Here is a 56,917-nt window from a genome sequence, read left to right on the forward strand (position 1 = left end):
GCGCGGAACGCATGCGCTTACCGGTGCCTGCCGCCAAAATCACGATGTTCATGGCGTCGGCGAGGGGACGAGTTTGGAGCCGATGATTCTAGCATGCGGCCCATGACAGAGACGCTCGCGGGCGGATTTACTACGGAGGTTCGCAATCCCGGAAGCACGGGGCTTCCGGGGCGTTTAGAGCAACTTCAAAACAATGCGTACTGCTTCACAGATCGTCGAACCGCACGATCGAAATCGGCTTCGATCCGTTGAGCGTCGCGCCCTCGATGGAATCGGTCGAGCACGGCTCTTCATCGAAGGCGATATCGCCGTGCGGATCGGCTTCGCCCGTCGCGCGCAGGCCGGCGAACGGGAACAGCTTGTGATCCATCAGATGCGACGGCACGATATTCGACAATGCATTGAACATATTCTCGACGCGGCCCGGGAAGCGCTTGTCCCAATCGCGGATCAGCGCCTTCATTTCCGCGCGCTTCAGGTTCGGCTGGCTGCCGCACAGGTTGCACGGAATGATCGGAAATTCGCGCAACTCCGCGTATTTCTCCAGATCGGTTTCCTTCACGTAGGCGAGCGGCCGGATCACGATGTTCTTGCCGTCATCCGACTGCAGCTTCGGCGGCATGCCCTTCAACTTGCCGCCGTAGAACAGGTTCAGCAGCAGCGTCTGCAGGATGTCGTCACGATGGTGGCCAAGCGCGATCTTGGTGGCGCCCAGCTCACCGGCCACGCGGTACAGGATGCCGCGACGCAGCCGCGAACACAGCGAGCAGGTGGTCTTGCCTTCCGGCACTAGCCGCTTGACGATGCTGTAGGTGTCCTGATTCTCGATATGGAACGGGATGTCCAGCTGCTTCAGATACTCGGGCAGCACGTGTTCCGGGAAGCCCGGCTGCTTCTGGTCGAGATTCACCGCGACGATGTCGAAGTGGATCGGCGCGCGCTCGCGCAGGCGCATCAGCACGTCGAGCATGGCGTAGCTGTCTTTGCCGCCCGACAGGCAGACCATCACCTTGTCGCCTTCCTCGATCATGTTGAAATCGCCGATCGCCTGACCGACGAGGCGCGCAAGCCGCTTGAACAGCTTGTTGTTCTCGTACGCCTCTTTCTGCTCGCGGCGCGTAAGCGCAGGCTTGGCGGACCGTTCGGCAGTCGCCGCGGCGCCCGTCATTTCAGCCGGCGCTGCCTCGCGCGTCGTTTCGGCGCTCAGGATCTCAGGAGCGTTCATGACTCAATCCTCTTTGATGCGGAAGACTTCGATGCCGACGGCATCGCAGTCCGGATACACGTCCGGCTTTTCGGTGGACACGCGGGCCGCGCGCACCTGCGGATGAGCGAGCAGCGCGGTCAGCAGGTCGTCGCAAAGCGTTTCCTGCAGGTGAATGTGACCGCGTTCGACGCGGCGTGCGATGGTAGCGCGCATGAAGTCGTAGTCGACGACTTCGCGCAGTTTGTCCTCGACGGGGGTCGACAGCGCGAGCGGCACGTACAGTTCGACGTTGATCACGACGCGTTGCTCGCCGCGCTTTTCGAAGTCATGCACGCCGATATTGATGTGCACTTCGTAGTTGCGCAGAAAAAGCCGGCGGCAATCGGCTAGCCGGGGATGCGAAAGAGCGGCAAACATGGTCGTTCCAGTCAAAAAAAGCGTGCGGGGCACGCAAGGGGGCGCTTCAACGCACCACGGCCCTCAATTAAAGTGTAGAGGTCGTGCGCATTCAGGCGCCCGTCAAAAACATCACGTCACGCGGGGACGGCACGAGGTGCTGACCGCCGTCGACAACCAGCGTCGTCCCGGTCACACCCGCCGCCTCGGCCAGATACAGCGCGGCGGCAACGATATCCTCCGGCCGCGACGCACGGCCGAGCGGGGTGACGCGATGAGCTTCGGCAAAACCTTCCGGCGTCTGATCGCCGGACTGCAGCGTCAGCCCGGGCGCGAGACCCACCACACGCAGTTTCGGCGCCAGCGCCTGGGCGAGCGCGACGGTAGCTGTCTGCAACGCCGCCTTGGACAGCGTGTAGGACAGGTAATCAGGATTCATGTTGTACAGCTTCTGGTCCAGCACATTGATGACGACCGCGCGCTGCGCCTCGTCGCTACGGGCGGCTTCGGGCGTGGCCTCATACAGCATACGCGCCAGCACGAGCGGCGCACCGACATTCGCGGCCATATGGCTGAGCAGTTGTTCGTAGCCTATGCTTTGGGCGGTATCTTCGTCGAACTGGGACGCATTGTTGACGATACACACTGGCCGCCCCAACGCCGCCATACAGTCGGGCACGAGCCGGGCGACTTCCGCCTCGACAACCAGATCCGCCTGCAGCGCGACCGCCCGGCGGCCGAGCGCGACGATTTCGGCGACCACCTCGTCGGCTTCCGGCTTCGACTTCCCGTAATGGACGGCGACGTCCCAGCCCCGCCCAGCAAAGCCGAGCGCCAGTTCGCGGCCGATCCGCCGGGCAGCGCCGGTGATCAGGACAACACGCGGAACGGCGGACGGACGGCCGAGGACGGCGGAAGTGTCGGAAGGGACGGTCATTTACAATACGGGGATGAATCCGATAGCTCACCAACCCGATAGTTTACCTGCTCCCGGCCCGAGCGCGCTTGCGCAGTCCGAAGCGCTGTCCGCGCAGATCCGCTCGGCGATCGCGGCGGCGGATGGATGGCTGCCGTTCGACCGCTACATGGAGCAGGCGCTATACGCGCCGGGCCTGGGCTACTACGGCGGCGGATCGATCAAATTCGGCCGCCGTCCGGAGGATGGCAGCGACTTCGTGACGGCCCCGGAACTGTCACCGTTGTTCGCCGCGACGCTGGCGCGACCGGTCGCCCAGGCGCTGGAGGCGAGCGGCACACGCCACGTGATGGAATTCGGCGCCGGGACCGGCAAACTGGCAGCCGGCCTGCTGAACGCGCTGGAGGAACTGGGCGCCGCCGTCGAAACCTACTCGATCGTGGACCTATCCGGCGAACTGCGTGAACGGCAACGCTCAATGATCGAAGCGCAAGCGCCTGCGCTGGCAGCGCGGGTCCGCTGGCTGGATGCGTTACCAGAGCAGTTCGAGGGCGTGGTGATCGGCAACGAAGTGCTGGACGCGATGCCGGTACGGCTCTTCGTTCATACGGATGGCGTGTGGCACGAACGCGGCGTGACGTTACGCAACGACGAGTTCGCTTTCGCCGACCGGCCGGTGAGCGCACAGCAGGATCTCGAGTTTCTGACGGGCCTCGAAGTGGACGACGATTACATCGCAGAGACGCACGAGGCGGCACGAGCGTTCACGCGGACGATCTGCACGATGCTGACGCGAGGCGCGGCGTTGCTGATCGACTATGGTTTTCCGCGACACGAGTACTACCATGCACAGCGTGCGCAGGGCACGTTGATGTGCCACTACCGGCACCGGGCGCACGGCGATCCGTTTTTGTATCCGGGTTTGCAGGACATCACGGCGCACGTAGAGTTTACGGGCATCGCCGAGGCGGGCGTGGATACGGGAGCTGACTTGCTGGGGTACACATCGCAGGCGCGGTTTCTTCTGAATGCCGGGATTACTGAGGTATTGGGGGAGATTGACCCAGCGGACACGACGCGGTTTTTGCCTGCGGCGAATGCGGTGCAGAAGTTGTTGTCCGAGGCGGAGATGGGTGAGTTGTTCAAGGTGATTGCGTTTTCGCGGGGGATCGAGGAGACGCTCGATGCGTTTGCGAGTGGGGATCGGACGCATACTCTTTGACCGCGTTCGTGGTGAATTGCATTTCCGTTAGGGGCTCACGATGATCCGGTGGTTGTTGACTATGTTTATCGCCGTGGCGATTTTGTCGGGCTCCTGGCCGTGGCTCAGGAAGATTGGGATTGGGCGGATGCCCGGGGATGTGACGCTCAGGATGTTTGGGAAGGAGTATCCGTTTCCGTTTATGTCTACTTTGTTGTTGACTATGGTTTTGTCTTTGGTTGTTAAGGTTTTGTAGTGCCCCGGGGGGGGTTTATTTGCCTGTGCGGCGCTGGTCCGTGTTCCTGCGGTGTTGGCCTTTCCTTGCTTTGTTAGTGGTCTATTAGTGATGCCCTTGTGCGGGGCAATGCTCTGAACTTAGGGGATCCCCGGCCGATTTCGTTGGCCCAACCCCATCTTGATTCGATGCGTTGGCACGGCCTGGACCGTGCGTGAGAAAGGCGGGTTTCGCGCCCACCGCGCTCCATTCGACTTGAGTGGGCATCGGATTATCCTTGTTCGAACAGACGCAGAGCGCAAGCGTCAGGCAGATCGCAATTGATGTTCTTCGTTTCTTAATCGTTCAGTCCAGCCGCAAATGGCTCGCGGCCGTCCACATTAAGCCGACGTGCGACGCAAGCGGCGTCTCACCGCTGTTCTGCTTTCCGGCGTTCCGACTGATGACGTACTCCCACGCTGCGGCCGCACGCTTTGGGTCGTCCGACGCGCCGTCTTCAATGCTATTGATATGGATATCCCACAGGTGCCTGCGTAGCGACTGCGTCACATCCATGCGCTCATGACAGATGTTCGGTTCGCTGTTCACCTCCATGCTGCACCGGTTGACGTTGGTTGAACCGGGTGTCCTACGCCTCGTCGCTGTAGGCAACCAGGCTCCACGTCACATCGGTATGGTGCTGGCGCATCCCAAGCAACGCGTCGAGTCCCGGTATGGCACGCGGCTGGGTTATGGTGAGGCGCGGCATGATTTCTCCCTTGCCGATACGCTGTGTCGCGTCCGGACTGAAACCCGCCCATTGTTTCGCGCGCCAGACGCCATCCTGCGGGCAGAACTCGTTGGTGCGAGCCGTGGCGCCAAGCGGCAAACGGTTGTCCTTTGTAGCCGGCGTGAGAGGCAGGCCCGTCGCAGGGTCGAGGTTTTTCTCACGGGCCAGCTTTGTAACCAGCGACTCGGCAGGCTTCTGCGGTGGCTGGGCGGCGTCCTGCTCCTTCTGCCACTGGAACGTACCATCCCACTCCGGTAGCTTTGCGGGCGGCAGCGGAACGATCTGATCGATGTCCGGAACATTCGGATTCAGGCCTTGGTGAGCATCAAGGAAATTCCAGATCAAACCGTACCGACGCGAGCGTTCAGAATCCTTGGATAGTCCAATGTAATAGAGTTTGTCCGACGGGTCCGAATCGAGCCCATATTGCAAAGCGAAGGCAGATGCTGCATCACCTGCAGCCACACCTTTTTGAAACGCCTCGACAGCCTGTGAGTATTGCTTATCTGTCATCAGGTCTACAGCGAGATAACTGGCTGCCTTTCCGTATCCCTGGTCAGTTGCGCACTCCATCATCTGTCGAGAAATTTCCGGAGCGCGATCTTTGCCCGAAAGTAAATCACCCACGTAATACTGCCCTTCCGGACTTCCCAGGTCCGCGGCCTTGCGGAAATAAATCCGCGCCTTCCTCTCGTCCTGCTTCACGCCGTAACCGAGTTCGAGATAGTGGCCCATGTCGTAATAGCCGCCCGGGATGCCCGCAGCGATCAACTGTTCGGCCAGATCAACCGTTTCTGTGGCCGCATGGGGAGACGATGCCTGTCCGGTGGAGACCAGCAGTTGCAGGTTGTGGTTGGCCTTGTAATGACCATACGCGGCGGCGATCCGGTAGTAGCGGGCAGCGGCGTTGAAATCCTTCGGGCCGGGTTTCTTTTCGAGGAACAGGGCATATTTGAACAGCGTATCAGCCTGCGGATCGAGCGGCGGAAGGTGGTCCGCCTCGTGGACACAGGTAAAGGCCAGTTTCGCGCGCACGGCGCTCCATTCGGCTTGAGTGGGCATCGGATTATCCTTGTTCGAACAGGCGTTGAGCGCAAGCGCCAGGCAGATCGCAATTGATGTGCTTCGTCTCTTCATCGTTCAGTCCAGCCGCAAACGGCTCGCGCCCGTCCACATGAATCCAATGAGTGACGCGATGGGAGCTAGTCCGCTTTTTTGATTACGGGCATTCCGCGTGATGATGTACTCCCACGCCGCAGCCGCGAGCTTCGAGTCGTCCGATGCACCGTTCCTCTCGCCTCCCGTATGGATAGTCCACAGGTGCCTGCGCAACGGCTGCGTCACGTCCATGCGTTCGTGACAGATGTTCAGTTCGCTGTCCACTTCCATGCTGCGCCGGTTGATGTTGGCCGAACCATGCGTGAGAAACACGTCATCAACGATCATGATCTTGCTGTGAACGTAAACGGGCGTCCACGCACTACCAGGCGGCGAGTCGGGCGCAACCAGCGAACAGACGTGAACCTTGAGACCCGGAATCGGCTCCGGCAGAACCTCCTTACCCGTGTTGAGGTTGTCGTCGTACTCGTGTTGCAGCTTCGCCTGCCTGGCTTGCGCTGTGTCAATCGCGCGTTGCGCGTCGGCCCGTTCCCTCGGGCTGCTCGCGTTGCGCATCTGCGTGTTCGCCGCCGTAACCTCTTTCCGGACATCCTGCAATGCGGAGCCGAGCGCGTCACTGCGCTCTTCCTTCGCGATGACCGGAATGGTGTCCGCGCGGCCAAGACTATTGAGCATGTCATAGGTCGTTCCAGGCCCCTGCCCGATACCATCCCTGTTCGCGTTGGTCACAACAAAAAGATGAACTGGCTTTGCCGGATCACGTCCTGCGCAGATCTGTGCCTGTACCGCGCTCTTGATCTTTTCCGCAAGAGCCGGCCAGCGAAAATACTGATTCTCGATATAGATGAATTTCGTTGCGTTATTGACCGCCTGAAGGTAAAGCGCCCTGATGTTACGCACGCCCTCCTGCGACTGCGTGCGGCTGATCTGCGCCATGACGCGCGTACCGATCCCGTCGCGCGGTTCTAACTGCGCCGCAAATCCACTACGCTTTGCGAGCAGGTCTTCCTTCGCATCACGTTGCCACGCCCAGCAGAAATTGTCGTTCAGATGTTCGAGAATCGGCCCCGCGACGATGGCCGACATGTCCTGCCGTGGTGTATCACCATTGCGCCCCAGGCCCGGTGCTTTCTTCGCGTAGCTGTGACGGTCATCGTCCCAATAGGCGTCCAGCGTGTTATGTCCCATCACGAAGCCCACGGCCGCTTCCGGCGCTTCATAGTCGATCAGCACCATTTTCTGGTGATGGGAGGGTTCCGCACCGTATGCTCCAATAGTCCCGGATGTTGGGCCATCGCCGCTTCCCCGCATGAGTTTTTCCCGATACATGATCTCCACGCGGTCATGCAGCGAGAAGTCACGCGTCACCAGTTCGATGCCGATATCCCTGAAGGACTGCGAACCGAACATCTGGTACGGGTCCTGTCTGAGTGCGGTATACATCTGCGATCCGGCAGGCGCTGCACCCGAAGGTTTGCCGCCTGCCGGCAACCGGGCATTGTGATACCAGTTCCGGTCGTAGGCGATCTGATATGCATCCTCGTTCTGTGTCATGAACCGCGCACCCTCGGTCCACCCCGGCACCTCCTGTTCGCCGATCTGCGCGATCCAGGCGGAATCGAGCCAGCACAGGATGCGAACCTTGACACCCGCTTTGGCCTTCCTGATGAGCAGATCGCCAATACGCAGCGATTTACCACCGTCCCGTTTGAAATACATCGACGGCTGGAAACCCCAGCAGATGTAATCAATGGTACGCGTCGCCTTGTCAATGGCGTCATAGAGTGCTCCGAACGCCTCGTGGCCGTTTACAAGCGGCGTGTAGTTGGCAGCCTTTGGGCGATATTCCGTCTTCTGCACGAACCACGGCAGGGTTATCACCGCGCTCCGCGTGCACGACAGCGCGATGGGTACGGTAATCGGTGGTTGCTGGGTCATGGTCAGGCATCCGTATCAAGCAGTTCGTCATAGTCGGCGCGGTGTTGCGCACGATCAACCGCGCCGGCATTCGTACCGCTTTGCCCCTCGTAGAAGTGAAAACCCCCATTGGCGAGCGCACCGTTATCCGCGTTGCCACGATATTGATCGGCCATGTGGGCATAATTCTGGTCGCTCATGCCGTGCTGGATGCGGAACGCGGGCTTCGGGTACGGGCGGCGCAGACAGAAGTGGAACTGGTGCTCCCTCAGCTCATGGTCGTGCAGAATGTCGGGCGTGGACGCCTGCTGGAAGATGTTTCGGCGGGTCACCGCCGCCAGCCGCCCGAAATGCGACTTCAATACGATCTCGTACTTAACGTAATCCTTCGTGTTCTGGATCGTTGAGAAACGCTCAATGAAACCCGAGAATTTCCGGGGCGACCCATCGTCCGGCACGATGGAAAACACCGCGTCGCGGCTCAGGTATTCGGAGCACGCGAGCTTTAGCGGGTGGGTCAATACGATACGCACCTCAGTAGGTGCCCTCATCTTCTCGGTTGCGTGAAACGACACGACCTGGAGCGCTGCCGCGTGCCTGGTGCGTCGAGGTGATACGCCTGTCGCCCCGGTGGGGCTTGCAGTGCGCCTTGCTGGTCTGTCATTGACGTCGCCTCCTTGCGGTTGTTTGAGAGGCGCGGCCTGATTCAGCAGGACTGCAAAGCTTATGAGGCCGCGATACGGAGATTATTTAGCTCCTGAAGGTTTTTACCCTGCATGCCATCCCAATTCAATGCAGAAAATTCTGAAAATTGGTCGTTGATAGTCGAGGCGCGATTCGACGGACTTCTCCGGTCCGAGGCGCGAATTACGGACACCGTTGCGCGCCCCCCTGGCCACGTCCGCTCCGCTTATTCGCGTCCGCATGGGAAACGGACACCGGAAGGACCCGGCGGTTTGCATCTTCGGAACTACGCCAACGGTAGCCTCCAAAAAAATACGAGGTGCAAAATGCAAGACCCTTTGAACCTTGTAGCCCGGGAAACATCGCGGTGCGCAATGGCCCCCTGTTTTCGAGGGCTTCCAACCGCTAGCCTGTAGGTGTTCACCACTTAAGCTATCCCGAAGCGGTCTGCGCACGCATCATGCCCTCGCGCCCCCACACCTGGTGGTAAAGCAATCGTCCAACCCACTCTACGCTACGTGCGTCGCGGATCGGCCTGCAAGGGAAAGCGTGGTTTGCGTGTGCGGACTACCTCTATATCGCATAGAGGACAACAGGCGGCGCAGTATAGTTAGAATGCCTATCTAGCCTTCAGAGGCAGCTATTGCAAGCAGCGGAATGACATTGCAATATATTTGGAATAACTATGCAATTTTCGAGAACAAGAACAAGCGCCGCGCAGGCAAAAAAACCTACTCCTCAAAGGCAACAGCGACAACCCGAACCCTCTCCCTCTGCACAGCCTCCTTAATAAGCTCCGGCCGATCCCCAAACCCCTTGGCAATAGCCCCAGCATCAACACCGCGCGCAGCAACAAGCGCGACTCTGAGGCGCTCAGCCTGAGGATAACCCCGCGCCTCAAACCCAAGCCGCCCGCGGGCATCAGCCTCACATGCCTGCAAAGCCTCAGCAAACCGCCCAGGTTTCCGAATCGCATCACACCGCTCGAGCAGCCGCACAACCCCAGCAGCACCCGTCTCCATGACCCGATGAATATTCCCATGCTCCCGGGCAACGAGAAGCGCCAGATCCCGACACTCATTCGGCACCCGCAACCGCTCGCACAACGGCTTGAGCAAATCCACACTCCGCCCTTCATGCCCAATATGCCGCGGCAAAACATCCTCAGGCGTCGTCGCCTTCCCCAGATCATGCGTCAACGCAGCAAACCGCACCGCCAACGCATACCCCTGCGCCGCAGCATGATCCACCACCATCATCACATGCACCCCCGTATCCACCTCAGGGTGGTAATCCGCCCGCTGCGGTACGCCGTACAACGCCTCGATCTCCGGCAATATCCGCGCGAGTGCCCCGCATTCGCGCAACACCTCAAACATCCGCGATGGTCGCTTCTCCATCAGACCGCGTGACACTTCCTGCCACACCCGCTCGGCCACCAGCGCGTCCACCTCACCCGCCTCCACCATCTTGCGCATCAGCGTCATCGTTTCCGGCGCCACCGTGAAATCGGTGAAACGCGCCGCAAAGCGCGCCACCCGCAAGATCCGCACAGGGTCTTCCAGGAACGCATCGCTCACATGCCGAAACACGCGCGCCTGCAAATCCGCCTGACCGTTGAACGGGTCGATCACTGGTCCGGTCAGTACGCCGTCCGGGCGCACTTCGCGTGCCATCGCGTTGATCGTCAGATCGCGTCGCGCCAGGTCCTCTTCGAGCGTCACGTCCGGCGCATAGAAAAACTGGAAACCGTGGTAGCCAGCCGCTGTCTTGCGTTCGGTGCGCGCAAGCGCGTACTCCTCGTGCGTCTGCGGATGCAGGAACACCGGGAAGTCCTTGCCGACCGGACGGTAGCCCTGCGACACCATCTGCTCCGGCGTCGCGCCCACCACCACGTAGTCGCGGTCCTGGACCGGCACGCCCAGCAACTCGTCGCGAATCGCACCGCCTACTGCGTAGATATTCATTCGGGTATTTCGTAAACAGGGATCACGTGGGTCTCGCGCTGCGCGTCTTCAATCCATGCGCGCACCGCCGGCTGTTGCGTCACGCGCCGCGCGTACGCCGCCGCTGTGTCGGACAGCGCTGGCTGCCACGTGTTAAAGCGCATCACGACCGGCGTGTACATTGCGTCCGCAATGCCGAACTCGCCGAACAGAAACGGGCCGCCATGACGCTCGATGCAACTGCTCCAGATCGCGTCGACGCGCGCGATATCCGCCAGTGCACCCGGCGTCGCGCCCTTGCCAGCAAACGACGCGCGTATGTTCATCCACATGTTCGAGCGCAGATCGCCAAAGCCCGAATGCATCTCGGCGCTGATGCTGCGCGCCTCGGCACGCTGCGCCGCATCGCGCGGCCACATCGCGTGCTGCGGAAAGCGCTCGGCGAGCGTCTCGGCAATCGCCAGCGAGTCCCACACCGACAGACCATCGTCGCCCACCAGACAAGGCACTCTGCCCGACGGCGAATGCTCGAGGATCGCCGCCCGCGCGCCGGCTTCAAACAACTCGATACACACCTCGTCGAATGGAATGCCGAAGTGCTTCAGCAACACCCACGGACGCATCGACCACGAGGAATAGTTCTTGTCACCGATCAGAAGTTTCATGCTTCAGGTAAAGGAACAAAAGAAACGTTTAACGCCCCGCGCTCGCGCGGAATGTGTTGAAGCGCGAGCGCAAGGACGCGTCCGTCAGATACACGGGCGCAATCGTCTCGATGGCAGCCGGTTCGATCCCCAACTCCGGCGCGAGCGGGCCGCTCAGCACGCTCGGCACTTTCATCGAATCGAGATTGTCGCGCGAGATCAGTGGCTCACCCGGCGCCATTTCGAAGCTCAAAGCCTGCAGCCGCGCCAGCGCGCTCGGCAGCCGCATGATTCGCGCGTGGCGGCCAATCACATCGCCGCAATACTGCACCAGTTGCTCCAGCGTATAGACGGTCGGGCCACCGAGTTCATAAGTGCGGCCGGTGGCGGCATCGAGATCGAGCACGTTGAGAATCGCCTTCGCGACGTCGCCGACAAACACCGGCTGGAACTGCGCGTCCGGCGACGCCAGCGGAATCACCGGGAACACGCGTTGCAGGAACGCGAACTGATTGAGGAACCTGTCCTCCGGACCGAATACCACAGAGGGCCGGAAAATCGTCGTTGCCAGCGTCGACGCATGCACCGCCTTTTCCCCGTCACCCTTGGAGCGCAGGTACATACTCGGCCCGTTCGGGTCCGCGCCTAGCGCACTGACATGGATCAGCCGGTGCGCACCCTTGCCTTCGCAGGCGGCCACGATTCTGGTCGGCAACTCGACGTGCATCCTCGCGAACTCGGGGCCGTACGGTGTGCCGCGCCCGCCATGCAATGTGCCGACCAGGTTGATCACCGCGTCGGCGCCTTCCAGGAAGCGCGCAAGCTGCACCGGATCGAACACGTCGGCTTCGATCACATCGATGGGCAACAGAGTGAGGTGACGGGCGTTGTAGCGACGACGGGTGGCAATGCGCACGTCTTTGCCGAGCTCGACGAGCGCGTTGACAAGATGGCTGCCGATAAAACCGGAGCCACCGATAATCGCAATGGCTTGATGTCGCATTTCCGACTCCCTGGTGGAGCCGCGGCAACGGCTGGAGTGAGGCGCCGCCGCGGGACGCGCGGCGGCACGACGCTTACGGCGCGATATAACCTAGACGCGCCTTCAACGATTGCGGACGGCCTTCGAACAACGCCGCATAGTAGACCGTATTGGACAGCACGTTCTTGACGTAGTCGCGCGTCTCGGTGAACGGAATCGTCTCCGCGAAGACCGCTCCTTCGACCGGATGCGACAGCCCTTCCCGCCACGCCTTTGGCCGGCCCGGCCCAGCGTTGTAGCCGGCGGTAGCGAGCACGGCGGATGCGTCGAACTGATTGTAGATCATCGAAAGGTAGTTGGTACCGAGCAGGATGTTCGTGTCGATATCGTTCATCTGCTCACGCGAAATCGGGCCCAGACCGATCTTCTTCGCCACCAGTTGCGCGGTGCCCGGCATCAGCTGCATCAGGCCGCTGGCGCCCACTTCGGAGCGCGCATTCATGATGAAGCGCGATTCCTGACGGATCAGACCATACGCCCACTCGACATCCAGACCGTTCGACTGGGCATCGCGCTCGACGATGTCGCGGAACGGCGACAGGTAGCGCAGCGAGAAATCGTGTTCGGTCTTGGTGCGATCCGCGGTGTTGACAGTGCGGTCATACAACTCGATGCGGCGCGCGTATTCCGCAACGGCAAGCAGTTGGCGATCGGACATGGTGCGCAGCGGCCAGTTCCATTCCCGGTTGCCTTCGAGGCGCAAATTGAGCTGATAGAAGCGTTGCGCGAGTGCCAGGCCCGGCGTATTCGCCGCCTGCTGCACTTCGGCGTCGGTCACCGCGGTCTTCGCCGGCACCGTGATCTTCTGGCCCAGTTCTTCCAGCGCGAGTTGCCCGTAGAAGTTATAGCCCGACGAGATCGTGGCGAATTCCTGGTTGGCCTGGTCTGTCTGACCCGCCTCCTTGAGCGCACGAGCGTGCCAGTACACCCACGACGGCTGGCTGCGCAGCGCAGCCGGCATCTGTTCGATCGACCAGCGCACCATCGTCCAGTCGCCCGCCAGCAGCGCGCTGCGGGTGCGCCACTCGTAAGCCGGATTCGACAGCAGCGGCGCATTCGCCGACAGCCGGTACCAGTCCACCGCCGTCGACATCTGCTTGGCGGCCGCCTCATAGGCAATCGTGCCCCAGCCGATCGCACGCTCCGGCGAACTCAGCGACGGCGCCACCGACGCGAAGGTGGCCGCGGCCATGGCCGGGTCGTTGCGCGCCATCCGCGTGATGGCCAGCAAGGCCAGCTGATGCGACTGCGGATCGGGCCCGACGCCGCGCGCCAGCAATAGCGGCGGCGCGCTCGACGCCTGATCGAACAGCGCCGGATCGGGGCGCTGGTTGCCGAGCGCATCGACCAGCTTGTTGCCGGTGTTGGGGTAGTTCTGTTCGTAAGCGAGACGAATCTGCTGCCAGACGTCGTCGGCGCTGAACTGCTGGTTCGTGGCGAGCGCCGTCACCAGGTCGACGCAGCCGTCGCCATACCACTTCGGGTCGACGAGCAGCGCGCGCGCCGCGTCCGCGACGTTCTCACCGTGCGCCGCGCGCGACTCGAGCGCGTAGCACTTGACCTGCGTGTCGTCGTTCAGCACGAAGCGCGCGTATTGCTGGTCGAAGTTATTCCAGTCGTGGCGCGAACCGAGCACCACCAGGTAGTCGTTGCGCAGCCGGTCGGCGATCGCCTGGCCGTCGTACTTCTGCAGGAACGACAACACCTCGGCGTCCGGCACAGTGAGACTCGGATGCCCGCTCGAATCGAACAGCCGCGGCTTAAGCTGGAAATACTCCACGTAACCTGGCGCCGGATAATCCGGAATCATCGCCGCCAGTTGCGCTGCGCGCGCAACATCGTTATTGCGCGCCGCTTCGCGCAACTGCACGAAAATCTGGTCGTCGTTGGAGAGTTGCGATACCGGTACAGGCTTGACCGCGGAAGCAGTGCTGCACGCGACGAGTGCCGCCGCGGCCAGCGCAAGACCGACCGCGCGATATACTCGAAAGAGGCGTTTTGACATCGTTGTTTCTGGAGCGCGAATTGAGCCAAAGCATAGCACGCAACCCCCTGCCGGAATCGAAAAACGCGCTCCGTAAAATGTTGCTGAAAACACGGCTGGATGCGGCCCTCGAGCCTGCCGCCCAGGAGGCGTTGAGCCGCCGCATGCTCGATACATTGAAACACCATGAACCCGCGTGTGTCGGCTTTTACTGGCCGCTGCCGGGCGAGTTCGACGCGCGTGCGGCGATCGCCATCTGGCTCGCGCTCGACGCGCATCGTCAGGCGAGCCTGCCCGTCATTACGAACCATGGCGAGGCGCTGCAGTTCCGGGCCTGGGCGCCGGACACACCGATGAAAGTCGGCCATCACCGGATCCCCGAGCCCGTCACCGAGCGGGTCGTCACACCCGATCTGCTGTTCGTGCCGTGCGTCGGCTTCGACGTCGAAGGCTACCGGCTCGGCTATGGCGGCGGCTATTACGATCGCACGCTGGCGGCATGGCCCGGCGCGACGCGGCCGGTCACGGTCGGCATAGCCTTTGAAGCCTGCCGCACGGACGCGCTGCAGCACGAAGCCCACGACATCGCGCTGGACCTGATCATCACCGAAGCGGCCTGCTATCCGCAGCAGCAACCCAACCCGGCTCAGTAAAAGTCAGATTTAGCAAACCGCCTGAAGCCAGTCAAAGATCGCTAAAGGCCGCCGATTCCAACCAGCCTCACAGCGAAGCCGCCGCCCGCGCCGCCGTGTCGTAAAGGCCGGAGGCGTTGCGCATCAATTGCGCAGCCTCGCCGATCTGCTCATTGGTCAAACCGCTCTCCCTGAGCGTGGCGATCAGGCAGCTTTCGCGCACCTCGCGGTACTTCATGCAGAGGGCACGCCCGGATTCCGTGGCGGAGAAGAACACTTCCTTGCCGGTCTTTTCGCTTTTTACATACCCTCTAGCTACCAGCTTCTTCAATGCGTAGGTGGCAACATGGGTGTCTTCGATGTTCAGCACGAAGCAGATGTCCGCGAGTTTCTTGCGCCGCTCGCGATGGCTCACGTGATGCAGCAGCGACACCTCGATGGCGGTCATATCCTTTTCTCCCGCCGCCGACATGCAACGCACCATCCAGCGGTTGAACGCGTTGCTCGCCATGATGAGCCCGTACTCCAGCTCGGACAACTCCGCGCTAGCTTCAGACACAAGGTGTTCCGAAGAGACGATTTTGGTCGGTTGACGCGACATGACGGGTGCTCTCGATACATGAAAGGAAGTGCTCGAAGTGTACGACGAGCGCCTCATCATGGGTGCCTGGCACAAACGCTTATTGATAAATTGTCGATATCTTATTGATAATGTAGCCTAGTTGTTATGGTTGATGTTCCTGGTGCCGTTATCCAGTCATAGGGCGGTGCGCTTTCGCTGCTCCTACCGATTCCAATGTTGCAAGGCTTCCGCTCCAACCCGAATGAATCCGCAATGACGCAACCACGAATCTTCCAGTTCGGCGACGCCGCGCTAGTCTGCGAGGCCCACGCTCCCGCGACGCTCGATTGCCAGCAGCGCGTCTGGGCGGTGGCCGAGGCCGCACGCGGCTGGCCGCATGTGCTCGAGGTCGTGCCCGGCATGAACAACCTGACCATCATGTTCGATCCGCTGGAAGCAGACCGCGCCGCACTCACCAGGTTGCTGGAAGCGGCCTGGGACGCCCCGGGTGAGGCGCCTTCCGCCGGCCGCGAGGTCGAGATTCCAGTGCAGTACGGCGGCGAATTCGGCCCTGACCTGCAGGCGGTGGCGAATCACACAGGGCTGTCGGCGAAAGAGGTGGTCGCACGTCATACGGCCGGCGAATACGTGGTGTTTTTCCTCGGCTTCCAACCCGGCTTCGCCTATATGGGCGGTCTCGAGAAGGCGCTGCACACACCGCGCCGCTCGTCGCCGCGGGTTGAGGTGCCGGCGGGGTCGGTGGGAATTGGCGGCGAGCAGACCGGCATCTATCCGGCTACATCGCCTGGCGGCTGGCAACTGATCGGCCGCACCTCCGTGCCCCTGTTCGATCCGGCGCGCTCGCCGCCCACCTTGCTGCAACCGGGCGACCGGGTGCGCTTCACCGTGGCGGGGATCACAGCATGATCGACGTGATTCGCGCGGGTCTTCTGACCACGGTTCAGGATCTCGGACGGCATGGCTACCGGCATCTCGGCGTGGCCATGGGCGGCGCGCTCGACCGGCTCTCGCTGGAAGTGGGCAACCGCCTCGTCGGCAACCGGCCCGACGCTGCAGGCCTCGAGGTCACCTTTGGACCGACCGTGCTACGCTTTCCGCGTGCCACCCGGGTCGCGATTACCGGTACCGAGTTCGGCGCTACGCTCGACGGCAAGCCCGTCTATTCATGGTGGAGCCTGCCGGTCCAGGCCGGTCAGGAATTGACGTTGCAAGCGGCCAGGCGCGGCATGCGCGGCTACGTCTGCATCGCTGGCGGAATCGACGTGCTGCCGATGCTTGGCTCGCGCAGCACCGACCTCGCCGGTCATTTCGGCGGCCTCGGTGGCCGCGCATTGCGCGACGGCGACCGGCTGCCGGTCGGCGTGCCCTCGTCACGCGCTGGCGCGAGCTTTAGTCCGCAAGCCCCCGAATTCGGCGTCAAGGCGCCCAGCTGGTGCAAATTCGTGCTGGTCCATGAACCTTTGCGTCGCGGCCGGCATCCATCAGGGGTGGCGTGGGCAGTACCGATTCGCGTGCTGCATGGACCCGAGTACGATCAATTTCCCGCCAGCGCTCACGAGGCGTTCTGGTCGGACGAATGGCTCGTGACGCCCAACAGCAATCGCATGGGCTACCGGCTTTCGGGCACCGAACTCAAGCGCACGCACAAGACCGATCTGCTGTCGCATGCGGTGATGCCGGGGACGATCCAGGTGCCGCCGAACGGCCAGCCGATCGTGTTACTGAGCGATGCGCAGACCACCGGCGGTTATCCGAAGATCGGCGCGGTCATCCAGGCCGACCTGTGGAAGCTCGCCCAGGTGCGCCTGAACAGCGCGATCCGTTTCATCCCGACGACGCCTCAGGAGGCGCGTCACGCTTTACTCGAAGAACGGGCGTATCTGCGGCAGATCGATGCCGCGATCGCGATGCATGAGGAACGCTGCGCACGCCAGCCGGCGCTGGCAGTGTCGTGAGACCAAGTAGAGGAAATTATGGAAATCGATTTGAATGCCGATCTCGGCGAGGGCTGCGGCTCCGATGAGGCGCTGCTCGACCTCGTCAGTTCGGCCAATATTGCGTGCGGTTGGCACGCGGGCGGTGCCAATGCGATGCATGACTGCGTTCGGTGGGCCGTCGCGAAAGGCGTGTCGATTGGCGCGCATCCGAGCTTCAACGATCCGGAGAACTTCGGCCGCAAGGAGATGGACCTGCCCGCCAACGAGATTTACGCGGGCGTGCTGTACCAGCTCGGCGCGCTCTCGGCGATTGCTCAGGCCGAAGGTGGGCGCATCGCGCACGTCAAGCCGCACGGCGCGCTCTACAACCAGGCCGCGCGCGACCCGAAGATCGCCGATGCGATCGTCTCGGCGGTGCACGATTTCGATCCGTCCGTGGCCGTGTTCGCGCTTGCCAATAGCGGCCTCGTGACGGCCGCCCGCGAAGCAGGCCTCGTCGCCATTGAGGAAGTGTTCGCCGACCGCGGCTATCGCGCCGACGGCTCCCTCGTTCCGCGCAAGGAGCCAGGTGCGCTGCTCGATGACGAAGAGGAAGTGCTCGAACGCACCCTCACGATGGTGCGCGAGCAACGCGTGCAGGCCGTGGATGGCCACTGGGTGCCGCTCAATGCACAGACCATCTGCCTGCACGGCGACGGTCCGCATGCGCTGGCGTTTGCGCGTCGCATCCGCAGCGCGCTCGAAAGCGCCGGCATCGAGGTTCACGCGGCCAACGCCGTACGCGCGTGAGCCCGAGCGGCTGAAGCCACAGCGACTGAAGAGTCCGTAACGCCCCGCCTCGTGCGGGGCGTTTGCCAGGTGCAGTACCCAAAGCAGTAAATGACAGCAGCAAGTCAGTGACGCCGCCAGCCAGAGCGGCGCACAGCAAGACGGCGCAGGGGATAAGCACGCGCCTCCCCACGTTAGCCGCGATTAGCGGCAAGGTTAGCAACCCCGTTTGGAGATCCTGATGCAGACAGCAGTCAACTTATGGCCGCTTATTGGCGTGGCCGTGATCATTGTCGGTTTTGTGTTGCGCTTTAATCCGATGCTGATCGTGGCCGCCGCCGCTATCGTCACCGCGCTGGCCGCGCACTTTCCACCCGAGAAAATCCTTGCCGCCATCGGCACGGGCTTTATCAAGACCCGCAATATCCCCGTGATCCTGCTGCTGCCGTTGGCGGTGATCGGCCTGCTCGAACGGCACGGTCTGCGCGAACGGGCGCAAACGTGGATCGCGGGCATCCGCGCGGCCACGGCCGGACGCCTGCTGATCGTCTATCTGCTGGTGCGCGAACTGACGGCGGCCGTCGGCCTGACCGGTCTCGGCGGTCATCCGCAGATGGTGCGTCCGCTGATCGCGCCGATGACCGAGGGCGCCGCCGAAACCCGCTACGGCAAGCTCACCGACGCAGTGCGCTACCGCCTGCGTGCGTTCGCGGCCGCCACCGACAACGTCGGACTGTTTTTCGGCGAGGACGTCTTTGTTGCGTTCGGTGCGATCGTGCTGATGACCACTTTCCTGCGCGAAGCCGGCATCGAAGTCGCGCCGATGCACGTTGCCGTATGGGGCATCCCCACCGCCATCTGCGCATTCCTGATTCACGGCTTCCGGCTGTATCTGCTCGATCGCAGCCTCGAGTGTGAACTGGGCCGCAACGCAGCGTCGAACGCCGCTGCGCAAACCCCGTCTGCGAAGGGAGACGAGGCATGACACTCACCATCAACTATCTGTTCTGGCTGGTCGGCATCGTGCTGCTGATCGTCGGCGGCATGATCCTCACCGACAAGGAACACCCGCGCCGTTTTAGCAGCGGCGGTTTCTGGATCCTGTACGCGCTGATCTTCCTGATTGGCGACCTGATTCCGCCGTCGATCGTCGGCGTGCTGGTGATCGTGATGGCGCTGGTCGCCGGGTTCGGTGGCGTGACGGCGGCCAAGCCCAAGGTGCTGTCGCCCGAAGCCCGTCAGGCCAGTGCCGCGCGCCTCGGCAACAAGCTGTTCATTCCCGCGCTGACGATTCCGGTCGTCACCGTCGTGATCACGCTGGCGGCGAGCTATCTGATCTTCGGCGGCAAGCCCCTGATCGACCCGAAGAACGTCACGCTGATCGGCTTCGGTATTGGCTGCGTGATTGCCCTTGCAGTTGCATGCGTGATGACGCGCGATACGGTCGGCCAGTCGATGAAGGAAGCACGCCGCCTCGTCGATGCGCTCTCGTGGGCCGCGGTCCTGCCGCAGATGCTGGGCATGCTCGGCCTCGTGTTCTCCGACGCGGGCGTCGGCAAGGCCGTCGCGCATGTGACGACGGCCTATATCAATCTCGACTACCGCTTCGTCGCGGTGGCCGTGTATTGCATCGGCATGGCGGTGTTCACGATGGTGATGGGCAACGGCTTCGCCGCTTTCCCGGTGATGACCGGCGGAGTGGGTGTGCCGATTCTGGTCGGCGTGTTCCATGGCAATCCGGCGGTAATGGTTGCGATCGGCATGTTCTCCGGCTACTGCGGCACACTGATGACGCCGATGGCCGCGAACTTCAACATGGTGCCGGTCGCGTTGCTCGAACTGCCGGACAAGAACGCGGTGATCAAGGTGCAGGTGCCCACGGCATTGTCGCTGCTGGTGGTGAATATCCTGTTGCTGAACTACCTGATGTTTCTGTAGGACTCGCCGCGCCCGCAGCGAGGCGAGGTGACTCCGCAAGCGACCTGGCGCGGCAATTTTGCGACAGCAAGATGCCGCGCCAACCCTTGCCGGGACGCCCTGTCGCGGCAAATTAGGATGCGTCTGATCGAACCGGAAGAGCTTGAGACATAAGCTGGTCGATGTTCTCTCATCAACCAGCCGGCGCACGCAACATGCGGGCGCCGGCGCTCTCAAGCAGGTTCTCATGGAACAGCATCTCCATCTGGGTGACGCGCGCCCCGAAGCGGCTGCACCGACCTACATCGACGCTCTGCTCGCCGCCGCGCTCGATGCCCATCAGGCGGGTCATCTCGATCAGGCCGCACCTTTGTATCAGGAAGCGCTGACAATCAACCCGGTTCACGCCGGCGCGCTGCATTACTTTGGCGTCCTGCATCATCAGCGGCGCGATCACGCAGCGGCGGCCGCACTGCTGGATCATGCGCTCGAAATCGAACCTGCTAATGCGGCGTGCTGGAGCAACCGCGGTCTCATCGCCGCTGCGCTCGGTCGCTACGACGAGGCACAACGATGCTACTGGCAGGCGCTGCAACTGCAGCCTGACTTCGCCGACGCACGCAATAACCTCGGCGTTACGCTGCAGGCGCAAGGCGAGCATGAAGCCGCGGTGCGTCAGTATCGCGAGGCCGTGGCGCTCAATCCGTCGCTGGTAGACGCTCATCTGAATCTTGGCACCGCGCTCGCCAAACTCGAGCACTATGACGAAGCGCTCGCGTGCTACGAACAGGCCCTCGCGCTCGATCCGTATTCTGCCGACGCTCATTTCAATGCCGGCAACGCGTTGACCGCAAAGGGCAACAGCGCGGCAGCTATTGCGCGCTTTCGACGTGCGATCGAACTGCGGCCCGCCTTTGCGCAGGCGCACGTGAATCTGGGCAGTGCGACCGGCAAGCTGGGAAACTACGCCGAGGCTGAGCAGCAGTACCGCCACGCGGTTGCTCTGCAGCCGAACCCGACCAATCTGGTGTGTCTCGGCGGATCGCTCGGTGCGCAAGGACGTCTCGACGAAGAGGAAGTGTTTTATCGCCACGCGCTCGCAATCGATCCCGGCTACGTCGACGCTCATCAGAATCTCGCATGGCTGCTGCTCAAGCGCGGCGACTACAAGCAAGGCTGGGTGGAATTCGCGAAACGTTGGCGCCCGCAAGATTACGCGGCGATTGCGGTGGACGGCGTGCCGGAATGGCACGGTGAAGCGCTCGATGGCCGTAGCGTGCTGCTGGTCGGCGACCAGGGCTTCGGCGATCAACTGCAGTTTTTGCGTTTCGCGCGCGTGCTTGAAGAGCTTGGCGCCACAGTCGATGTTTGCGTGCGCGAACCGCTAGTGCCGCTTGCGGAGCGCGTGCCGGGAGTCCATCGCGCGTGGAGCGGCAAAGCCGGCGGGCGTTACGACTTCTGGGCGCCGCTGATGAGCGTGCCATCGTGCGTTGGCACCGAGATCGGGACGATTCCCGCTGACGTGCCGTATGTTTTCGCTGAGCAGACGAAGATCGAAGCGTGGCGTGAGCGCGTAGAAGCGGTGGCTGGCCCGCGTCGCAAGATCGGGCTGGTGTGGGCTGGCAGTCCAACCTTCGGCAATGATCGCTATCGGTCGATGCGCCTCGAAGATTTCGCGCCACTCGGTGAACTGAAGGACATCGCCTGGTTCTCGTTGCAGAAGGGACCGGCTGAAGCGCAACTCGTCGATGCGCCGGAAACACTCCGGCCGCACAACTTCGCCGCTGACCTGCGCGATTTCACCGAAACCGCCGCGCTGATCATGAACCTGGATCAAGTGATCGCAGTCGATACCGGCGTCGCGCATCTGACGGGCGCATTGGGCAAACCGGTGTGGGTAATGCTGCCAGCGAACTCGGACTGGCGCTGGCTGGAAAATCGCAGCGACTCACCGTGGTATCCGGGCGCGCGGTTGTTCAGGCAAGCAGTGCTGGGGGACTGGACGCCGGTGGTGGCAAGCGTGGTTGAAGCGCTGCGATAAACCAGACAAACGATCGCGTCACGTTCGCCTCCTCACCCCGCCTCCACCACAAACCCGTGCTGCCGCAACAACTGCAGCACGCCCTTCGGGCCGCCCAGATGCAACGCCCCGATCGCCACGAACACCGGCTTGTTCGGTCCGGCAATCAACAACATCCTCGCAACGAAACGCCGGTTCCGTTCGTACACAATCCTGTTGTCAATCGAATCGGACACGCGCTTGTCACGCGCCAGCACTTCCGACTTGGCCGCCTGCCACGCGGCAATCGCGTCCGCATCGCCCACCTGCCAGAGCCTGTGTAACGTTTGCACATCGGCGAGATTTTCGGCCGGCGTCTGCACCAGGTCCTGCGCCAGCATCTCGCGCTGCTGCGCGGACGACAAACTGGTGAACGAGCGCATCTGTTCCCCAAGCGTCTCCAGTCCGACAATCTTGCCGCGCGTGCGCAGATAAACATTCTGCAACTGCGCCTCGGTACCGTATTCGGTCTGCAGCCCCGCACTCAGGGAATCGTAGGTTTCGACCAGCAGCGAAGCGAGCCACGGCCGCATTCTCTTGATCTCATCGAGCGCCGCCGGGTTGCCGCGCAAGCGGACTTCGAGCTTGTGCCAGAGCGATTCCGGCAAATACTTCGGCAGGCACGCGCTGCGGCACACACCGTACTTCGACACGTCATCCTGCGACACCAGCAGATCGTCCGGCGACAACTCCAGCGCCAGCGTCGGGGAAGCGGCCAGCGCAGCCAGAATCTGCGGCCGGAACGGCTTGCCCGGCGGATAGTCGGCCGGGTCGCCGACGTGCAGCGTTCCGAGCAGATAGATCGTAGTGGAGCCGCGCGTGGCGACGTAGAACGGCATGCGCGCCGGTTGCGCGCGGACCGCGCCGCCGGTCGTCGTACTGGATGCTGGCGGCGGATTAAAACCGGGCAGTGTCGCCCGCGGCTGCCCGGGCGAAGCAGGGGCTGCGGGGACCGGCAGGTTCGGCCGTCCGTTTTGCGCCGGGGAAGTCGCAGCCGCGCCCGCAGCAGATGCCGTGGCGGCCGGCCAAGCAGAAACGAGTGAGACGCCAGCAAGCGTGGCACAACCCAGCAGCCACGCTCGCCAACGCCGCGCGAAAACGGCGTCACAGCCGCCTTCACGCAGACGGCGCGCAGGACGACGCGCCGCCAACGTTTCAGGCATCCACGTCCCCCACCTCCTCAGCCCGGTGACACGACACCTGACGCCCATCCACTTCGCGCAGCTTCGGTTCTTCACTGCGGCAACGCTCGATCGCATACGGACAGCGTTGATGGAACGTGCAACCCGAGGGCGGATTGAGCGGCGACGGCATCTCACCTTGCAGCTTGATCTTGATCGTGCGATCCGCCTCGAAGATCGACGGCGTCGCCGACATCAGCGCCCGCGTGTACGGATGACGCGGATTCGTAAAGACGCGTTTCTTGTCGCCCAGTTCGACCACACCGCCGAAGTACATCACCATCACATCGTCGGCGATATGCTCCACCACCGACAGGTTGTGCGAGATAAACACATAGCTGGTCTTGAACTGCTCCTGCAGATCCATGAACAGATTGAGAATCTGCGCCTGGATCGAGACATCAAGCGCGGACACCGGTTCATCGGCCACGACGATCTGCGGATCGAGAATCATCGCGCGCGCAATCGCCACGCGCTGACGCTGGCCACCCGAGAACATATGCGGATAGCGTTTGGCGTGCTCCGGCCGCAGGCCCACCGTGCGCATCATCTGTGCAATACGCTCGGCGCGATCGCTCGCGCTCAACTGCGTATTGATGGCGAGCGGCTCGCCGAGCGTCTGCTCGACGGTCTTGCGCGGATTCAACGACGCAAACGGGTTCTGGAACACCATCTGCACGCGCCGGCGCAATGCCGCGACCTTCGCGTGATCGGCGCCAGCAACGTCTTCACCGTCGATCATCAGTCGGCCGGCGGTCGGTCCTTCGATCATCGTGAGCTGGCGCGCGAGCGTCGACTTGCCGCAACCGGACTCACCGACTACCGCCAGCGTCTTGCCGCGGTCGAGCGAAAACGACACGCCGTTCAACGCCTTCACCGTGCCGCGGCCGAACATGCCGCGCTTCACCGAGTAATGCCGCGCCAGCTGATCGGCAACCAGCACGTGATCGCCCGTCTGACCCGTCGGGCGGCGCGTTTCGGGTACTGCATTCATCGTGCGCCTCCGTGAGTGTGGATGTTGGCATCGCCGGTGAGGTTCAACGGCTTGATACAGCGTACCCTGGTTACCTCTGTATGACCTTGCAACGGTCCAAGCGCCGGGCGCGCCTTGGTGCAATCGTCCACCACATACTTGCAGCGTGGCGCGAACAGACACCCCTTGGGCCGGTCGTCGCGGCCCGGCACCATCCCCGGCAACGCGGCCAGCCGCACCGCGCCGACATTGTGCTCGGGAATCGCCGCCAGCAGCGCTTCTGTGTACGGATGATGAGGCGCGGCGAAAATATCGGGCACCTTGTTGGTCTCGATCACCTCGCCCGCGTACATCACCGCCACGCGCTGCGCGACTTCGGAGACCACGGCAAGATCGTGCGAAATGAGTACGAGCGCCATGCCGCGTTCCTTCTGCAGCTTCACCAGCAGTTCCATGATCTGCGCCTGGATCGTCACGTCGAGCGCGGTGGTCGGCTCGTCGGCGATCAGCAGCTTCGGATTGCAGGCGACCGCCATGGCGATCATCACACGCTGATTCATCCCGCCCGACATCTGATGCGGAAACGAAGTGATGCGGTTTTTCGCATCGGGGATGCCAACCTGGTCGAGCAGTTCGATCGTCCGCTGATGCAACGCGGCGCCGCGCAAGCCTTCATGCAGCTTCAGCACTTCCTTGATCTGATAGCCGACGGTGTAGCTCGGATTCAGACTGGTGAGCGCATCCTGGAACACCATCGCGATGTCTTTGCCGATGATCTTGCGGCGCTCCTTCGGCGAGGCATTCAGCAGATCCTTGCCGTCGAAGCGGATCTCGTCGGCACTGACCTTGCCCGGTGCGTCGATCAGGCCCATCAGCGCCATCATCGTCACGCTCTTGCCCGAGCCAGATTCGCCCACTACGCCGACGACTTCGCCCGGCGCCACGTCCAGGTCAATCCGGTCGACAGCCGGGAGGCCGTTGAAGTTCACCGCGAGATTTCGGATGGTCAATAAGTTACTCATTTAGGCCATCCGTTTCAGTTTGGGGTCGAGCGCATCGCGCAGGCCGTCGCCGAGCAGATTGATCGCCAGCACCGAGATCACGATCGACAAGCCAGGCAAGGTCACGATCCACCAGGCGTTATCGATGTAATCACGCGCCGACGCCAGCATCGCCCCCCACTCCGCCGCCGGCGGTTGCACGCCGAGGCCGAGAAAGCCGAGCGCGGCGGCATCGAGAATCGCCGACGAAAAGCCGAGTGTAGCCTGCACGATCAGCGGCGCAGTGCAGTTCGGGAGCACTTGCGAGAACATCAACCGGAAGGTGCCGGCGCCCGCCACGCGCGAAGCCGTCACGTACTCCTTCTGCAACTCGCCGAGCGCAGACGCCCGCGTCAGACGCACATAACCCGGCAACGCGACGATCGCGATAGCGAACATCGTATTGAGGAGCCCCGGACCGATGATCGCCACCACCGCCACCGCAAGCAGCAGTGACGGCAGCGCAAGCAGCACGTCCATGATGCGCATGATCGGCGTATCGGCCCATTTCTCGAAGAACGCGGCGATCAACCCGAGCACGATGCCCGGGATCAGCGCCAGCACGACCGAGACGAAGCCGATCCAGAACGACAGGCGCGCACCGTACATCAGGCGGGACAGGATGTCCCGGCCCGCTTCGTCGGTACCGAGAATGAACTTCCAGTTGCCGCCGTCGAGCCAGGCGGGTGGGATTTTCACGTAGTCGCGGTATTGCTCGATTGGGCTGTGCGGGGCGATCAACGGAGCGAAGATCGCCACGAAGATCAGCAACAGCACCACGACACCGGCCGATACCGCGCCGCGGTTGCGCGAAAAGTTTGCCCAGAACTCACGGGCGGCCAGCGCCCGGCCGCTTGGCGGGGTCACTGACTGGGGGACTGTGTTTTGAATATCTGCCACGGTTTTACCTCGTATGGCGAATGCGCGGATTCAACACGCCGTACAACAGATCGACGATCAGATTCACGACGATCACGAGTGTGGCAATCAGGAGGATACCGCCCTGCACGACGGGATAGTCGCGCCGGCTGATTGCGTCGATCAGCCATTTGCCGATACCCGGCCAGGAGAACAGCGTCTCGGTCAGCACCGCGCCGGCTAGGAGCGTGCCCACCTGCAGGCCGATCACGGTCACCACCGGAATCAACGCATTACGCAGCGCATGTACGACGATCACGCGTCCCGGCGGCAAGCCCTTGGCGCGAGCGGTGCGAATGTAGTCCTCGCGCAGCACTTCGAGCATCGACGAGCGCGTCATGCGCGCAACGACCGCCAAAGGAATCGTGCCGAGCACAATGGCCGGCAAAATCAGATGGCTCAACGCCGACTTGAACGAACCTTCATCGGTACCTGGCAGCAGTGAATCGATCAACATGAAGCCCGTCACGTGCGGAATGTCAAACTCCACCGCGATGCGGCCCGACACCGGCGTCCAGCCGAGCTTCACCGAAAACAGCATGATGAGAATCAAACCCCACCAGAAGATCGGCATCGAATAGCCGGTCAACGCGGTACCCATCACACCGTGATCGACGGCCGTACCGCGCTTCAGCGCAGCAAACACACCCGCCGGCAGCCCGACGATCAGCGCGAACAGCATGGCGCAGATCGACAGTTCGACAGTGGCGGGAAAGCGCGCGAGGAACTCGTCCATCACGCTGGTGTTGGTGATGATCGACATTCCCAGATCGCCGTGCAGCGCGCGTCCGAGATAGTGGATGTATTGCAGCGGCAACGGTTCGTCGAGCCCCAGCCGATGCATGGCGGCTGCGTGCATGGCCGGGTCGACACCGCGTTCGCCCATCATCACTTCGATGGGATCGCCGGGTATCAGGTGAATGAGCGCAAACGCAAGGATCGTGATGCCGATGAACGTCGGAATCACCATGCCAATGCGGCGCAAAACGAAGCGGAACATGGTTCGTCCCTATGGTCTTGATGAACGGAAAAACACAACCGGCGACGAGGGCTTGTCACCCCGGTCGCCGGAACATTTCGACCAGTTTTCTAACCAGGCGAAAAGCGGACTGCGTCAGTTTTACAGCAAGCCCTGCGATTTACCTTACGGTTCGTCGCACGGCTCACCTAATGGCTCACGTTATAGCGCACCTTACGTCAAGACTCATTGCACGCCAACACCGTCGAAGCGCACGTAACCGAGCGGCTCGATGCGCATGTCGATCACCTTCTTGCTGACCGGCTGATACACCGTCGAGTGCGCGATCGGCGAGAACGGCAGTTGCTGCGCGAAAATCTGTTGTGCCTGCGTGTAGATCTTCGTGCGCTCGCCCTGATCGATCGTCGTGCGGCCCTTCTGGACCAGATCGTCGAATGGCTTGTAGCACCACTTGCCGAAGTTGTTGCCGTTAATCGCTTCGCAACCGAGCAACGTGCCGAGCCAGTTGTCCGGATCGCCGTTGTCGCCGGTCCAGCCAATCAGCATCGTATCGTCCTCACCCGCGTGAGCGCGCTTGATGTACTCGCCCCATTCGTACGTAACGATCTTCGCCCGCACGCCGATCTTGGCCCAGTCCGCCTGGATCATTTCCGACATCAGACGCGCGTTCGGGTTGTACGGACGCTGCACCGGCATCGCCCACAGCGTGATGTCGAAACCGCTCGAGAGACCTGCCTTGGCGAGCAGCGCCTTGGCCTTCTCCGGGTCATACGACTGGCTCGGCAGGTTCTTGTCGTACGACCATTGGGTCGGCGGCATCGGATTCGTGGCCGACTGGCCGGCGCCCTGGTAGACGGAATCGATGATCGCCTTCTTGTTGATCGCCATGTCGAGCGCCTCGCGCACTTCGACCTTGTCGAGCGGCTTGTGCTGAACGTTGTACGACAGGTAACCGAGATTGAAGCCCGGCTGCGACGGCATCGCGAGAGTGGCTTCCGTCTTCAGCGGCGCGATATCGGCCGGACGCGGATAGCTCATCACCTGGCATTCGTCACGCTTCAGTTTCTGCACGCGCACGCCGGCATCCGGCGTGATTGCGAAGATCAGCTTCGAAATCTTCACCTCGTTCGGCTTCCAGTAATCAGGATTGCCGTCGAAGCGAATCGTCGCGTCCTTCGTATAGCTGCGGAAAATGAACGGGCCCGTGCCAACCGGCTTCTGGTTGAGATCAGGGGCCTTGCCGGCCTTGAGCAGCGAATCCGCGTACTCAGCCGACTGGATCGATGCGAACTCCATTGCCATGTTCTGGATGAACGGGGCATTCACTTCCTTCAGCGTGAAACGGACGGTGTACGGATCGACCTTCTCGACCTTCGCGATCAGCTTGTCGAGGCCCATGTCCGTGAAGTACGGAAACTGTGCCGGATACGCCTTGTTGAACGGCATGGTCGGATCGAGCATGCGCGTGAACGTGAAGACGACGTCGTCCGCATTGAACTCGCGGCTCGGTTTGAAGTAAGTGGTGGTCTGGAACTTGACGCCGTGGCGCAGATGGAAGGTGTAGGTCTTGCCGTCGGGCGAGACATCCCAGCTTTCGGCGAGGCCCGGCTCGACCTTGGTGCCGCCGCGCTCGAACTCGACGAGGCGGTTGTAGACGGTGAACGTGTTGGCCGTGAAGTCAGTGCCCGTGGTGTATTGGGCTGGGTCAAAACCCGCAGGGCTGCCTTCTGAGCAGTAGACCAGGGTTTTATTCGGGATCTCGGCACGCGCGACATTGGCGCCCACCATCGATACCGCTGCAGCGGCGACGAGCGTGGTAATCCGCGCGGCGCGCAACAGGTTGTTTTGCTTCATGTTTCCTCCAGGTTCGGGGCTGGCTTACACCAGCGTAGCGCGATCTTACTTGAGCATGCCGTGCGGCAACAAGCGGAGGAAATTCCTTGTGTCCAGAAGCGGAAACACTTGTTAAGTAAAGATTGAGGCCCGTCAAATTCCTGGTCGACGGGCCTCGCGACGCTTCAAGCCGCGCCAAAGGGAAGCAAAAACGTCTGCCTCCCCCTATTTCAGGCCGACTCCGAGGAATTGGGTCGGGCCGAACGGGTCGATCTTGAAGCCTGTCACGTCTTTCGAGATAGGTTGATAGACGGTGGAGTGGGCAATCGGCGTGAACGGCACCTGGTCCTTGAAGATGACCTGCGCCTCCATGTAGTCCTTGGTGCGCTGCGAGAGATCCGTCGTGCTACGGGCCGCAGTGATCAGGTCATCGAACGGTTTGTAGCACCACTTCGAGAAGTTGCTGCCCTTCACCGAGTCGCAACCCAGCAGGACGCCGAGCCAGTTATCCGGGTCGCCGTAGTCGCCGGTCCAGCCGATCAGGATTGCCTGGTGCTCACCAGCGTGAGCGCGACGGATGTATTCGCCCCACTCGAAGGTGACGATATTCACCTTTACGCCGATCTTCGCCCAGTCGGACTGCAGCATTTCCGCCATCAGTCGCGCGTTGGGGTTGTAGGGGCGTTGCACTGGCATCGCCCACAGCGTCAGGTCGAAGCCGTCCGGGTAGCCGGCCTGCTTGAGCAATGCCTTGGCTTTGTCGACGTCATACGGGGCGTCCTTGAGGCTCTTGTTGTAGCCCCACTGGGTGGGCGGCATCGGATTGGTCGCAATCTGGCCGGCGCCCTGGTACACCGATTCGATGATCGCCTTCTTGTTGATCGACATATCCAGTGCGCGGCGCACCTGCACGTCGTCGAGTGGCTTTTTGGTCGTGTTATAGCCAAGAATGCCGAGATTGAAGCCCACTTCGCTAGGCATAGCCAGCGAGGAGTCGGCCTTGACCGCCGGGATGTCGGCCGGACGCGGATAGGCCATCACCTGACATTCGCCGCGCTTCAGCTTCTGCAGCCGCACCGCCGGGTCGACGGTGATCGCGAAGATCAGTTTGCTCACCTTCACGATACCGGGCTTCCAGTAGTCCGGATTGCCGTCGAAGCGAATGGTGTCGTCCTTGGTATAGCTGCGGAAGATGAATGGTCCGGTACCCACCGGAAACAGATTGATATCGGAGGCCTTGCCCGCCTTCAGCAGCTGATCGGTATATTCCGCCGACAAAATCGACGCGAACGGCATCGCAATCTGCTGCAGGAACGGCGCGTCCACCGTTTTAAGCGTGAAGCGTACCGTGTACGGGTCGAGCGCCTCGATCTTTTCGACGTTCTTGGCAAGCCCCAGATCGCTGAAGTACGGGAATGGCACCGGGTATGCCTTATGAAACGGCTGGTCCGGATCCAGCATGCGCTGGAAGGTAAACACGACATCGTCCGCGTTGAATTCGCGGGTCGGCTTGAAGAACGAGGTGGTCTGGAACTTCACTCCATGGCGCAGGTGAAACGTGTATTGCAGACCGTCAGCGGAAACGTCCCACTTCTCGGCGAGGCCCGGCTCGATGTCGGTGCCGCCCTGAACGAACTCGACCAGCCGGTTATAGACCGTGTAGGAGCCGGCTGTGAATTCGACGCTGGTGGTGTACTGAGCGGTATCGAAGCCCGCGGGGCTGCCCTCCGAGCAGAACACGAGGGTTTTATCGGGCAAGGAGGCAGCGGGGGCGGTGAGCGGTGTGAAGCATGCCGTGGCAACGGCCAGGGTTGTCAGGGCGGGCAGGCAATACTGGCGAACTGCGAACAGCATGGATGACACTGTCATGACGTTCTCCGGACTGCAACCGGCTTGGCTGCGCCTCGATCATAGACAGCACAATATTCGGGTTCAATCCTGGGTTCTACCCGCGAGCGTGGGCGTTTGGCACGTGTCTGCGGCAACGCACCAAATGTGGCGGGAACGGACAGGTGAAGAGGGGGACTGGCGGGAACAGGCGGGAATTGAACCGCGCAGCCAGCTGGCCGCGCGGTGTGAAGCTTGGGCAGTACTAAGCGCCCAGGCGGTCGCAGATGGCCTTGGTGGCCGCTGCGTTGTTGAGCGTGTAGAAATGCAGCCCCGGCACGCGCGCGTCGATCAGACGCTGACACAGGTCCGTGACCACATCGAGCCCGAACGCGCGAATCGCTTCGCGGTCGTCGCCGTAGCTCTCCAGCCGCCGCGCCACCCAGCGCGGCACTTCCGCTCCGCACATCTCGGAGAAGCGCATCAGCTGCGAAAAGTTCGTGATCGGCATGATGCCGGGCACGATCGGCACGTCGACGCCGAGCTTCCGCGCATCGTCCACAAAGCGGAAATACGCATCCGCGTTGAAGAAGTACTGCGTGATCGCCGAATTGGCGCCGGCCTTCACCTTGCGAGCGAAGTTTTCCAGATCGTGGCGCGGCGAGCGCGCCTGCGGGTGGTATTCCGGATAACCGGCCACCTCGATCCAGAACCAGTCGCCGAACTCGGCGCGAATGAAGCTCACCAGTTCCGACGCATAGCGAAACTCGCCGACCTCGCCCATACCGGACGGCAGGTCGCCGCGCAGCGCGACGATATGGCGGATGCCATGCGAACGGTACTCGGTGAGGATCGCACGCAGGCTCTCTTTCGACGAGCCGATACACGACAGATGCGGTGCCGCTGCCAGCCCTTCCTTCGCCATATCGACGACGGTATCGAGCGTGCCGCGCTGTGTCGAGCCGCCGGCGCCGAAGGTGACCGAGACGAACTTCGGCTTGAGCGGCGCGAGCTGCGCGCGCGTGGCACGCAGCTTCTCGACACCGTCCGGCGTCTTCGGCGGGAAGAATTCGAATGAAAGTTCGAGCGGATTCATGACTCAGTCGCCGTTCTAGAAGTAAAGCTCACCTCAGCCGAAACTGCGGTTGCCGAGGATAAGCGCGGACAGCAGCCATGAAACGATGCTGTACAGGATCGAGCCGATAAACGCCGACCAGAAGCCCGACACCTCGAAGCCCTTCAGCAGCGATGCACACAGCCAGAAGCACAGCGCGTTGACCACCAGAATGAAGAGGCCGAGCGTGATGATCGTCACGGGCAGCGTGAGCAGGATCAGCACCGGGCGCAGCACGGTGTTGATCAACCCGAGCACCACGGCGACGATCAGCGCGGTGCCGAAGCTGCGGATGTGGATCGAAGGGACGAGGTAGGTGATGATCAGAAGCGCGAGCGCATTGATCACCCAGGTCAGCAGCACGGTCATGTAGAGCTCCTTCTTGGCTGAAAATCCGGGTTGAGCGGAATGGAACGGGCCGGCCAGGCGGTAAAGACGGCTTGCCGGTCTGGCGCCGCCTTTATCGTGTACCGCCCGCCAGGTTGCCTGTACGGCGACCGGCGGGGACTCACGTGCTGTCTGACCTGCCTGTTGCGCTACCGTGCCTGCTTAGTAACGGTAGTGGTTCGGCTTGAACGGACCGTTCTTGTCGACACCGAGGTAGCCCGCCTGCTCGTCCGACAGCACGGTCAGGTTCGCGCCGATGCGCGCCAGATGCAGGCGTGCGACCTTCTCGTCCAGATGCTTCGGCAGCACGTACACCTTGTTCTCGTACTTGCCGCCCTGGGTGAACAGTTCGATCTGCGCGAGCGTCTGGTTGGTGAACGAGTTCGACATCACGAACGACGGGTGGCCGGTGGCACAACCGAGGTTCACGAGGCGGCCTTCAGCCAGCAGGATAACGCGCTTGCCGTCCGGGAAAATGATGTGGTCGACTTGCGGCTTGATGTTTTCCCACTGGTACTGACGGGTCGACGCAATGTCGATTTCCGAGTCGAAGTGGCCGATGTTGCAGACGATCGCGTTGTGGCGCATCGCCTTCAGGTGGTCGTGGCCGATCACGTGGTAGTTACCGGTGGCCGTCACGAAGATGTCGGCCTTGTCGGCGGCGTATTCCATCGTCACGACACGGTAGCCTTCCATCGCCGCCTGCAGTGCGCAGATCGGATCGATTTCCGTAACCCACACGGTTGCGCCCAGACCGCGCAGCGATTGCGCGCAGCCCTTACCCACGTCGCCGTAACCTGCGACCAGCGCGATCTTGCCGGCGATCATCACGTCGGTGGCGCGCTTGATACCATCGACCAGCGATTCCCGGCAGCCATACAGGTTGTCGAACTTCGACTTGGTGACCGAATCGTTGACGTTGATCGCCGGGAACGGCAGACGGCCTTCCGTTTCCATCTGATACAGACGGTGCACGCCCGTGGTGGTTTCTTCCGTCACGCCCTTGATGTGCTTCAGGCGCGTGGAGTACCACGTCGGGTCTGCGTCGAGGTGCGAAGCGATCGACTTGTACAGCGCGACTTCTTCCTCGTTGTTCGGCTTGGCGATGACCGAACGGTCCTTTTCAGCCTTCGAACCAAGGATCAGCAGCAACGTGGCGTCGCCGCCGTCGTCGAGGATCATGTTGGCGAATTCGCCGTTCGGCCATTCGAAAATGCGGTGCGAGAACTCCCAGTATTCGTCGAGCGATTCGCCCTTGAGCGCGAACACCGGCGTGCCCGATTTGGCGATTGCCGCGGCAGCGTGATCCTGCGTCGAGAAGATGTTGCACGAAGCCCAGCGAACCTCGGCGCCGAGTGCCGTCAGCGTTTCGATCAGCACGGCCGTCTGGATGGTCATGTGCAGCGAACCGGCAATGCGCGCGCCCTTCAGCGGTTGCTGCGCCTTGTACTCTTCACGCGTTTGCATGAGACCGGGCATTTCGGTCTCGGCGATGTTCAGTTCCTTGCGGCCCCAGTCGGCAAGCGACAGGTCGGCAACGACGAAATCCTGGGAATTTTTGGAATCGATGACTGCGGCGTTCATCACGCCCTCCTTTCTAAGAAATTGACTAGAAATTTGACGTGAGCGCGGTTCGATGCGGCGGATGGAAAGCGCAGCGCGCATTCAAGCCGTCCGATTGAAAGCCTCCGAGCCTGGCGGGCGGCCAGCGAATGCAGATTCGCGGTACCCGTCGCAACGCTCCTCGAAGACGAACGGCGATTGTAGCAAATAGAGATGGCTTCGGGGTGTCGGTCCGGAAAGCGCGTTCGACACGAAGGCAGAGCCTAAGCCGGCGTACCGGCCGGGCCGCTCAGCGAGCGCAGTTGCGCGATGTTTGCTCTGGCGGCCTCGACGAACTGGCCGGACAGCCGGAACGACTCCTCGACATCGGCCGCGACTGGCGCCTGCATCCCGAAGCAAATGCGGAAATAGCGTTCCGCATGGATGCGCGGGTGGTAATGCATCCGCACGCGCCTGGCGTCGCCCAGGCGCCGGTTACCGAACAGTTCGCGCAGGGCCCATGAAAACGCGCCGTCTTCTCCGCCATTGCGGCGGAAAAAGGCGTCCATTGGAAAACCGCCCAGCGCCGCATAGACCGCCCGCCGGATGATCAGGCTGCTCGGCACCGTGTTGCTCAGCGTCGCGGCGTGCTCCGCGAAATCCGGATGCGCGGTGATTTCCACCGGGAAGCCGGCGTATTCGACGTCGAGCCGGATCGAGGCTTCCGTGGGGTTCTGCTCCAGATAGCCGCTCGCGGCTGCCAACGCGCCGGGGAGATACTCGTCGTCCGCGTCGATAAAAGCCAGCAAAGGTTGCGTGGCATGTAGCGCGGCCCAGTTGCGTGCCCGCGCGGCGCCGCCGTTCGCTGGCATCTGCAGCAGACCGATGCGCGGATCGCGCTCGCCGTAGTAGCGCGCGATCTCGATCGAGCGATCGGTCGAGCCGTCATCCACGACGATAATCTGCGCCGCTTCGGGCTGGATGACGCAGCTGTCGAGCGTACGGGCGAGGGTCGCCGCCGCGTTGTAGCAGGGAATGATGATCGAAATGGGCAGCATGGCGTTCGGAGAGGACGGCGCGAAGGGGCAAACACAAAGGGAGTTGATGATCATAGCGCCGTCTTGCGCCGATTCATCCTGAAAAGCGGCGGCCGTCCATGTAAGGAAAAACAACGGGGAAATCGCATGCTTATGGCGATTTCCAGCTGACTTCACACGAAAGCCCGCACTGATTGCACCGCAACATAAATATAATGACTTGCACTCGCCATACTCATTCCACATTGGAATTCTGGAGCCTGGAATCGTGGAACTTCGTGCCCTGCGCTATTTCGTCGAAGTCGTGCGCCAGCAAAGCTTTACCGTGGCCGCCGAGCAGATGTTCGTCACCCAGCCAACTATCAGCAAGATGGTGAAGTCGCTGGAAGACGAAATCGGCTCGCCGCTATTGCTGCGCGACGGCCGTCAGATGGTGCTCACTGACGCCGGTCGCATCGTCTATCAGCGCGGCCAGGATGTGCTCGCCGCGCACGCGCAGTTGCAGGCCGAACTCAACGACCTGGACACGCTAGGCCGTGGTGAACTGACCATCGGAATTCCGCCAATGGGCGGGTCGCTCTTTACGCCCGCAATCGCCGCCTTCCGGCAGCAATATCCGAAGATCGAGCTGAAACTGTTCGAACAAGGTTCGCGGGCCATCGAAGCGGCACTGATCAATGGCGAGCTCGAACTGGGGGGCGTGCTGCAGCCGGTCGACCCCGAACACATCGACGTGCTTCCAATGACGCGCCAGTTGCTGTGGCTCGTCGCGCGCCGCGGCTCGCGCTGGGACGGCCTGCAACAAGTGCCGCTCGCGGACCTGGCGAGCGAGCCGTTCGTCTTCTACGGCGAAAGCCTCGCGCTCAACGACGTCGTGCTGAACGCGTGCCGCGCAGCAGGCTTTGCGCCGACTATCGTCGGGCGCAGCGGTCACTGGGATTTCATGGCGGCGCTCGTGCTGGCAGGCGTCGGCATTGCGCTGTTGCCCGCGCCCTACTGTCGACGCCTCGACGCGACGCAATTCACCTGCCGGCCAGTGGTCGACCCCGAGATTCCGTGGGAAATGGCGGTCGGCTGGCGGCGCAACGGCTACCTCTCGCACGCCGCGCGCGCATGGCTCGAAGTGGCGCGCGAAATCCTGCCCTCCCAGCCCGGCGACGATCTGATGCATTGGCCCGACATCGGCATCACCGGGCTTGCACCGACCGACAGCGGGCCAGCCGGCGCCTAGGTTACGGCCTGGGTGATTGCTGGGTGTCTGTCCCCCGGGGCGACCTCCAAGGTGGGTCCCGAGGTGGCTCCCAGCATGATTCAAAGGGTAATCGCCCGGGTTGATGCCAAGGCGAATGCCGGGTCAATACCGTACTTACTGCTGCGCCTCGACGAACTCAATCCGTCGATTCGCAAAGCGGCCGCTCTCGGTGTCGTTGCTCGCCACCGGACGCGCATCGCCGTAGCCTTGCGCCGTCAGCGAGTCAGCCGGCACACCGGTCCTGACGAGGAATGCACGAACCGATTCGGCGCGTTTCTTCGACAGCAGCAGATTCTGCTGATCGCCGCCGACGTTGTCCGAATAGCCTGCCACTTCGAGCTTCGCGGCCTTGCCGTTGTGCGAGCAGGCCATCAGTACCTGGGCCGACTGACGCAGATCGTCGACCGCCGACGCCGGCACACGCGCGCTCGCGCTTGTAAAGTTGATCACCTGCAGGTTCAGCACCTTGACCACATCAGCGACGACGCACGAGCTATCCGGCGCGAGCAGATCTTTGATCGCACTACGGAACGATTGCGTTGCGTCGGCCACGGCCTGCTCCGCGTTGAATGCGCCAATCTGATACGACGCACCAAACAGAGACTTCAGGCGCTCGAGCCAGCCGAGCTTCGCGTTGGCTGCTGTGCCGCTCAGTTCGATACGCGCGCCGTCCAGCTTCACTTCCGCGCCGGGCAGTGCCATCAACGGCAGCAACGCGTCGAGATGTGAGAGCCAGTCGGCCGGCTTCGTGTCCGGATCGACAGTGATATTGGCGGCAACGTGGTCGGCGCCGAACTTCTTTGTCAACGCATCGATCAACGCCGCCTTTTCGGCTTCGCTGCCGACCGTCGCCGTCAACGTCGGCTTGCCGGCCGGATCGACCGTGAAGGTCAGCTGACTATCTTTGGTAGGTGCCGGAGCAGCGGCAGGCTGCGACGCCGCGCTTGCGCTCGCGGCGAGCTCCGCTGATGCGGCAGGCGCAGAAGCAGCAGGCGCAGAAGCAACGACATCCGAAGCCGCCACCGTCGACGCCGCGACATCGCTTGCAAGTTCGACAGCCGGAGCCGAGGCAGCGGCAACCACGGAAGCTGCCTGCGAGGTCGAGCCCGTGACGTCCGCCGTCTGCTCATGCTGGCAGCCGCGCAGGAACAGGAACGCCAGCACCGCGGCGAGCGCGGCGAGCAGCCACCACAGCCAACTGTGAGAGCGACGCTCCTCGCGCAAAACAGCGTCGACCGGTACGCGCGGCGCAGCCTGCGGGGCCTGCGTGGTGTGCACCGAAGGATTGACCGGCGCAGCAGGTGCAACCGGATGCTCGATATGCGCCGACACCGCCTTCAGTTGCGGCAGGACGCTGCCCATGAACGTTGCCACACCTCCGAGCCCGAGCGCCGACAACAGTCCGTCATTCAGAAACGGGGCGATAGCGGGCAACTGATGACCGAGCAGCGTCGGCAACTGCCCGACGCTGCCTTGCGCTTCGAGGAAATGACGCTTCAGGACGCCAAGCAGCGTGGCGCCGACGATACCCGTCAAAGCATGCGCAGACTGCGCCGGCACGCCGGTTTGTGCGGCGACCGTATCGCTCACGCCGTCGAGCCGGCGATCGGTCACGCGAGCCAGCAATTGACGGCCGGCACCTTCGAGCAGACTCAAGCCAGCCGTGCTCGCGAGCAATTGCGGCAGTTGTTCGCCGATGTGCGCATTGACCTCCGGCGCCATGATCGTGGTGAACAACGAGCGTGCGCCTTCGAGCGTGGCGCCCTTATGCATCAATGCTGCGACGAGTGCAGGAGCAGCGGCGCCGATGACTTTGTCGGTGACGGCCGGTGGCAGCCCGAAGCGCTCCGACAGTTGCCGCACCACGCTGTCAGACAGCGCGGACTGAATCAGTTGAATTACGTTGATACTCATCGACTCGCTTCCTTGAGAGGGCGAACGCGCCACCTGACACGCTCTTTCGCGGCGAGAGTATAGAGGCCTGAAAATCTCAAAAACGAGGCGAGAAGATTAATTACATATCTTTGTAGAAATCCATCAATATTCCTAACTAGCAGTCTGATTTTAAGAGACTCGCCCCGTCATCCGGGCCGCCAGATATTCAGTGAGCGCGTGACGGCGGCGATTCAAACCACCGCCCCGGCGGAGACTCCAACCTGAGTCGACTGTGCGGTGCGGCGCGCGGTCGCGATGAGATCCGCGGCCCGCTCGCCGATCATCACGGTCGGCGCATTCGTGTTGCCGCCGATCAGCGTCGGCATCACCGAGGCGTCCACAATCCGCAATCCCGTCACGCCACGCACGCGCAACTGCGGGTCGACCACCGAGCCGGCATCGCTGCCCATCCGGCAGGTAGCGACCGGGTGATAAATCGTATCGGCGTGCGCCGCGATGGTTTCAAGCAACTCGGCGCGCGTCTGCCCCACATGCGTGTACAACTCCTTGCCACCGTGCACCGCAAGCGAAGGCGCATCGAGAATCCGCCTCGCCATATATGCGCCTTCCAGCAATAACTCCAGGTCGCGCGGGTCGCTCAGGAAACGCGGATCGATCACCGGCGCCTCACGCGCGTCGGCGCTCGCGAGCGTCACCGTGCCGCGACTATGCGGACGCAGCACGCACACGTGCAGCGAATAGCCGTGCCCCCAGTGCATATGCCGGTTGTGATCGTCGACGAGCGCGGCGCAGAAATGCAATTGCAGATCGGGACGCTCGAGCGTGGGCCGGCTCTTCAGGAAACCGCCCGCCTCGGCGACGTTGCTCGACAGCATGCCTGTACCGTGCCGCATGAAGGTGACGAACTGCGGCAGCATCCGCGCAATCCCGCGCAGCGAAAAGCCGGTTGGCTCGATCGACGCCACGCGCTTGTTGATCGTAAAGTCGACATGGTCGATCAGGTTGCGGCCTACTTGCGGCGCGTCGTGAATCACTGGCACACCGAACGATTGCAGTTGCGCGGCCGGACCGATCCCCGAGCACATCAACAGCTGCGGTGAATTGAACGCGCCCGCTGCGAGCACCACCTCGCCACGCGCTTCGAGCGTCTCGGTACGTCCGCCGCGTACGATTTCGACACCGCTTGCGCGCTTGCCGTCGAAGGTCACGCGCAGCACGGTGGCATCAGCCAGCGTGTGCAGATTGCTCCGGTTGCGACCGTAGATATACGCCCGCGCGACACTGCAGCGTCTGCCGTCGCGCTGCGTGACCTGATAGAAACCGACGCCTTCCTGATCGGCGCCGTTGAAGTCGGTATTGAGCCGATGCCCTGCTTCCAGCGCCGCCTGCACGAAGCGTTGCGCGAACGGATTGCGATAGCGCAGATCGCTGACGGTGAGCGGGCCATCCGCGCCATGCCACGCATCGGCGCCACGTTCGTTGCCCTCCGCTCGCCGGAAGTACGGCAGCACATCGTCCCACGCCCAGCCGTCGCAGCCGAGCCGCGCCCATTCGTCGTAATCGAGCGGGTGGCCGCGCGTGTAGATCATGGCGTTGATTGCGCTCGAACCGCCGAAGCCGCGCCCGCGAGGTTGATAGCCACGGCGTCCGGCGAGGGCCGGTTGCGGCGTGGTCTCGTAGCCATAGTTGGTCTTGAGCTTGTTGGGGACAACCGCAGCGACGCCGACCGGCATGTTGACGAACAGATTGCGCTCCGTATGCGGACCTGCTTCGATCAGCGCGATCGTGGCGTCGGGACAGGCGTCCGCGAGCCGTGCCGCCAGCGAACAGCCGCCCGAACCCGCCCCTACGATGATGTAGTCGTATTGCATGCGCTCCTCCTGATGTGGGCCGCGTGCTGCGCGAACCCGAGCAAAGCTGTCTCGTGCACACTTGTCTACGTGTGTTTCCTGCGCATTGTAGGGAGCGTTGCCACGGTGCGGCGGGTTCGCGCCAGAGCGATCCCTCTAAACGAAACCCGCACCGCGACCCTATGATGAAAGGTGCAGCGCCGAGGACAGCGCCACGGCGATCAGGCAGCGCCGGCGGCCCTTGAAGGCCTGCGCTGCAGGTATCCACGCGGTATTCAAACACCGCACAACGCGCACTGCCCCACCGGCACGCGGCCCGCATACACTGATAAAACAGCGCCTCCTGATCGAACCCCGGCGCGCATCCGTCAAACGGAGACAGCAGATGGAACGGCATGGCCCCGGAACAACGCACGACGTCACGAATCAGGTTCCGCCACTGGCGGATTACAACCTTTTTACCAGCGATACCGCCCTCGCCGCCGCACTGGAACGCGACGGCGCGTCGTGGCATCACGATGCGCTGCAGCGGCACGGCGCAGCACTGACCACCCCGGACACGCTCGCGCTTGCCGAGCTGGCGAACCGCCACACGCCCGAGCTGCACACCTACAGCCCGCGTGGCGAGCGTATCGACGCGCTGGAATTTCATCCTGCGTGGCACACGCTGCTGTCATTGCTGCGGCGTGAAGGATTGCACGCTCTGCCGTTTTCCGATCCACAGCGCGGCGCCATGGCGGCGCGCTGCGCCGGTTATTTCCTGCATGCGCAGATCGAGTCCGGCTCGCTGTGTCCGATGACCATGACGTTCGCCAGCATTCCGGTGCTGCAGCGCGAACCCGCGCTGTTCGCGACGCTGCGCGACAAACTCTATGCGCGCGAACACGATCCGCGCGACCTGCCGCTCAGCCAGAAAACCTCGGCGATGATCGGCATGGGCATGACCGAGAAACAAGGCGGCTCGGACGTGCGCAGCAACCAGACTCGTGCTTACGCAACAGGCGGCGGCACAGGCAGCGGGCGCGGCGGCGAATACCGGCTGGTCGGCCACAAGTGGTTTTTTTCCGCACCGCAATGCGACGCCCACCTGGTACTCGCCCGCACCGACGATCACGAAGGCCTGTCGTGTTTCTTCGTGCCGCGTTTCGCGCCCGACGGCAGCAAGAACGCCGTGCAGATCCAGCGCCTGAAAGACAAGCTCGGTAACCGCTCGAACGCCAGCAGCGAAGTCGAATTCCTCGACGCGTACGGCATTCTGATCGGCGAAGAAGGACGGGGCGTACCGACCATCATCGAAATGGCCAACTACACGCGACTCGATTGCGTGATCGGCAGCGCCGCATTGATGCGCGCGGCGCTGGTGCAGGCCATCCACCATGCCCGGCATCGCAGCGCCTTCGGCCGGCATCTGGCCGAGCAGCCGCTGATGCAAAACGTGCTCGCCGATCTCGCACTGGAATCCGAAGCCGCGACGGTGCTGTTCATGCACTTGGCGCGCGCGTTCGAAGACGCCGCGAGCGCGCCGGAAGAGCGCGCGTGGCGGCGCATCGTTACGCCGGCCGCAAAGTACTGGGTCTGCAAGCGCACGCTGGAATTCACCGGCGAAGCCATGGAAGTCTGGGGCGGCAACGGTTATGTCGAAGAAGGGCCGATGGCGCGCTTCTACCGTGAGGCGCCGGTCAATTCGATCTGGGAAGGCTCCGGCAACGTGATGTGTCTCGACGTGTTGCGCGCCATGGAACGCGAGGCCGACGCAGCACAAGCGCTCTTCGCCGCGTGGCACGCAACTGCGCAGGGACACCCGGCGCTCACCGCTGCGCTCGGACGTCTGGCAGCGACGCTCAAGAACGCGCCAGAAACGCGCGAAGCGTCGGCGCGGCGCATCGCCCAGCAGATCGTGCTGATCGCGCAGGCCACGCTGCTCGTGCAGCACGCACCGGCGGCCGTGGCCGACGCGTTCATCGCGACACGCCTCGCCGACGGCTGCGGCGAAAGCGGTCGCGTGTACGGCACGCTGCCCGCCACGTTCGATCACGCGGCGATTATCGAACGGGCGTTTGCCGCGTGATCTGCACACAACGATAACGAATAACCATAAAAGGGAGTGGACATGAAGAACGATCTGCCGGAGATTGCCGCGCTAGAAGCGCTGTTGCGCGAACAGCGCCAGGCGTATCTGCGCGCGCCCTATCCCTCATGGGAAACGCGCGCGGCGCATCTGAAGGCATTGCGGGCGATGCTGCTCGACAACCGCGACGCGCTCGCCGAAGCCATGAACGCGGACTTCGGCAACCGAGCCAAAGAGGAGATCCTGCTCGCGGAATTTCTGCTCCTGAAAGAGGAAATCGACGGCGCGCTCAGACACGGCAAACGCTGGATGAGATCGCAACGGCGTAGCACCAACAAGTGGCTGTTGCCCGCGCGCGCCAAGGTGATTGCGCAACCGCTCGGCGTGGTCGGCATTATCGTGCCGTGGAACTATCCGATCCTGCTGGCAGGCGGCCCGCTCGTGAGCGCTCTTACAGCCGGCAACCGCGCCATCATCAAGATGTCCGAACTCACGCCGCGCACCTCGGCTTTGTTCGAACAACTGATCGCGCAGACCTTCGCGCATGACCACGTCACCGTGGTCAATGGCGACGCTACGCTCGCTGCCGCCTTCAGCGCGCAGCCGTTCGATCATCTGCTGTTCACCGGTTCGACCAAAGTAGGCCATGAAGTGATGCGCGCGGCCGCCGAGCATCTGACGCCGGTCACGCTCGAACTGGGCGGTAAATCACCCGCCATCGTCGGCCCGCATGCCCGCTTCGACAATGCGGTCGATAACCTCGTCGCCGGCAAGACGATGAATGCCGGACAAACCTGTATCGCGCCGGACTATGTGCTGGTGCCGCGCGGCAAGGAGCAGGCTTTCATCGAGCGGGCGCGGGCGCGCATGAGCGCGATGTATCCGGATTTCTCGCGCAATCGCGACTACACGTCCATCATTTCGGCGCGTCATTTCGAGCGTTTGCAGCGTCTTCTCGACGAAGCGAAAGCCAGCGGTGCGCAACTCCATGCGCTTGCCGACGGCGCCGCGGATCCACTCACACGCCGCTTCCCGCTGATCGCCGTGACGAACGCGCCGGATGAAACCGCGCTGATGCAGGAGGAGATTTTCGGGCCGCTGCTGCCGATCGTCCCGTACGACACGCTCGACGACGCCATCGCCTGGGTCAACGCCCGGCCGCGGCCCTTGGCGCTGTATCTTTACGACGAGGATGCAACGACGATCCGCCGCGTCGAGCAGGAAACCATCGCGGGCGGCATGGCGGTCAACGAAACGCTGATGCAGCTGGCTTGCGAAAGCCTTCCGTTCGGCGGAGTGGGTGCGAGCGGGATGGGCGCGTATCACGGCTACGAAGGCTTTGTGACCTTCTCGAAGATGAAGCCGGTGCTCACCCAGGCCCGCTGGAATACACGCGGGCTGATCTCGCCGCCGTACGGCAAGCGCGTCAATGCGCTGCTCAAGCTGATGCTGCGGCTTTAGCGGCCCTTGACTGCGACCGGCTCAAGCGTCGTGGACGGCTGCTCCGGCTCGTCCGCCACGCCGCTTTCCAGCCGGTGCAGCCACGCCAGCAACTCCGCCACTGCCTGATACAACTGCGGCGGAATGCGCGAATCGAGATCGACCTGCATCAGCAGCGCCACCATCTCGGGCGCCTCGTGCACATACAGGCCCGCCTCCTTGGCGCGCTGCACGATCATTTCCGCGACGAGGCCGTAGCCCTTCGCGATCATGCGTGGCGCGTGGTCGCCGCCTTGGGCGTCATAGACGAGCGCAGCAGCGCTTTTGCGATTCCTGCGGCTCATCACATGTCCCAGTCGAAATCGGTGTCGGACGTCGTGGTCGGCCATTGCGCGCGTTCGGGACGAGTCTGTCGCGCACCGCGCTGAGGCCACTCCGACCGCTCGGGGCGCTGGGGCCGCTCGGCGGCCCTGGGCCCGCCGCGGCGTGGCGTACCCGCCGCGACCACCTCAGGATCGACGGCCGGCGCAGCACGCGCGTACGCGGAAGCCGCCGCCTGGGCGGCCGCAGCGGCTGCCGCGCCCGAGGCCGCACCCGGCACCCCGCCGCCGATCTCGCGAATCGCCAGCGCACTCAGTTCGATTCCGGCGGCAGCAAGCCGCTCGCGGAAGTTGTCGCTTTGCTCGGCGAGCCGAGCCGCGCCCAGGGGGCTCGCCGCGACCCGCGCCGCCAGCCGGTTGCCGGTGAGCGTCAGTTCGGCATCCACCGTGCCGAGCAGCGGCAACGACAACGTCAGACGCGTGCGCCACGGATAGTCCTCTTCCGCGCCTGCACCGCCGCCGCCGCGCTCCCACTCGTCGCCGTCCTGCTGGATGGTCCAGTCGATTTTCGCGCCCGGCCACGCTTCGCCGCTCCAGCGGAACTGGCCCGTGGCGAGCATATCGAGTTGCTGGCGCACCAGCGGGATGGTCGCCACGTTGACGGCGCCCGCCATCGATTGCGCGGTTTGCGTCGGCGTCTCGCCCAGCTGGGACGCGGCGGCATGCAGCGCAGCGTGCACCGGTTGACCGGCCAGGTCGGAAAGCGAATTCGCCAGCACTTCCCCGGCGGCGAAACGCGCGGCCTGTGGCGACTGGATCGACGCCGCGCGCGTGGCAGCACTCGCCTCGGGGCCGTCATTGCCGCCCTGGGTTGTCTGCGTCGAACCGGAGCGGGTCTGCTGCGCCGCGCTCGAGCCCGGCGGCGCGCTTGCGTCGAGATCGGACGCCCAGTCGAGCGGTAATTGCGCGGCGCTATCGAGAAGACGGTTTTGCGGTTCGCTGGCGAGGTCGGCGGGCGAGAGCTGGCCCGCCAGCCATTGCGCGAGGTGCGCCTCGTAAAAGAGGCCGCTACCGGCGACGGTCTGTTCGAGCGCCGCCGCGAGCGCTGCCACCGGGAGGTCCCCTGGGGCAACGCTAGTGGCGGCCGTCGTCGCGGAAGCGCTTGCCGGATTGGCGGTGCTGGTGGTGTTGGAGGTCGTGGCGGTGCTTGCCACATTCGCTGCGTTTGCCGCACTGGCCGGGTCGGCCACGCCGGCATCGGCAAATACAGTAGCAACAACCGCATCCGCCGTCTGCGCGTCGAGTATTTCGAAGAGCGGCAGTTCGGTTATCTCGGGATCGAGCGCAGGCGCCGCGGGCCAGATCGGCGACTGGCCGAGAATCGCCGGGGTGGCTTCACCGCCGGACAGGACAATCGCGTTGAGAGTCAAAGCCACCGCGGACAGGACAGTCTGCGCAGAGGCAGGCGGCGGCGCCGGCACCTCGGGCGTACCCGGCGTCACCGGCGTATCCGTGCTCAGCGCAGACGCACCCGTTTGCGCTGCATTTGGCGCGCCGGGTGCGATATTGAGCAGACTGTCGACCCGGCTCGCGAGCAGCGAAGCGATGGCCGTGTCGATTCCGTTCATGCCGGTTCCTTTGGAGTACCTACTGGCTGCGCGCGGCTAACGCAGTCAATTTCGCAATCAATCTATCGCAGTCAAAAAAGTTCAGCGTGCGCCGTACAGCTCCTTGAGCACGCGGGCCGGACGGCCGGCAAACAGCGCCGACAGCGTCGCCATGCGGGGATTCGCGAGATCCCGGATAGCGGCGTCGTCCGCGAGAATCTGGCGGATCAGGTCGTATTTACGTGCGCGTTCCACTTCGTCGAGCTTCACCCCGGTTTCCGCGTCCTTCAACGCGTCGACCATATGCCGGTATTCTTCCTGCAACGGCATCAGATCGGTCCAAAGGGCGCGGCGCGCTGCGGTTAGCATGCGTGCGGAGATCGCTGCGATGGCCTCGTAGCGGGCAAAATATTCTGTGTTCGAAGTCATCTCATGCTTTCCGCGGTTGGCTGTGTCGCCATCCGCGCGATCTCCGGGGCAATCCCCATCCAGGCTTCTTCGAGCGTGGCCAGCAAGCCGTCGACTTCGACCAGCATCGCCTCGCTCTTCTTCAAGTTAGCTTCGAACAACCGCCGTGCCATATAGCTGTACAGCGCGTGCAGGCGTTGCGCGATCTCACCACCCGCTTCGACGTTAAGCGACTGCTGCAATCCGCCTTCGATAATCCGAATCGCCTTGCTAATCGCCACTCCCCGCTCCGCGATGTTTCCTTGCTGCAGATGCATACGCGCCTGAGAGATTGCCCGCCGGGCCCCCTGGTACAGCAGTACGATCAGACGGTGCGGGCTTGAACCCATCACTCCTGTCTCGACGCCGACACGTGCGTATGCGTTGGCTCCAGCGTGTCCTGGGGAAAACATCGGCGCTCCTCCTTTGCTACGGAAACGGAAAGTATCAGACGGCTGCACGGGGCACTTCGCCACTTGCGGATTGATGCCTGTACCTGGTTATCGGATCGGCAACCGAAAAGCTTTAGGACGCGGTAAGGAGGTTTAAGGCGAATGGCTGCAAGCTTGGGCAGGCACAGACGTAGCCGCGCGGCGCCGCCAGCCACGGCCACGAACTTCCGCTCGCGGACCGGGTGGCGGTGCAGCGTTTGCCAGACCAGCCGCTACGCTGTCACACCGACATCTGCATGATGTCGTTGTAGGCGGACACCAGCTTGTTGCGCACCTGCAGGCCGAATTGCAGGCCCAGATTGGCCTTCTGCCCGTCGATCATCACATCGTTCAGCGATACATTGGGTGCGCCGACTTCGAACGCCTTCGCCTCGCCGGCCGCGGTTTTCTGATCGTCGCTGATCTTGTCGATCGACGCCTTGAGCGCCGACGCAAAACCGCCCGAGCTTGCCGCAGCGGGTTGATTCGCCACCGCCTCGGTGCCGCCGGCGGCCTGTGCGGCCATGGCCTGCATTTGCTGCAGCGCCGACGAGAGTGCGTTCACGGACATTGTCATGTTCTCTCCTGAGGAAGGTCGAACGGCATAGCAAATCCTACCGATCTGAGCGAGAGAATATCAGCGGGCTTGGTTCGAAAGCCTCGAAACTGGGGGGGAAACCCTGCTCTATTCGAGCAATCGGGTTCGCCGCGCCTGCGCATAATTCCAATCGTGAAAGTCTCTGTCCGTGCCCCTGCCGACCCCGGCGTGGCAGCGGCGGCAGGACCCAGGCATCCCCGGAGATACCCGACGCATGGATTCGTCAGCCAACTCGTTGATTAACCCCGACGCCCGTATGGGCCTCGCCGGCGCGCAACCGCCAGGCGGCGCCGCACCCGGCGCCAGCCAGCCCGGCGGCGCTGCGGACCTGGGCGGTGGGGGCCTCGGCGGTAACTTTAGCCAGCGCCTGTCCGGCCTGACGCAGATGCGCGGCAATCCGCGTGCACCGCTGATCTTCGCGGTCGCCGTGCTGGTTGCCGTCGTGGTCGGTCTGTGGCTCTGGTCGCGCGCTCCTGACTATAAGGTGCTGTATAGCAACCTGTCGGATCAGGACGGTGGCTCGATCATCACTGCGCTGCAGGCCGCCAACATCCCCTACAAGTTCTCCGATGGCGGTGGCGCGATTCTCGTGCCGTCCGACCAGGTGCATGAAATGCGTCTGCGTCTCGCCTCCCAGGGCCTGCCGAAGAGCGGCTCGGTCGGTTTCGAACTGATGGACAACGAGAAGTTCGGCATCAGCCAGTTCGCCGAGCAGGTCAACTATCAGCGCGCGCTGGAAGGTGAACTCGAACGCACCATCGAATCGGTTTCGAGCGTGAAAACGGCCCGTGTCCATCTGGCCATTCCGAAGCCCTCCGTGTTCGTACGCGACAAGGAAGCACCCTCGGCCGCGGTGCTGGTGAATCTGTATCCGGGCCGCATGCTCGACGAAGGCCAGGTCAACGCGATCACCCATATGGTGGCCTCGGCGGTGCCCGAAATGCCGCCGCGCGGCGTGACGATCGTCGACCAGGACGGCAACCTGCTGACCCAGCCGCCTTCCGGCGCAGGTCTGGACGCCACCCAGCTCAAATATGTGCAGCAGATCGAACACAACACGCAGCAGCGCATCGACGCGATCCTGGCTCCGTTGTTCGGCGCCGGCAATGCGCACTCGCAGGTGAGCGCCGACGTCAATTTCTCGCAGGTCGAGCAGACCTCGGAAAACTACGGTCCGAACGCCAATCCGCAGCAGGCCGCGATTCGCAGCCAGCAGACCAGTACCGACACGGAAATGTCGCAAGGCGGCGCCTCCGGTGTGCCGGGCGCCTTGTCGAACCAGCCGCCGCAGCCGGCCTCCGCGCCGATCAACGCGCCGAATGGCGCGAGCGGTGTGACCACGACGCCGGTCAGCGACCGCAAGGATGCGACCACCAACTACGAACTCGACAAGACCGTGCGCCACGTCCAGCAGGCGATGGGCAACATCAAGCGGCTGTCGGTGGCGGTGGTGGTCAACTACCTGCCGGTGGTGGATGCGAAGGGCCACTCGACCATGCAGCCGCTCACCGCCGACAAGCTCGCCCAGGTCAACCAGCTGGTGAAGGATGCGATGGGCTTCGACGCCCAGCGCGGCGACTCGGTGAACGTGGTCAACAGCGCCTTCGAGACCGAGGTCGACCCGAACGCCAATCTGCCGTGGTGGCGCACGCCGGACATGATCGCGCTGGCCAAGCAGCTCGCGACGTACCTGGGCATCGGCGCTGTCGCCCTGTTCCTCTACTTCGTAATGGTCAAGCCGGCCCTGCGCCGCGCCTTCCCGCCGCCCACGCCGGTTACCGCCGCCTCGCTGCCCTCGCCGGACGAGCCGATGCTGCTCGACGGCCTGCCGGCTAGCGAGCGCAGCGGCAGCAAGGCGAGCGACGACGACGGCGAATCCGACCTGATGTCGCTCGAGAGCGATAAACACAAATTCGAGCGGAACCTGGAATACGCCCGCAACATTGCGCGCCAGGATCCGAAGATCGTTGCAACCGTCGTTAAGAGCTGGGTGTCCGATGAGCGCTGAAGGCGTAGTGAAAAGCGCGCTCCTCCTGATGTCGATCGGTGAGGAAGAAGCGGCGCAGGTATTCAAGTTTCTGGGGCCGCGCGAGGTCCAGAAGATCGGTGTCGCCATGGCGGCGCTGAAGAACGTGACGCGCGAACAGGTCGACGAAGTGCTGCACGAGTTCGTCCGCGAGGCGGAGCAGCACACCGCACTGTCGCTCGATTCGAGCGACTACATCCGCTCGGTGCTGACCAAGGCGCTCGGCGACGACAAGGCCGGCGCGATCATCGACCGGATCCTGCAGGGCAGCGATACGAGCGGTATCGAAGGCCTCAAGTGGATGGATTCGTCGGCCGTGGCCGAGCTGATCAAGAACGAGCACCCGCAGATCATCGCGACCATCCTCGTCCACCTCGACCGCGATCAGGCTTCCGAAATCGTCGCCTGCTTCAGCGAACGTCTGCGTAACGACGTGCTGCTGCGGATCGCCACGCTCGACGGCATCCAGCCGGCCGCGCTGCGCGAACTGGACGATGTGCTGACGGGCCTGCTGTCCGGCAGCGACAACCTCAAGCGCAGCCCGATGGGCGGCATTCGCACCGCCGCGGAAATTCTCAACTTCATGTCGAGCAACCACGAAGAAGGGGTGCTAGAAAACGTCCGCCAGTACGACGCGGAACTCGCGCAGAAGATCGTCGATCAGATGTTCGTGTTCGAGAACCTGCTCGACCTGGAAGACCGCGCGATCCAGTTGCTGCTGAAGGAAGTCGAGTCGGAAGCACTGATTATTTCGTTGAAGGGCGCGCCACCTGCGCTGCGCCAGAAGTTCCTCTCGAACATGTCGCAGCGTGCGGCCGAACTGCTCGCCGAAGACCTCGACGCCCGCGGTCCGGTTCGCGTCTCCGAAGTGGAGACGCAGCAACGCCGCATTTTGCAGATCGTGCGCAACCTGGCAGAAAGTGGTCAGATCGCGATAGGCGGCAAGGCGGAAGATGCATATGTCTGATCAGGATCCCGCGCGCAAAGGCAGCCTCTCGGCCTACCAGCGCTGGGAGATGGCCTCGTTCGACCCGGTGCCGCCGGCACCGCCCGAGGAGCCGGCCGACGACAGCGGCGCCTTCGAAGCGGAACTGCAGCGCCTGCGCGACGCCGCGCATGCCCAGGGCCTCGCCTCCGGTCACGTGGCCGGGCAGGCGCTCGGCTACCAGGCGGGCTACGATCAGGGTCACGCGCAAGGCTTCACGCAGGGGCAAACCGAAGCGCGCGAAGAAGCCGCGCGCCTTGCCGCCCTGGCGGAAAGCTTCAAGGTCGCACTGGACGGCGCGCAACACGAAATTTCGGAGAACCTGGTGGCGCTCGCGCTGGACATCGCGCAGCAGGTGGTACGCCAGCATGTGCAGCATGATCCGGCCGCACTGATTGCCGTAGCCCGCGAAGTCATCGCAGCGGAGCCGGCCTTGACCGGCGCGCCGCACCTGGTAGTGAGCCCGGCGGACCTGCCGGTAGTCGAAGCGTATCTGATGGAAGAATTACAGGCGCGCGGCTGGTCCGTGCGAACCGATCCGGCCGTGGAACGCGGCGGTTGCCGCGCCCACGCCAGCACCGGCGAAGTGGATGCCGGTATCGACACACGCTGGGAGCGGGTTGCTGCCGCCCTCGGCAAGGCAAGCACATGGTAAAGCCGACCATCGAGGAAATCCGCGCCAGCGATCTGACGCCGCTCGAACAGGAGCTGGCGCTGGCCTCGTTCGGCATGCACGCGCTGCCGCCCGAGCCGATGGAGTTGCCGAGTGCGCAGCCCGCGCCGCGGACGGCCGCCCCGCACGATCCTCGTCATGGTCACTCGGCCAGCGCGTTCGCCGCCGCGAGCCGCGATGCCGCGCCGTCTTCAGCGAAAGCCGCCGCTCGCCCGGCTCCGAACCCGGCGCTCGCCAACAACCCCCACATTAACGCCTGGCGTGACCATCTCGATGGACTGCGCGCCCGTAACGCGATTGCGCGGCCAATGCGCGCCTGCGGACGCCTGACACGGGCCGCGGGCCTCGTGCTCGAAGCGGTCGGGCTGCGCCTGTCGGTCGGCGCCGAAGTGATGATCGAACTGCCGCTGGGCAGCTCGCGGCCGATGGCGGAAGCCGAAGTCGTGGGCTTCGCCGGCGACAAGCTGTTCCTGATGCCGACCACCGAAGTGATCGGCCTCCTGCCGGGCGCACGCGTCTATCCGCTGGAAAGCGCACCGATCGCCGATCCGATGGCGGGCGCGAAGCGTCTGCCGGTGGGCTGGGAACTGCTCGGCCGCGTACTCGATGCCTCCGGCCGGCCGCTCGACGGGCTCGGTCCGCTCGGCACGAAAATGGATGCCCCGCTCTCCGCCCCGACCATCAATCCGCTTAACCGCGAGCCGATTCACAAGGTGCTCGACGTCGGCGTGCGCGCGATCAACGCGCTGCTGACGGTGGGCCGCGGCCAGCGCATGGGCCTGTTCGCCGGGTCCGGTGTCGGTAAATCGGTGCTGCTCGGCACGATGGCGCGCTACACCAGCGCCGAGGTAATCGTGATCGGCCTGATCGGCGAACGCGGCCGCGAAGTGAAGGAATTCATCGAACAGATTCTCGGTGAGGATGGCCTCGCGCGCTCGGTGGTGGTGGCCGCGCCAGCGGACGTCTCGCCGCTTCTGCGGATGCAGGCCGCGGCCTACTCGACCTCGCTCGCCGAATACTTCCGCGATCAGGGCAAGCACGTGCTGCTGCTGATGGACTCGCTGACCCGCTACGCAATGGCCCAGCGCGAGATCGCCCTGGCGGTCGGCGAACCGCCGGCCACCAAGGGCTATCCGCCGTCCGTGTTCGCCAAGCTGCCGGCGCTCGTCGAGCGCACCGGCAATGGCCCGGCAGGCGGCGGATCGATTACGGCGTTCTACACGGTGCTGACCGAAGGCGACGACCAGCAGGACCCAATCGCCGACTCGGCGCGCGCGATTCTGGACGGCCACATCGTGCTGTCGCGTTCGCTGGCCGAAGCCGGGCACTATCCGGCAATCGACATCGAAGCCTCGATCAGCCGCGCGATGACTGCGCTGATCGACGAGCCGCACCTCGAGAAGACGCGGCTCTTCAAACAGATGCTGTCGCGTTACCAGCGTAACCGCGACCTGATCAATGTGGGCGCCTATTCGACGGGGCGCGACCAGTTACTCGATCGCGCGATCGCGCTGTATCCGCGCATTGAAGCGTTTTTGCAACAAGGTTTCCGCGAATGTGCGGAATTTGACGCGAGTCTGAAGAGACTCGATGCGCTGTTTGCCCAAGGAGGCTGACGATGGCGAAACACTTTCCGATCAAGACGCTTATTGGCCTCGCCCAGGACGATGTGGACGCCGCCGCGCAGCGCCTTGGCCGAGCCCAACGTGAGGCAAGTGAAGTGCAGGCGCAGCTCGACGCCTTGGTGCGCTACCGCGACGAATACCACTCCCGCTTCACGACGACCGCCCAAAGCGGGATGCCGGCCGGCAACATGCGCAACTTCCAGGCTTTCATCGATACGCTCGACGCCGCCATCGAACAGCAGCGCAAGCTGTTGAACGCAGCGAACGCGCGCGTCGAAGCGGCGAAGCCGGAGTGGCAGCGTCACAAACAGAAGCTAGGCTCTTACGAAGTACTGCAGGCACGCGGCGAAGCAGCGGAAGCGCAGCAAACGGCGCGCCGCGAACAACGCGATGCAGACGAACACGCCGCGCGCATTCTCAGGATGCGCGCCGAGGGTGCATAACCCGCAAGCGAGCACGACAGCTCGACCGGGAGCAGCCGGAACTTGACCGGATTTACCGGATAGACAGGATCAACCATGTCGCCACTTTCATATATCAGTTCGCTATTCGGCTCGTCGAACAGCACGCCGGGCAGTTCGCCGTCGGACTCTGCGAGCGCGCAACTGTTCTCGCAGACCCTGCAACAGAGCATGGAGGCGCAGACCGAAGCCGCGCAGAACGCAAGCGACGCGCAGAACCAGCCGACGCCGACACCCCCGACACCCTATTCACCGCCGACGCCGTCGGACCCGTCGTATTCCGCGAGCACGCAGAGCGCCTCGCAGCCGGACGCTCAGGCACCGGACAGCGCGGATGACAGCAGCGACAGCACGAGCGACGCAAGCAACACCAGCAATAGTTCGAGCAGCGCCAGCAGCACCGCTAGCGCCGACGGTTCGAGCAGCACAAGCGGCGCCAGCGGTACAAGCGGCAGTTCCAGTACCAGCAATGCCAACGGTGCGAACGGTGCCAACAGCAGCGGCACGAACTCGGCGAGCTCCTCGAGCAACACGCAGCAGGCGAGCGGCAACGGCAACGCGAAGGGCACGACGGCACAGCAGGACGGCGACGGATCGAACGATGCCGCGAGCACGACGACAGCGTCGTCGGTACTGGCGCAGTTGCAGGCACAGCTTCAGGCCAGCGCCAACGCGAGCGCCGGCGGCACGAACACACAGACAACCGACGACGCCGGCACGACGTTGACGGACGGCACGACCGCGCAGGGCGCGAAAGACAGCGACAAGGCGGACGGCACGCACCACGGCAAGCGCCTGGCCTCGGCAGACGGAAAGACGGCCAACGACGCGCTGCAGGCGGCGCTGGCAGCACTCAACGGCACGCAGGGTGCAGTGCCGGCCCAGGCCACGAACGCCGGCAATGCGACGACGGGCGCAGCGGGATCGAACGACGACACCGACCTGTCGGTGAGCGCCTCGAAGAGCGACAAGAACTCGGCAAGCAACACGCTTCTGGGCGATGCGAAGCTCAAGCAGGGCGACAAGACCGATCCGACTGCGGTCACGACGACGAGCCCGACGGACACAGCGGCCAGGGATGCAGCCGATGCGCTGGCATTGACGGGCATGGCGAACACACAGGACAGCCTGTCGAGTTTGAAGGGCACGGCGGACGCAGCGAACGCGGCGCTGGCCGCGAGCCAGGCTGCGGCGAGCGCATCGACGGCAACGACGGCAACCCAGGGCACGAACCCGGCAACGACCGCGGCGGCCGCGAGCACGTTGGGACCGGAGGTGGGCACGTCGGATTGGGAAGAAGCTTTGGGACAGAAGGTGGTGTTTTTGTCGAACGCACATCAACAGAGTGCTGAGTTGACACTGAACCCGAAGGACCTGGGACCACTTCAGGTGGTGTTGCAGGTTGCCGATAACCATGCACATGCGTTGTTTGTTTCGCAGCATCCGCAGGTACGGGAGGCCGTTGAGGCGGCGTTGCCGAAGTTGCGGGAGGCGATGGAGCAGAACGGTATAGGGTTGGGGAGTGCCTCCGTCACTGATGGGTTTGCCAGGCAGACTGGGCAGCAGGGGCAGTCGTCCGCCAATGGGGCGAGGAATGGCTCTGCCAGTGGGGTTGCCTCCGGCGGGGATGATGACGGAGATTCCACTGCTGTCGCTAATGTTGCCGTTCGGCGGACTGTGGGGCTTGTGGATACGTTTGCATAAGGTTTTGGGTTTGCCTGCGCGGCGCTTGTCTGTGTTCTTGCTGCTTTGGCCTTTCCTTGCTGTCTTATCGGTCTATTAGCGATGCCCCTGTGCGGGGCGGCACTTACTTTCTTTGCCGCCGCAAAGAAAGTAAGCAAAGAAAGCGGGCTTCCAACCGCCAGCCTGTAGGTGTCCACCACTGACATGAAGTCGTAGTGGTCCGCGCACGAAATGTGCGCTCGCACCACCCCCGTCAGTGACAAAGCATTCATCCACCCCACTCCGCACGACGTGCGTCGCGGATGGGTCTGCCTGGGAAGGCGGGGCACGTACCACGGGTGTTGGTTTTTCGGCCGTGGCGGCGCAGTGCGCCTACCGCTGTGCCCCGCAGACGGAAGTTATGCCCGACGGCGGGCGCGTAGCGCAACGCTGGAGCGGATGAGTGCTGTGTCGCTGACGGGTGTGGTGCGAGAGCGCAATGCGTGCGCGGACCACTCCGGCTTGATGCCAGTGGTGGACACCTACAGGCTAGCGGTTGCAAGCCCGCTTTCTTTGCTTACTTTCTTTGCGGCGGCAAAGAAAGTAAGTGCCGCCCCGCACAGGGGCAACGCAAGCAAACCAAAAAGAATGCAAGGAAAGGCCAAAGCAGCAAGAACAAGGACAAGCGCCGCGCAGGCAAAAAAAACACCGCAAAACCACAAACCGAAGGAATACCCCCCAAACCCCCTTCTTTTCGACCCATCGCGCGAAGCGCACCTGAACAACAATTCACCATACCAGCACTGAGGCAAGCAAGCACCCATGGCATCGACGACCGCAAACCCGCAAGGCACTGTTCAGCCGGCCACTCCTGGCCCAATGAAACGCATCATCCTGATCGTGCTGATCGCGCTTATCGCCGCAGGCGCGGCCGCCGGCGGCACATGGTTCTTCATGGCCCATCGGGAAGCCGCCCCCGCTCCAGCTCAAGCCGCCGCAGCGGCACCCGCGGCCCAGGCCGTGCCGGTGTTCTTCCCGCTCGAACCCATGACCGTCAACCTTCAATCAGATGACGGCCAGCAACACTATCTGCGCATCGGTCTCACGCTCAAGCTGAATGACCCCAAGGTCCAGCAACAGCTCACCGACCATATGCCGGAAGTCCGCAGCCGCGTCCTGCTCGCCCTGTCGAACAAACACCCGGACGATCTCGCGCCCCTCGAAGGCAAGCGCGCGCTCGCAACCGAACTCAAGACGCTGATCGAACAGCCGAACGATAAGGGCGCTGCGCCCATCTCGATCGATGACGTGCTGTTCACCGAATTCGTCGTGCAGTGACGCCGCGTAACGCTGCTGCCATCATCAACCGCCAAGGGACGCACGAGGAATAGGAATGGGCCACGAAGAGTTCATGTCCCAGGAGGAGGTCGATGCACTCCTCAAGGGCGTAACCGGCGAGTCCGACTCGGAAGCCGAGCAGTCAGATCGCTCAGGTGTCCGGCCGTACAACATCGCCACGCAGGAACGCATCGTCCGCGGCCGGATGCCCGGCCTCGAAATCATCAACGACCGCTTCGCGCGTCTGTTGCGCGTGGGTATCTTCAACTTCATGCGCCGTACCGCGGAAATTTCCGTCGGCCCGGTGAAGGTGGTGAAGTACAGCGAATTCACGCGCAATCTGCCGATCCCGACCAACCTGAACCTGGTCCACGTGAAGCCGTTGCGCGGCACCTCGCTCTTCGTGTTCGACCCGAATCTGGTGTTCTTCGTGGTCGACAACCTGTTCGGCGGTGACGGGCGCTTCCACACCCGCGTCGAAGGCCGCGATTTCACGGCCACCGAACAGCGCATCATCAGCAAGCTGCTCAACCTCGTGTTCGAGCACTACACGAATTCATGGAAGAGCGTTCGCCAACTGCAGTTCGAGTTTGTGCGCTCCGAAATGCACACGCAGTTCGCCAACGTCGCGACGCCGAACGAAATCGTCATCGTCACGCAGTTCTCGATCGAGTTCGGCACCACCGGCGGCACGCTGCACATCTGCATGCCGTACTCGATGATCGAGCCGATCCGCGACGTCCTGTCGTCGCCGATCCAGGGTGAAGCTGTCGACGTCGACCGCCGCTGGGTGCGTGTGCTGTCGCAGCAGGTGCAAGCCGCGGAAGTCGAACTGAGTGCCGATCTCGCGCAGATCCCGATCACGTTCGAGCAGATCCTGAACATGCGCAAAGGCGATGTGCTGCCGATCAATATCCCCGAACACATTACCGCGAAGGTGGATGGAGTGCCGGTGATGGAATGCGGCTACGGTATTTTCAATGGTCAATATGCGTTGCGGGTCCAGAAAATGATCAGCGCAGCGGACACGATTAAGGATGGTGGATATGACTGAGCTGAATGCATCGCCGGAGAAGGAATTGCCGGCAAGCGAGGCGCAACTGGCGGGCATGGAAGCCGTCTCCGACGACAATGCGCTCGACGACTGGGCCAGCGCGCTCGCTGAGCAGAACGACAACAGCGCCGTCAACGCGACGACCGCCGGCGTGTTCCAGCCGCTCTCGAAAGTTGAACCGAACACGACGCGCAACGACATCGACATGATCCTGGACATTCCGGTCCAGATGACTGTCGAACTCGGCCGCACCAAGATCGCTATCCGCAACCTGCTGCAACTCGCGCAGGGTTCTGTGGTGGAGCTCGACGGCCTCGCCGGCGAGCCAATGGACGTGCTGGTGAACGGCTGTCTGATCGCGCAGGGTGAAGTCGTGGTCGTCAACGACAAGTTCGGC

General features: G+C 63.1%; 53 protein-coding genes and 1 riboswitch (2 of these 54 running past the window's edge). Of the genes, 22 read left to right on the top strand and 31 right to left on the bottom strand.

Annotated features, from left to right (window positions below; translation table 11 throughout):
* The 4 genes from glmU to P3T17_RS35355 all read right to left on the bottom strand — a co-directional run.
* Positions 1-52 carry the 5' portion of a bifunctional UDP-N-acetylglucosamine diphosphorylase/glucosamine-1-phosphate N-acetyltransferase GlmU gene (gene glmU / locus P3T17_RS35340; protein WP_429411570.1) on the bottom strand. 1,310 nt of this gene lie to the left of the window's left edge, so the window shows 52 of its 1,362 coding nt (coding positions 1-52); its start codon is at positions 50-52; the stop codon falls past the left edge of the window.
* A gap of 153 nt (positions 53-205) precedes the next feature.
* The gene (ttcA, locus tag P3T17_RS35345; protein WP_429411572.1) at positions 206-1,225 is read right to left on the bottom strand and encodes a tRNA 2-thiocytidine(32) synthetase TtcA; all 1,020 of its coding nucleotides are present in this window, start codon (positions 1,223-1,225) and stop codon (positions 206-208) included.
* 3 nt (positions 1,226-1,228) lie between these two features.
* Positions 1,229-1,624 carry a dihydroneopterin aldolase gene (locus P3T17_RS35350; RefSeq protein ID WP_074262800.1) on the bottom strand — a complete coding sequence of 132 codons (396 nt, stop codon included), beginning with the start codon at positions 1,622-1,624 and terminating at the stop codon, positions 1,229-1,231.
* 91 nt (positions 1,625-1,715) lie between these two features.
* Complete coding sequence (locus tag P3T17_RS35355; protein WP_429411574.1) at positions 1,716-2,540, bottom strand: SDR family oxidoreductase; 825 nt, start codon at positions 2,538-2,540, stop codon at positions 1,716-1,718.
* Between the two features lie 13 nt (positions 2,541-2,553).
* Here P3T17_RS35355 and P3T17_RS35360 point away from each other — a divergent pair, with 13 nt between their 5' ends.
* Positions 2,554-3,741: a class I SAM-dependent methyltransferase gene (locus tag P3T17_RS35360; protein ID WP_074262802.1), complete on the top strand. Its 1,188-nt coding sequence runs from the start codon at positions 2,554-2,556 to the stop codon at positions 3,739-3,741.
* Positions 3,742-3,781: 40 nt separating this feature from the next.
* Entirely contained in the window at positions 3,782-3,976 is a 195-nt protein-coding gene (locus P3T17_RS35365) for a DUF2905 domain-containing protein (RefSeq protein ID WP_074262803.1), read from the top strand.
* 324 nt (positions 3,977-4,300) lie between these two features.
* Here P3T17_RS35365 and P3T17_RS35370 read toward each other — a convergent pair whose 3' ends face one another.
* From P3T17_RS35370 to P3T17_RS35405, 8 genes are all read right to left on the bottom strand, one after another.
* Positions 4,301-4,549, bottom strand: a complete 249-nt coding sequence (locus P3T17_RS35370; protein ID WP_429411576.1) for a phospholipase — start codon at positions 4,547-4,549, stop codon at positions 4,301-4,303.
* A 34-nt stretch (positions 4,550-4,583) separates the two neighbouring features.
* On the bottom strand, positions 4,584-5,786 hold the full coding sequence (locus P3T17_RS35375) for an SEL1-like repeat protein (RefSeq protein WP_429411579.1): 1,203 nt from the start codon (positions 5,784-5,786) through the stop codon (positions 4,584-4,586).
* Between the two features lie 78 nt (positions 5,787-5,864).
* Positions 5,865-7,781, bottom strand: a complete 1,917-nt coding sequence (locus P3T17_RS35380; RefSeq protein WP_429411582.1) for a phospholipase D-like domain-containing protein — start codon at positions 7,779-7,781, stop codon at positions 5,865-5,867.
* A gap of 2 nt (positions 7,782-7,783) precedes the next feature.
* Positions 7,784-8,311: a contractile injection system protein, VgrG/Pvc8 family gene (locus P3T17_RS35385; protein WP_429411584.1), complete on the bottom strand. Its 528-nt coding sequence runs from the start codon at positions 8,309-8,311 to the stop codon at positions 7,784-7,786.
* Between the two features lie 864 nt (positions 8,312-9,175).
* Entirely contained in the window at positions 9,176-10,411 is a 1,236-nt protein-coding gene (locus P3T17_RS35390) for a multifunctional CCA addition/repair protein (RefSeq protein ID WP_429411586.1), read from the bottom strand.
* The gene (locus P3T17_RS35395) at positions 10,408-11,055 is read right to left on the bottom strand and encodes a glutathione S-transferase family protein (protein WP_429411588.1); all 648 of its coding nucleotides are present in this window, start codon (positions 11,053-11,055) and stop codon (positions 10,408-10,410) included. The genes P3T17_RS35390 and P3T17_RS35395 overlap by 4 nt, the downstream gene beginning before the upstream one ends.
* Positions 11,056-11,083: 28 nt before the next feature.
* Positions 11,084-12,037 carry a complex I NDUFA9 subunit family protein gene (locus P3T17_RS35400; RefSeq protein ID WP_074262806.1) on the bottom strand — a complete coding sequence of 318 codons (954 nt, stop codon included), beginning with the start codon at positions 12,035-12,037 and terminating at the stop codon, positions 11,084-11,086.
* Between the two features lie 73 nt (positions 12,038-12,110).
* Complete coding sequence (locus P3T17_RS35405) at positions 12,111-14,081, bottom strand: transglycosylase SLT domain-containing protein (protein WP_429411591.1); 1,971 nt, start codon at positions 14,079-14,081, stop codon at positions 12,111-12,113.
* Between the two features lie 77 nt (positions 14,082-14,158).
* Between P3T17_RS35405 and P3T17_RS35410 the strand changes: the two genes are divergently transcribed.
* Positions 14,159-14,713 (top strand): 5-formyltetrahydrofolate cyclo-ligase, encoded by a 555-nt coding sequence (locus P3T17_RS35410; protein WP_429411593.1) that lies wholly within the window; start codon positions 14,159-14,161, stop codon positions 14,711-14,713.
* 67 nt (positions 14,714-14,780) lie between these two features.
* Here the strand turns inward: P3T17_RS35410 and P3T17_RS35415 are convergent, their stop codons facing one another.
* Complete coding sequence (locus P3T17_RS35415) at positions 14,781-15,293, bottom strand: winged helix DNA-binding protein (protein ID WP_074262808.1); 513 nt, start codon at positions 15,291-15,293, stop codon at positions 14,781-14,783.
* Between the two features lie 234 nt (positions 15,294-15,527).
* Between P3T17_RS35415 and pxpB the strand changes: the two genes are divergently transcribed.
* The 6 genes from pxpB (at position 15,528) to P3T17_RS35445 (ending at position 21,938) form a co-directional block, all read left to right on the top strand.
* Positions 15,528-16,181 carry a 5-oxoprolinase subunit PxpB gene (gene pxpB, locus P3T17_RS35420; protein ID WP_074262809.1) on the top strand — a complete coding sequence of 218 codons (654 nt, stop codon included), beginning with the start codon at positions 15,528-15,530 and terminating at the stop codon, positions 16,179-16,181.
* Positions 16,178-17,230 (top strand): biotin-dependent carboxyltransferase family protein, encoded by a 1,053-nt coding sequence (locus P3T17_RS35425; RefSeq protein WP_429287785.1) that lies wholly within the window; start codon positions 16,178-16,180, stop codon positions 17,228-17,230. The genes pxpB and P3T17_RS35425 overlap by 4 nt, the downstream gene beginning before the upstream one ends.
* Before the next feature lie 18 nt (positions 17,231-17,248).
* The gene (gene pxpA / locus P3T17_RS35430) at positions 17,249-18,001 is read left to right on the top strand and encodes a 5-oxoprolinase subunit PxpA (protein WP_074262811.1); all 753 of its coding nucleotides are present in this window, start codon (positions 17,249-17,251) and stop codon (positions 17,999-18,001) included.
* Positions 18,002-18,221: 220 nt separating this feature from the next.
* Positions 18,222-18,965: a DUF969 domain-containing protein gene (locus P3T17_RS35435; RefSeq protein WP_429411595.1), complete on the top strand. Its 744-nt coding sequence runs from the start codon at positions 18,222-18,224 to the stop codon at positions 18,963-18,965.
* Entirely contained in the window at positions 18,962-19,918 is a 957-nt protein-coding gene (locus P3T17_RS35440) for a DUF979 domain-containing protein (protein WP_429287784.1), read from the top strand. Before P3T17_RS35435 ends, P3T17_RS35440 begins: the two co-directional genes overlap by 4 nt.
* A 226-nt stretch (positions 19,919-20,144) precedes the next feature.
* Complete coding sequence (locus tag P3T17_RS35445) at positions 20,145-21,938, top strand: tetratricopeptide repeat protein (RefSeq protein WP_429411597.1); 1,794 nt, start codon at positions 20,145-20,147, stop codon at positions 21,936-21,938.
* Positions 21,939-21,970: 32 nt separating this feature from the next.
* Here the strand turns inward: P3T17_RS35445 and P3T17_RS35450 are convergent, their stop codons facing one another.
* From P3T17_RS35450 to P3T17_RS35500, 11 genes are all read right to left on the bottom strand, one after another.
* Positions 21,971-23,119, bottom strand: a complete 1,149-nt coding sequence (locus tag P3T17_RS35450; RefSeq protein WP_429287782.1) for a TraB/GumN family protein — start codon at positions 23,117-23,119, stop codon at positions 21,971-21,973.
* The gene (locus P3T17_RS35455; protein ID WP_429287781.1) at positions 23,112-24,131 is read right to left on the bottom strand and encodes a peptide ABC transporter ATP-binding protein; all 1,020 of its coding nucleotides are present in this window, start codon (positions 24,129-24,131) and stop codon (positions 23,112-23,114) included. The genes P3T17_RS35450 and P3T17_RS35455 overlap by 8 nt, the downstream gene beginning before the upstream one ends.
* Positions 24,128-25,132, bottom strand: coding sequence for an ABC transporter ATP-binding protein (locus P3T17_RS35460; RefSeq protein ID WP_074262817.1), 1,005 nt, complete (start codon positions 25,130-25,132; stop codon positions 24,128-24,130). The genes P3T17_RS35455 and P3T17_RS35460 overlap by 4 nt, the downstream gene beginning before the upstream one ends.
* Positions 25,133-26,050 (bottom strand): ABC transporter permease subunit, encoded by a 918-nt coding sequence (locus P3T17_RS35465; protein WP_074262818.1) that lies wholly within the window; start codon positions 26,048-26,050, stop codon positions 25,133-25,135.
* Positions 26,051-26,054: 4 nt separating this feature from the next.
* A complete protein-coding gene (locus P3T17_RS35470) occupies positions 26,055-27,068 on the bottom strand; it encodes an ABC transporter permease subunit (protein ID WP_074262819.1) in 1,014 nt (337 codons plus the stop codon).
* Between the two features lie 204 nt (positions 27,069-27,272).
* Positions 27,273-28,901, bottom strand: coding sequence for an ABC transporter substrate-binding protein (locus P3T17_RS35475; protein WP_074262820.1), 1,629 nt, complete (start codon positions 28,899-28,901; stop codon positions 27,273-27,275).
* A gap of 204 nt (positions 28,902-29,105) precedes the next feature.
* The gene (locus P3T17_RS35480; RefSeq protein WP_429411600.1) at positions 29,106-30,749 is read right to left on the bottom strand and encodes an ABC transporter substrate-binding protein; all 1,644 of its coding nucleotides are present in this window, start codon (positions 30,747-30,749) and stop codon (positions 29,106-29,108) included.
* Between the two features lie 223 nt (positions 30,750-30,972).
* A complete protein-coding gene (metF, locus tag P3T17_RS35485; protein ID WP_074262822.1) occupies positions 30,973-31,803 on the bottom strand; it encodes a methylenetetrahydrofolate reductase [NAD(P)H] in 831 nt (276 codons plus the stop codon).
* A gap of 33 nt (positions 31,804-31,836) precedes the next feature.
* Positions 31,837-32,190, bottom strand: coding sequence for a phage holin family protein (locus tag P3T17_RS35490; RefSeq protein WP_074262823.1), 354 nt, complete (start codon positions 32,188-32,190; stop codon positions 31,837-31,839).
* Positions 32,191-32,370: 180 nt separating this feature from the next.
* Positions 32,371-33,792, bottom strand: coding sequence for an adenosylhomocysteinase (gene ahcY, locus P3T17_RS35495; protein WP_429411602.1), 1,422 nt, complete (start codon positions 33,790-33,792; stop codon positions 32,371-32,373).
* A 33-nt stretch (positions 33,793-33,825) separates the two neighbouring features.
* A riboswitch (S-adenosyl-L-homocysteine riboswitch) is annotated at positions 33,826-33,960 on the bottom strand.
* A gap of 74 nt (positions 33,961-34,034) precedes the next feature.
* Positions 34,035-34,808, bottom strand: a complete 774-nt coding sequence (locus P3T17_RS35500) for a glycosyltransferase family 2 protein (protein ID WP_429411604.1) — start codon at positions 34,806-34,808, stop codon at positions 34,035-34,037.
* A 247-nt stretch (positions 34,809-35,055) separates the two neighbouring features.
* Between P3T17_RS35500 and P3T17_RS35505 the strand changes: the two genes are divergently transcribed.
* On the top strand, positions 35,056-36,018 hold the full coding sequence (locus tag P3T17_RS35505; RefSeq protein WP_429411606.1) for a LysR substrate-binding domain-containing protein: 963 nt from the start codon (positions 35,056-35,058) through the stop codon (positions 36,016-36,018).
* A 135-nt stretch (positions 36,019-36,153) separates the two neighbouring features.
* Here the strand turns inward: P3T17_RS35505 and P3T17_RS35510 are convergent, their stop codons facing one another.
* Together P3T17_RS35510 and P3T17_RS35515 are read right to left on the bottom strand one after the other, a co-directional pair.
* The gene (locus P3T17_RS35510) at positions 36,154-37,953 is read right to left on the bottom strand and encodes an OmpA family protein (protein WP_429411608.1); all 1,800 of its coding nucleotides are present in this window, start codon (positions 37,951-37,953) and stop codon (positions 36,154-36,156) included.
* A gap of 212 nt (positions 37,954-38,165) precedes the next feature.
* Positions 38,166-39,806, bottom strand: coding sequence for a GMC family oxidoreductase (locus P3T17_RS35515; RefSeq protein ID WP_429411611.1), 1,641 nt, complete (start codon positions 39,804-39,806; stop codon positions 38,166-38,168).
* Positions 39,807-40,170: 364 nt separating this feature from the next.
* Here P3T17_RS35515 and P3T17_RS35520 point away from each other — a divergent pair, with 364 nt between their 5' ends.
* Together P3T17_RS35520 and P3T17_RS35525 are read left to right on the top strand one after the other, a co-directional pair.
* Positions 40,171-41,853 (top strand): isovaleryl-CoA dehydrogenase, encoded by a 1,683-nt coding sequence (locus tag P3T17_RS35520; RefSeq protein WP_429411613.1) that lies wholly within the window; start codon positions 40,171-40,173, stop codon positions 41,851-41,853.
* Positions 41,854-41,895: 42 nt separating this feature from the next.
* Positions 41,896-43,314 carry a coniferyl aldehyde dehydrogenase gene (locus tag P3T17_RS35525; protein ID WP_429411615.1) on the top strand — a complete coding sequence of 473 codons (1,419 nt, stop codon included), beginning with the start codon at positions 41,896-41,898 and terminating at the stop codon, positions 43,312-43,314.
* Here the strand turns inward: P3T17_RS35525 and P3T17_RS35530 are convergent.
* The 5 genes from P3T17_RS35530 to fliE form a co-directional block, all read right to left on the bottom strand.
* Positions 43,311-43,637 carry an EscU/YscU/HrcU family type III secretion system export apparatus switch protein gene (locus tag P3T17_RS35530; RefSeq protein WP_074262831.1) on the bottom strand — a complete coding sequence of 109 codons (327 nt, stop codon included), beginning with the start codon at positions 43,635-43,637 and terminating at the stop codon, positions 43,311-43,313. The two genes, P3T17_RS35525 and P3T17_RS35530, sit on opposite strands and share 4 nt — an antisense overlap.
* On the bottom strand, positions 43,637-45,241 hold the full coding sequence (locus P3T17_RS35535) for a flagellar hook-length control protein FliK (protein WP_429411617.1): 1,605 nt from the start codon (positions 45,239-45,241) through the stop codon (positions 43,637-43,639). Before P3T17_RS35535 ends, P3T17_RS35530 begins: the two co-directional genes overlap by 1 nt.
* A gap of 81 nt (positions 45,242-45,322) precedes the next feature.
* Complete coding sequence (locus tag P3T17_RS35540; protein ID WP_074262833.1) at positions 45,323-45,649, bottom strand: flagellar protein FliT; 327 nt, start codon at positions 45,647-45,649, stop codon at positions 45,323-45,325.
* The gene (gene fliS / locus P3T17_RS35545; protein WP_074262834.1) at positions 45,646-46,080 is read right to left on the bottom strand and encodes a flagellar export chaperone FliS; all 435 of its coding nucleotides are present in this window, start codon (positions 46,078-46,080) and stop codon (positions 45,646-45,648) included. The genes P3T17_RS35540 and fliS overlap by 4 nt, the downstream gene beginning before the upstream one ends.
* A 259-nt stretch (positions 46,081-46,339) precedes the next feature.
* Positions 46,340-46,675, bottom strand: a complete 336-nt coding sequence (gene fliE / locus P3T17_RS35550; protein ID WP_074262835.1) for a flagellar hook-basal body complex protein FliE — start codon at positions 46,673-46,675, stop codon at positions 46,340-46,342.
* Between the two features lie 235 nt (positions 46,676-46,910).
* Here fliE and fliF point away from each other — a divergent pair, with 235 nt between their 5' ends.
* The 10 genes from fliF to fliN all read left to right on the top strand — a co-directional run.
* On the top strand, positions 46,911-48,704 hold the full coding sequence (fliF, locus tag P3T17_RS35555) for a flagellar basal-body MS-ring/collar protein FliF (protein ID WP_074262836.1): 1,794 nt from the start codon (positions 46,911-46,913) through the stop codon (positions 48,702-48,704).
* Complete coding sequence (gene fliG, locus P3T17_RS35560) at positions 48,694-49,689, top strand: flagellar motor switch protein FliG (protein ID WP_074262837.1); 996 nt, start codon at positions 48,694-48,696, stop codon at positions 49,687-49,689. The genes fliF and fliG overlap by 11 nt, the downstream gene beginning before the upstream one ends.
* Positions 49,676-50,362: a flagellar assembly protein FliH gene (gene fliH / locus P3T17_RS35565; protein ID WP_429411620.1), complete on the top strand. Its 687-nt coding sequence runs from the start codon at positions 49,676-49,678 to the stop codon at positions 50,360-50,362. Before fliG ends, fliH begins: the two co-directional genes overlap by 14 nt.
* On the top strand, positions 50,356-51,996 hold the full coding sequence (gene fliI / locus P3T17_RS35570) for a flagellar protein export ATPase FliI (RefSeq protein ID WP_429411622.1): 1,641 nt from the start codon (positions 50,356-50,358) through the stop codon (positions 51,994-51,996). The genes fliH and fliI overlap by 7 nt, the downstream gene beginning before the upstream one ends.
* A gap of 2 nt (positions 51,997-51,998) precedes the next feature.
* The gene (gene fliJ, locus P3T17_RS35575; protein WP_074262840.1) at positions 51,999-52,448 is read left to right on the top strand and encodes a flagellar export protein FliJ; all 450 of its coding nucleotides are present in this window, start codon (positions 51,999-52,001) and stop codon (positions 52,446-52,448) included.
* 75 nt (positions 52,449-52,523) lie between these two features.
* Positions 52,524-54,170, top strand: coding sequence for a flagellar hook-length control protein FliK (locus tag P3T17_RS35580; protein ID WP_429411624.1), 1,647 nt, complete (start codon positions 52,524-52,526; stop codon positions 54,168-54,170).
* A gap of 417 nt (positions 54,171-54,587) precedes the next feature.
* On the top strand, positions 54,588-54,935 hold the full coding sequence (locus tag P3T17_RS35585) for a hypothetical protein (RefSeq protein WP_429411626.1): 348 nt from the start codon (positions 54,588-54,590) through the stop codon (positions 54,933-54,935).
* A 15-nt stretch (positions 54,936-54,950) separates the two neighbouring features.
* Positions 54,951-55,466 (top strand): flagellar basal body-associated protein FliL, encoded by a 516-nt coding sequence (gene fliL / locus P3T17_RS35590; protein ID WP_429411627.1) that lies wholly within the window; start codon positions 54,951-54,953, stop codon positions 55,464-55,466.
* Between the two features lie 55 nt (positions 55,467-55,521).
* Positions 55,522-56,520 (top strand): flagellar motor switch protein FliM, encoded by a 999-nt coding sequence (gene fliM / locus P3T17_RS35595; protein ID WP_074262843.1) that lies wholly within the window; start codon positions 55,522-55,524, stop codon positions 56,518-56,520.
* Positions 56,513-56,917, top strand: the 5' portion of a protein-coding gene (gene fliN / locus P3T17_RS35600) for a flagellar motor switch protein FliN (RefSeq protein WP_074262844.1). 57 nt of this gene lie beyond the right edge of the window; the window shows 405 of its 462 coding nt (coding positions 1-405); its start codon is at positions 56,513-56,515; the stop codon falls past the right edge of the window. The genes fliM and fliN overlap by 8 nt, the downstream gene beginning before the upstream one ends.

It is taken from the genome of Paraburkholderia sp. GAS82 (assembly GCF_050436285.1).
GTDB classification, from domain to species: domain Bacteria; phylum Pseudomonadota; class Gammaproteobacteria; order Burkholderiales; family Burkholderiaceae; genus Paraburkholderia; species Paraburkholderia phenazinium_B.

Excerpts from the sequence above, each read along its gene's own strand:
- P3T17_RS35390 (WP_429411586.1), bottom strand. The coding sequence starts at position 10,411 with ATGAATATCTACGCAGTAGGCGGTGCGATTCGCGACGAGTTGCTGGGC.
- P3T17_RS35405 (WP_429411591.1), bottom strand. The coding sequence starts at position 14,081 with ATGTCAAAACGCCTCTTTCGAGTATATCGCGCGGTCGGTCTTGCGCTG.
- fliG (WP_074262837.1), top strand. The coding sequence starts at position 48,694 with ATGAGCGCTGAAGGCGTAGTGAAAAGCGCGCTCCTCCTGATGTCGATC.
- P3T17_RS35375 (WP_429411579.1), bottom strand. The coding sequence starts at position 5,786 with ATGCCCACTCAAGCCGAATGGAGCGCCGTGCGCGCGAAACTGGCCTTT.
- fliJ (WP_074262840.1), top strand. The coding sequence starts at position 51,999 with ATGGCGAAACACTTTCCGATCAAGACGCTTATTGGCCTCGCCCAGGAC.
- P3T17_RS35585 (WP_429411626.1), top strand. The coding sequence starts at position 54,588 with ATGAGTGCTGTGTCGCTGACGGGTGTGGTGCGAGAGCGCAATGCGTGC.
- P3T17_RS35415 (WP_074262808.1), bottom strand. The coding sequence starts at position 15,293 with ATGTCGCGTCAACCGACCAAAATCGTCTCTTCGGAACACCTTGTGTCT.
- P3T17_RS35425 (WP_429287785.1), top strand. The coding sequence starts at position 16,178 with ATGATCGACGTGATTCGCGCGGGTCTTCTGACCACGGTTCAGGATCTC.
- P3T17_RS35510 (WP_429411608.1), bottom strand. The coding sequence starts at position 37,953 with ATGAGTATCAACGTAATTCAACTGATTCAGTCCGCGCTGTCTGACAGC.
- P3T17_RS35455 (WP_429287781.1), bottom strand. The coding sequence starts at position 24,131 with ATGAATGCAGTACCCGAAACGCGCCGCCCGACGGGTCAGACGGGCGAT.
- P3T17_RS35475 (WP_074262820.1), bottom strand. The coding sequence starts at position 28,901 with ATGAAGCAAAACAACCTGTTGCGCGCCGCGCGGATTACCACGCTCGTC.
- P3T17_RS35580 (WP_429411624.1), top strand. The coding sequence starts at position 52,524 with ATGTCGCCACTTTCATATATCAGTTCGCTATTCGGCTCGTCGAACAGC.
- P3T17_RS35385 (WP_429411584.1), bottom strand. The coding sequence starts at position 8,311 with ATGAGGGCACCTACTGAGGTGCGTATCGTATTGACCCACCCGCTAAAG.
- pxpA (WP_074262811.1), top strand. The coding sequence starts at position 17,249 with ATGGAAATCGATTTGAATGCCGATCTCGGCGAGGGCTGCGGCTCCGAT.
- P3T17_RS35395 (WP_429411588.1), bottom strand. The coding sequence starts at position 11,055 with ATGAAACTTCTGATCGGTGACAAGAACTATTCCTCGTGGTCGATGCGT.
- P3T17_RS35530 (WP_074262831.1), bottom strand. The coding sequence starts at position 43,637 with ATGAGCCGCAGGAATCGCAAAAGCGCTGCTGCGCTCGTCTATGACGCC.
- P3T17_RS35365 (WP_074262803.1), top strand. The coding sequence starts at position 3,782 with ATGATCCGGTGGTTGTTGACTATGTTTATCGCCGTGGCGATTTTGTCG.
- ttcA (WP_429411572.1), bottom strand. The coding sequence starts at position 1,225 with ATGAACGCTCCTGAGATCCTGAGCGCCGAAACGACGCGCGAGGCAGCG.
- fliL (WP_429411627.1), top strand. The coding sequence starts at position 54,951 with ATGGCATCGACGACCGCAAACCCGCAAGGCACTGTTCAGCCGGCCACT.
- P3T17_RS35440 (WP_429287784.1), top strand. The coding sequence starts at position 18,962 with ATGACACTCACCATCAACTATCTGTTCTGGCTGGTCGGCATCGTGCTG.
- P3T17_RS35410 (WP_429411593.1), top strand. The coding sequence starts at position 14,159 with ATGTTGCTGAAAACACGGCTGGATGCGGCCCTCGAGCCTGCCGCCCAG.
- pxpB (WP_074262809.1), top strand. The coding sequence starts at position 15,528 with ATGACGCAACCACGAATCTTCCAGTTCGGCGACGCCGCGCTAGTCTGC.
- P3T17_RS35460 (WP_074262817.1), bottom strand. The coding sequence starts at position 25,132 with ATGAGTAACTTATTGACCATCCGAAATCTCGCGGTGAACTTCAACGGC.
- P3T17_RS35500 (WP_429411604.1), bottom strand. The coding sequence starts at position 34,808 with ATGCTGCCCATTTCGATCATCATTCCCTGCTACAACGCGGCGGCGACC.
- P3T17_RS35525 (WP_429411615.1), top strand. The coding sequence starts at position 41,896 with ATGAAGAACGATCTGCCGGAGATTGCCGCGCTAGAAGCGCTGTTGCGC.
- P3T17_RS35535 (WP_429411617.1), bottom strand. The coding sequence starts at position 45,241 with ATGAACGGAATCGACACGGCCATCGCTTCGCTGCTCGCGAGCCGGGTC.
- fliE (WP_074262835.1), bottom strand. The coding sequence starts at position 46,675 with ATGACAATGTCCGTGAACGCACTCTCGTCGGCGCTGCAGCAAATGCAG.
- fliF (WP_074262836.1), top strand. The coding sequence starts at position 46,911 with ATGGATTCGTCAGCCAACTCGTTGATTAACCCCGACGCCCGTATGGGC.
- P3T17_RS35490 (WP_074262823.1), bottom strand. The coding sequence starts at position 32,190 with ATGACCGTGCTGCTGACCTGGGTGATCAATGCGCTCGCGCTTCTGATC.
- P3T17_RS35515 (WP_429411611.1), bottom strand. The coding sequence starts at position 39,806 with ATGCAATACGACTACATCATCGTAGGGGCGGGTTCGGGCGGCTGTTCG.
- P3T17_RS35400 (WP_074262806.1), bottom strand. The coding sequence starts at position 12,037 with ATGCGACATCAAGCCATTGCGATTATCGGTGGCTCCGGTTTTATCGGC.
- P3T17_RS35360 (WP_074262802.1), top strand. The coding sequence starts at position 2,554 with ATGAATCCGATAGCTCACCAACCCGATAGTTTACCTGCTCCCGGCCCG.
- P3T17_RS35435 (WP_429411595.1), top strand. The coding sequence starts at position 18,222 with ATGCAGACAGCAGTCAACTTATGGCCGCTTATTGGCGTGGCCGTGATC.
- metF (WP_074262822.1), bottom strand. The coding sequence starts at position 31,803 with ATGAATCCGCTCGAACTTTCATTCGAATTCTTCCCGCCGAAGACGCCG.
- P3T17_RS35350 (WP_074262800.1), bottom strand. The coding sequence starts at position 1,624 with ATGTTTGCCGCTCTTTCGCATCCCCGGCTAGCCGATTGCCGCCGGCTT.
- P3T17_RS35445 (WP_429411597.1), top strand. The coding sequence starts at position 20,145 with ATGGAACAGCATCTCCATCTGGGTGACGCGCGCCCCGAAGCGGCTGCA.
- fliM (WP_074262843.1), top strand. The coding sequence starts at position 55,522 with ATGGGCCACGAAGAGTTCATGTCCCAGGAGGAGGTCGATGCACTCCTC.
- P3T17_RS35480 (WP_429411600.1), bottom strand. The coding sequence starts at position 30,749 with ATGACAGTGTCATCCATGCTGTTCGCAGTTCGCCAGTATTGCCTGCCC.
- ahcY (WP_429411602.1), bottom strand. The coding sequence starts at position 33,792 with ATGAACGCCGCAGTCATCGATTCCAAAAATTCCCAGGATTTCGTCGTT.
- P3T17_RS35540 (WP_074262833.1), bottom strand. The coding sequence starts at position 45,649 with ATGACTTCGAACACAGAATATTTTGCCCGCTACGAGGCCATCGCAGCG.
- P3T17_RS35355 (WP_429411574.1), bottom strand. The coding sequence starts at position 2,540 with ATGACCGTCCCTTCCGACACTTCCGCCGTCCTCGGCCGTCCGTCCGCC.
- fliI (WP_429411622.1), top strand. The coding sequence starts at position 50,356 with ATGGTAAAGCCGACCATCGAGGAAATCCGCGCCAGCGATCTGACGCCG.
- fliH (WP_429411620.1), top strand. The coding sequence starts at position 49,676 with ATGCATATGTCTGATCAGGATCCCGCGCGCAAAGGCAGCCTCTCGGCC.
- P3T17_RS35370 (WP_429411576.1), bottom strand. The coding sequence starts at position 4,549 with ATGGAGGTGAACAGCGAACCGAACATCTGTCATGAGCGCATGGATGTG.
- P3T17_RS35520 (WP_429411613.1), top strand. The coding sequence starts at position 40,171 with ATGGAACGGCATGGCCCCGGAACAACGCACGACGTCACGAATCAGGTT.
- fliS (WP_074262834.1), bottom strand. The coding sequence starts at position 46,080 with ATGTTTTCCCCAGGACACGCTGGAGCCAACGCATACGCACGTGTCGGC.
- P3T17_RS35470 (WP_074262819.1), bottom strand. The coding sequence starts at position 27,068 with ATGTTCCGCTTCGTTTTGCGCCGCATTGGCATGGTGATTCCGACGTTC.
- P3T17_RS35450 (WP_429287782.1), bottom strand. The coding sequence starts at position 23,119 with ATGCCTGAAACGTTGGCGGCGCGTCGTCCTGCGCGCCGTCTGCGTGAA.
- P3T17_RS35380 (WP_429411582.1), bottom strand. The coding sequence starts at position 7,781 with ATGACCCAGCAACCACCGATTACCGTACCCATCGCGCTGTCGTGCACG.